Here is a 55,047-nt window from a genome sequence, read left to right as displayed (position 1 = left end):
AAAGGACTGACCCGCCATGACCGCCCACGCCACCGCCTTCCACGCCCTGCACCACGCCCAATTGCTGATCCTGCCCAACGTTGCCGATGCCGGCGGTGCGCGCCTGGTGGCGCAACTGGGCAGCCAGGCCGTCGCCACCAGCAGCGCCGCAGTCGCCTGGACCCATGGCTACAAGGACGGCAATCAACTGCCTCTGCCGTTGCTGGTGAGCACCGTGCAGTCCATCGCCCGCGTCATCGATGTGCCGCTGAGCGTGGACATCGAGGCCGGTTATTCCGACGACCCGGAGCACGTGGGCCGGGTGATCAAGGCGGTGATCGACGCCGGTGCCGTCGGGATTAACATCGAGGACGGTGCCGGCACGCCTGAACTGCTGGCCCGCAAGATCGAAGTCGCCCGTCGTGTGGCTGACAACTGTGGCGTGAAGCTGTTTATCAATGCCCGCAGCGACGTGTATTTGAAAGGATTGGCCCCGGAGCCACAGCGCCTTGAAGAACTCCTCAAGCGCGCCGCGTTGTACCAGGGCGCAGGCGCCGACGGGCTGTTTGCCGCCGGCATCCACCTGGAGCACGAAATCCAGCAGCTCTGCCAGGCGACCAACTTGCCAGTCAACGTGCTGGCCTGGGCCGGCCTGCCCGCGCCCGAGACGCTGCAAGCCTTGGGCGTACGCCGCCTCACGGCCGGCTCGAGCATCGCCGAATTCCTGTATGGCATCATGCACAGCCTGGCCGAAGGTTTCCTGCGAACCGGGAAACTCGATATCCATGAGCTGAAGGCGTTCACCTACGGCGACTTGAATGGCCGCATGCCGGGTTAAGACGTCCCACGTACCAACGGCATATTGGCAACAATAAATTCGATAAACACCCGCAGCTTGGGCGGCACCTGCCGCCCCGACGGCCACAGCAGGTTGAACTGGCCACCCTCCCAGGTGTAATCCCCAAGCACCTCCACCAGATGCCCGGCCGCGAGTGCCTCGCGCACCACGAAGTCGGCCGCATAAGTCAGGCCCTGGCCCTGCACCGCCAGCTCCATGCGTCCTTCCACCGAATTGCAGATCATCGAGCGCGGCAGCTCAAGCTCCAGCGCTCGCTCGTCGCGGCGCATCTGCCAGGCCTGGAGTTTGCCGGAGGCGGGAAAGCGGAAATGGATGCAGCGATGTGCGTACAGGTCTTCCGGGCAACGCGGCGTTCCGTTCCGAGCCAGATAGTCCGGGGAGCCAACGACCAACATTCGATAGGTGCCCAGCGGACGCGCCGACAGCCCGGAATCCTTCGGTACACCGCTGCGGATTACCGCGTCGAAACCTTCGGCAATCACGTCCGCCAGGCGGTCGTTGAAATCCAGGTCCAGCTGGATCTGCGGGTACAGCGCCTGGAACTCGCCGAACATCGCCAGGAACGGCCGGGCAATCATCGGCAGGCCAACCCGCAGCGGGCCCTGGGGCGCGACAAGGGTTTGCGACAGCTCTTCACCCGCCACTTCCAGCTCCGCCAGGACTCGCCGGCAGCGCTCGACAAATTGCGTACCCTGGGCCGTGAGGGTGATGCTGCGGGTGCTGCGATGAAACAGCCGCACACCAAACTTTGCTTCCAGCCGGGCGATGCTCTTGCTCACCGCCGACGCCGAGATGCCCAGCGTCCTGCCAGCACCGACAAAGCTGCGGGCTTCAGCTGCCGCGACAAACACGCCGATGGCATTCAGGCTTTCCATACGCTTACCCATTAAGGACTCTGGAGTCCATTCTAAACAGAACTCAGGCCTGTTTTTCCGCTAATTGTTCACGCCTATGGTGGTGGCTCGTTCCCCAGCCACAGGCTTTTTCCCATGAAGATTTTCCTTACCGGTGCCAATGGTTTCGTCGGCGGCAGCGTTGCCCATCACTTGATCGCCCAAGGGCACAGCGTGCGCGGCCTGCTGCGCGACCCGCAGAAAGCCGGGCGCTTGCAGGCCCAGGGCATCACCCCGGTGATCGGCAGCCTGGATGACCGCCAATTACTGATCGACGAAGCACGCCAGGCCGACGCCGTGATCGATGCTGCCAACAGCGACCACGCCGGTGCCGTCGACGCGTTCATCGAGGCGCTGCGTGGCTCGGGCAAACTGCTGATCCACACCAGCGGCTCCAGCATCATCGGCGATGACGCGTTGGGTAATACCTTGTCCGAACACATCTTTGACGAAGACACCCCCTTCATCATCGAGGCCCCCAAGCAAGCCCGCTACGACATTGACCTGCGCATGATGGCTGCCGCCGACCAAGATATTCGCAGCGTGGTGATCTGCCCGAGCAACATCTATGGCGTGGGCCATGGATTGACCGATCACAGCTTCCAACTGCCGTTCCTGATGGCCCGTGCCCGGGAAACCGGGGTGATGCGTATCGTCGGGGCCGGGGTCAATCGCTGGTCCAACGTGCACATTGATGACGTCGCGCAACTGTTCCTGCTGGCCGTGGAAAAAGCCCCGGCCGGCGCGTTTTACTTTCTGGAAAACGGTGAGGCGTCGTTTATCGATATGGCCGCCGCACTGGCCAAGCGCATGAACCTGGGCGCGGTGCAGTCATGGCCAGCCGAAGAAGCCGAGCAACATTGGGACCCGATGCATGTGCATTACACCTTCGGCACCAATAGCCGGGTCAAGGCCAAGCGCGCTCGCGCCGAGCTGGGTTGGGCGCCGCGTCACGCTTCGATCCTCGACTGGATCGGCAGCGAGATGCCGCTATGAGCCGAGTCTGGATGATTACCGGCAGCGCCGGCGGCCTGGGTGCCGGCATCGCCCGCGCGGCGCTGGTCAACGGCGACCAGGTGGTAGCCACCGACCTTGACCTGGCCCGTCTGGACCAGACCTACAGCAGCGACCAGGTGATGACCGCCGCGCTGGACATCCGCGATGAGCAACAGGCCCAAACGGTGGTGACCGCAGCAGTGGCGCGATTCGGACGCATCGATGTGCTGGTCAATAACGCAGGCTACGGACAGTTCGGGCCATTCGAGGAAGTCGAGCCCGAGGCCATCGAGCGTCAGTTCGCGACCAACGTGTTCGGCACCTTCAACGTCACCCGCGCAGTGCTGCCGGTGATGCGCCGCCAGCGCAGCGGGCACCTGGTGATGATGTCGTCCAATGGCGGCTTCAAGGGCGTGCGTGGGGCCTCGATGTATTCGGCGTCGAAGTTTGCGATTGAAGGGTTTTCCGAAGCCCTGGCCGAGGAAGTCGCCGAGTTCGGCATCCGCCTGACGCTGTTGGAGCCCGGGGCGTTTCGTACTGACTTTCTCGACAGCCGCATGCTCAAGCTCGGCACCCGGGCACTTGAGGATTACGCCGAATTTCGCGCCCGCACGCTGGCGGTCTTCGAGGCTCGTAATCACCGGCAAATCGGCGACCCGTACCGACTCGGCCTGGCGGTTGTGCAATTGGCGGCTCTGGCAGCACCGCCGTTGCGCTTCGTCGCTGGCAGCGATGCGCTGAGTGTCGTCGAAGCCAAGCTGGACCAGGTTCGCGCTGATCTTGAACGCTGGCGCTCGCTGTCCACCTCCACCGATTTCCCTCAATAAAGGCCTCTGTCATGACCGACCTCATCGCCCGCGTAGAACAGCTGGAAACCCGCTTCGCCCTGGAGCGCCTGATCAATGAGTACGCCCACGCCTTCGACGCCCGCGACGAAACGCTGCTGCGCAGCATCTGGCACGACGACGCACGGCTGGACCCCGGTGCCGCGTTCGGCTGCCATGACGGCGTCGCCGCGATCATAGCTTCCGCCCACCTCAACTGGGCAGCCATGCCGCATATGCATCACTGGATGGCCAACCCGCTGATCGACATCAGCGGCGATACCGCCAGCGCGAGGGTTGCGGTGGATTGCCTGTGCACCCATAACGAACTGGGGCAGGTGCAGATCAGCGGTCTTTATCACGATCGGTTCGAACGCCGGCAAGGGCAATGGGCGTTCAGCGAGCGGCGCTTTGAGCTGCATTTCCTGACACCACTGGCCGCCTGGAAGCCGGTGGCAGGGCTGGAGGCGTAGATCCATGCTCGACAAGGGTGGCGTGTTTGGCCGATTATTCGTGTCCGCCAAACGCCACCCGCCTTGAAGCAGGAGCCTTGTACCTTGAGTTCGCAGAAAACCGTGACCGTTACACCGCCCAACTTTCCATTGAACGGCAAGGTAGCGCCCCCCGGCTCCAAATCCATTACCAACCGTGCCCTGCTGCTGGCGGCCCTGGCCAAGGGCACCAGTCGCTTGAGCGGCGCGCTGAAAAGCGATGACACCCGCCACATGTCGGTGGCCCTGCGGCAGATGGGCGTGGTGATCGATGAACCGGACGACACCACGTTCGTCGTCACCAGCCTGGGCAAGCTGCAATTGCCGGCGCAGCCTTTGTTTCTCGGCAACGCCGGCACCGCGATGCGCTTTCTCACCGCCGCCGTGGCCACCGTACAAGGCACCGTGGTGCTGGACGGCGACGCCTACATGCAAAAACGCCCGATCGGCCCGCTGCTGGCGACCCTCGGCCAGAATGGCATCCAGGTCGACAGCCCTACCGGTTGCCCACCCGTGACCGTCCATGGCACTGGCCGCGTGCAAGCCAAGCGTTTCGAGATCGACGGCGGCCTGTCGAGCCAGTACGTGTCGGCGCTGTTGATGCTGGCGGCGTGCGGCGAAGCCCCGATTGAAGTGGCACTGACCGGCAAGGACATTGGCGCCCGTGGCTATGTCGACCTGACCCTGGACTGCATGCGCGCCTTCGGTGCCCAGGTGGACATCGTCGATGAAAGCACCTGGCGCGTGGCCCCGACCGGCTACACCGCCCACGATTACCTGATCGAACCTGACGCTTCCGCCGCCACCTATTTGTGGGCCGCTGAAGTGCTGACCGGTGGCCGCATCGACCTTGGTGTCGCCCCGCAGGATTTCACCCAGCCCGATGCCAAGGCCCAGGAAGTGATCGCGCAGTTCCCGCACATGCAACCGGTGGTTGTCGGTTCGCAGATGCAGGACGCAATCCCCACCCTCGCCGTGCTCGCCGCGTTCAACAACACACCGGTACGTTTCACGGAACTGGCCAACCTGCGGGTCAAGGAATGTGATCGGGTGCAGGCACTGCATGACGGTCTGAATGAAATCCGTCCGGGCCTGGCGACCATTGAAGGTGATGACTTGCTGGTAGCCAGCGATCCGGCCTTGGCGGGTACCACCTGCAACGCGCTGATTGACACCCACGCTGACCACCGCATCGCCATGTGCTTTGCCCTGGCGGGCCTGAAGGTCTCGGGGATCAGGATCCAGGACCCGGACTGCGTCGGCAAGACCTATCCTGAGTACTGGAAAGAGCTGGAAAGCCTTGGGGTCCATCTGACCTGGTAAGCCGCCGGCGCCGGTAACGGGAGGGAGATTGCATGACGATTCGCCAACCCTGCCCACCCGGCGTCTGCGACTGCAATCGTGAGCAACTGCTCGACCTTCCCGGCGCCGATGCGCGCATCCTGCACCTGACGCGCCAGGAAGAAAAACGCCTGCTCGAACGCCTCGAAAACCTGCAAAGCCTGCCCGACCTTGAGCGCATGCAACAGCTGATGTACCAGCAACTGGGCATTCGCGTGCATGTCGCACCGGGTCATACGGAAGTGAAGACGATGCGCGGGATTCAGATCGTTATCGATGACTTGCCGGGGTTGTGTCGCAAGACCCGGCAGTCGATTCCGGCGGCGATTCGCAAGGGCATGGAGAAGCGGCCGGAGATTGCGTATCGGTTGCTGGATGCTCATGACTTGTTTCGCGAGGGTTGAGGGCAGCCTTCCATTTGCGGCGATTTTCTCGCTTGAGCCTGCGGGCCGTTTTGTATTCGAGGCGAGCCTGGGCCATCTCCTGAGTACGCGGGGGCCGAAAACCGGCTTTGTAACGCTTGCGTTCGTGGCGAAGTAGAACGAGTTCTGCGCGCATTTGGCGGTGGCGTTTAGTGTTCAGGAGGTAGAGGCCTAGAAGCGAGAACAAAAGCCCTGTCGAGAAAGTAAAAAGATCTGGTGTGTAGCTGATAGTGAACATCACCGCAGAAAAGCTCAGCACACAACAGCCAACCATTATCCAGACTCCCCACGCTCGCCCTCGCACAACAAGAGCATTTCCCACCGACAAGATCACTGACATTACGCCCATATCAAGACCCGAGTAATTGCGGTAACCAGAAATCCGATGTAGATAGGTGCTGCCCAAAAGCGCGCTCGCCATAACAAGCGCAAGAAGCGCGCAAAAAAAAGCACCAATAAAAACCGGGCCATACCGAGCCAGAAAGGCCTGACGTGAATGCCTCAATTCCATCATTCAAACTCTTCGTATAGGCCGATAGCGACGGTTCTAATATTCCCGGACAAACCGCTGCCGGTAATACTCATAGACGCGCCAATCGCATCCTTTATTTGCGTGACCGTCGCTTGATTGATTTGTGTAGCCGTGTAGCTTTTTGGCAGAGTCCCCATGCGTTGCTGAAGTTTCCGTAGTGCGTTGCCCATATTAGGGGCTCGAAGCGTCAACAGCTCCCTGGTCAACGCTTTTCTCTGTTGCCTACTCAGGTCCTTGGACAACTCCAACCAATTCCTGCCAGTTGATACCTTCCTGGCCCGCATGAGTTTCAGCGTCGTCAAACCGGACGTGCCAGCTCCTAGAAGCGATACGCCATCCAGTACCGGCATTACGTAGCGATACCACTCAGCTTCATTTAGATCATCGTTGATCGCAGGGTCTTTCATCTCATTACGAGTCCTGTACAGACCCGCGCCGCATTGAAAAGAGCTTGCCACGGCTGCTGTGAAAGCCATACCTGCCACAGCAGTACTTACGCCAGCCGTAAACGGTGTAGCAACTGAGCCACCCGAGAAAACCAGCCAACCCAATACGGCAGCACCACAGGATAACCCTGCGCCGAGCGCCTCAAAAACCACCTGCGACTCCCTCGGCTCCTTCTGCAGCTCCCGTACAAAATCCAGCCGCGCCATGTACCTCGGCGCTTCACGCAAAACCACCCGTTTGGGCAACACACTGCAAATCGGCTGAAACTCACGCAACGTCACCGGCCACAGTTGATCATCGAGGTACACCACTCCTGCCCCCGCAATCGCCGGATCGGCATCGATCGCGGCAAACAATCGGCCGAGGTCGATACTGCCTTCGATCCGTTCGCGGGTGGTGCGATGGGCCGCGGGAAAACCGTCTTTCAAGACGCTGGAAGTCATTCCTTTACTCCTGGATTGCACAAGAACGCAGAGAGTAAGAGTGATCCGCTTAAAAAATTGTCGGAAAACTCCTCTTTTCCAGACAGGCACTTCCCGATCACATCTCAGCGTCTTGTGGGCAATCATTCCAATTGGAAAAGTACGCCCCGCGCCACTACCGGCGACAGTGAGGACAAGGAGCAACAATGGCGACTGATATGTTTTTGAAGCTGGGCGATATCAAGGGTGAGTCCAACGACCAGGCACACCGTGATGAAATCGAGATCAGTAGTTGGGGCTGGGGAATGAAACAATCAGGATCGATGCATTCTGGTACGGGTGGCGGTGCTGGCAAGGTCAATATAAGAAACCTGTCGATTACCAAGACTCTGGACAAGTCCACGCCCAACCTGATGATGGCGTGTTCCACCGGCAAACATTATCCCGAAGCCCGGCTGGTGGTTCGTAAAGCGGGCGGTGCCAGCGCCGTGGAGTACCTGGTCATTACGCTCAAGGAAGTCATGGTGACGTCCTACGAAACCGGGGCAGTGACAACCAGCGATGTGCTGACCGAAGAAGTCGGCCTGAACTTCGCCAAAGTCGAGGTCAGTTACCAGCCGCAAAAAGCCGATGGTGGCAAGGATGGTGGAGCGCTCAAGTACGGCTGGAATATCCGCGAGAACGTTAAAATATAACGAATAAACCGGGCGCAGACTCGGTTGGCTTGACGGCGCGCCCACACCTCTTATTCCCCCTTCCCCCCGCAAACAACCACTCATGTCGCTTGGTCTCAGTATCCCGAGGTTTGCCGCCGGTGATCGCGATCACTCCATAGTCATGACTGCGCGGGCCGCCCAGGCAGTTGGGGTCGATGATCATCTCGCCAACGTCGTGTTGGTGAATCACGTGGAAGCGATCAGCAACAGGGATTTTGAAGCTTTCAACCAGGGCATCATGCAGTCCCTGGGAAAGGGCTTTCAGGTACTCGGGGGATTTTCCGCGATACAGGGAGATTCGGGCGTAAGGCATGGGGTTACTCCGCAGGATTTCACCTAGCCCGACGCCAAGGCCCAGGCAGTGATTGCGCAATTCCCGCAGATGCAGCCGTGGTCATTGGCTCGCAGATGCAGGATGCCATTCCAACCCTCGCCGTACTGGCCGCGTTCAACAACACGCCGGTACGCTTCACCGAACTGGCCAACCTGCGGGTCAAGGAAGGTGACCGGGTGCAAGCCCTGCATGATGGCCTGAATTAAATCCGTCCTGGCCTGGCGACCATTGCGTGCATATCGCGCCCGGTCATACCGAAGTCAAAAGCATGCGCGGGATTCAGATCGTTATCGATGACTTGCCGGGGTTGTGTCGCAAGACCCGGCAGTCGATCCCGGCAGCGATTCGCAAGAGCATGGAGAAGCGGCCGGAGATTGCGTATCGGTTGCTGGATGCCCATGACTTGTTTCGCCAACAGTGAAGCAACCTGGCGATCCAGCCCGACCCCGCCGCAGGTGTCGGCTACCAGATAAGCCTGCCACCGCCTTGCTGCTTCATTTCCGTTCCGTGCCCAGCCAACAGGTCACGCAAACTCATTTCGGGGTACTTAGCGTGCCGCTGTTGTTGTTCTTCATTCAGACCCGCGAATTCGTCCTGCTTTGGGTCATCCTTTGGGACATACGGGGAGTTCATTGCCATATTGGGAATATTTGAAACTGTCATAATCATTTCTCACTTTAGGTTATTTGAGCTTACCAATGTAGGCAGCTCACTCTGCGTGGCATAAATCAAGCAACAGTTCCTTGCAGCGCCAAATTTAATTGGCTTCACATTCGCAAGGCTCCAGGGTGACGAAGAGTTGTCGCCCCAGCTTTGCCGCCGTCTCCAGATGCTGTTCCGCAGCGCCGCTTTCCGAGTCCAGCAGCAGCTCGGATGTCAGCACTTTCGCACCGCAGTAATCAAAGATCCCATGGTCGATTTGCGTGCGCATGGCGTCGGCATAGCCGTGGCGTTCAAACACCCCTTCGTCCGCCCCGCCAACGCCCAGTAAGTGCACCTGCAAGTGGCCGAGTTTTTTCACCACCTTCGTCTCAAGGCTGTAGTCGATCGCCCAACCGTTGACGAATACCCGGTCGATCCAGCCCTTGACCAAGGCCGGCATCGACCACCAGAAGATCGGGAACACCAGCACCAAGGCGTCGGCGCGGTCGAGTCGGGCCTGTTCGGCCAGTACGTCGGCCGGCGGCGTGGCGCGGGTGCGATGCACTTTATGGTCGGCGGCGTTGTAGCGTGGGTCGAAACCTTCGGCGGCGAGGTCGGCGATCTCGAAGGTGTGCCCTGCGGCAATGATGCCGGCAGCAGCCTGTTTGGCGAGGCTGTGGGTGAGAGATTGTGGGTCGTGATGGGCAACGACGATCAGCGCGTGCATGGCAATGACTCCTTCGGGGGGGTGGCGATGAGCAGGCAAATTGAGTAGGCTTGAGCTAAGTTACCGTTGGTAAGTTACTTTTGGTATATAAGCATGTCAAGCGATCAATCCCCTGCCCCTCGCCGTCGCCTGTCCCGGGATGACCGGCTGCGCCAGTTGCTCGACGTGGCCTGGCAACTGGTGCGCGAGGAAGGCACCGACGCGCTGACCCTCGGGCATCTGGCCGAGTTGGCCGGCGTTACAAAGCCGGTTGTGTATGACCATTTCGGCGATCGTGCGGGGCTGCTGGCCGCGCTGTATGAAGATTTCGACGCCCGTCAGAACCAGGTATTTGCCGCCGCAATCGAGGCCAGCGAACCCACCCTGGATGATCGCGCCCGGGTGATTGCCTCGTGCTATGTCGACTGTGTGTTGTTGCAGGGGCGGGAAATTCCGGGAGTGATTGCGGCCCTGGCCGGCAGCCCGGAACTGGAAACCATCAAGCGCGAGTACGACGTGATTTTCCTCGGCAAGTGTCGCGATGCCCTCGCCCCCTTTGCCGTGGACGGTGTGATTGGCCAGCCCGGTTTACGCGCAATGCTGGGCGCAGCGGACGCCTTGTCCCATGCTGCGGCCAGCGGGGAGATCAGCCCGCTGGAGGCGCAAGAGGAGCTGTTTGCGAGCATCAAGTCGATGGTGAGTCGAGGCGCGCGTTAGCCCAGCCTTGCATGTACAAACATCCGAGCCTTGTGGGTCATCTGGTCGAAGTGACGATCACGCTGTTTTTCGGCATCGACCATCGCCCGCTTGCCGTGCTTTTGCAGGAGGTAGGTGTGGATCTGCCGCACCTCCAGCGAGCTGTAGATCGACGCCACATCCAGCAACCCCATCAAGCCGTCAGTGCTGTAGTCGCGGGTGTTCATCAACACCTGGGTACCGCGCACACCGCGCAGTTGAAAGCCCATGGACTCGAACGCCGGGACCTTCTCCACTGCGCAGGTCAGTTCGGCATGGGGGTAGCGGGCCAGCATGTCCTGCATCATCGCCCGCGCCACGCCTTTGCGCCGATGGCTGGCGTGCACCGCCATGTAAGCCACGCCGCACGCCTCGGGATCGTCCTTCACCGGCAGGTACAGCAGGAAGCCGATCACCTGCTCCTGCGCGTCCAGCGCGACGATCAATTCCACCGCAATGCCCTTGGACCCGCCCAGCGCTTCCAGGTACAGGTGCACCTCGTAGCCGATGGCGTACTGGTAGACGTTGTACAGCAGGTTGCTTGGCGGGATGGCGACCATGCTGATGTCCGTCAGGTAGTCGACCACCATCTGCAGGATCTGCGCGTTGATCGGCTCGGGGCATGGGGTTTCATAATGGGTAAGGCTGAACATTTGAATTCCTGGTGTTTCATTTCAAGGCCCGGCGGATTGTACCTGCTGAAGGGCCGCCGTGGACCCGCAAGCACCCATTGTGGCGAGGGAGCTTGCTCCCGCTGGGCTGCGTAGCAGCCCCATTAAGCGCGCCGCGTTGTTTTCGCGGGAAACAGGATGCAGGTTTTGGGGCTGCTTCGCAGCCCAGCGGGAGCAAGCTCCCTCGCCACAGGGGGGCTGGATGTCCGGGCTCGGCTCATTGCGCACATACCTCCCGCAGGCAACCGCGCAGCCAGCGATGGGCCAGGTCGGCGTCCAGGCGCGGGTGCCAGAGCATCGATACGGTGAAGTCCGGGAACACGAACGGCAGCGCAAAGCGGTAGAGGTCGCTGTGCAGGTTGGCGGTATGCCGCTCCGGCACGCTGGCGATCAGGTCGGTGCTGCGGGCCAGGGCCAGGGCGGTCGAGAAGCCGGCGACGATGGTCACCACGTCCCGGGTCAGCCCGAGCGCTTCAAGGGCTTGATGGACCTGGCCTTGATCACGGCCACGCCGGGACACGTAGATGTGCTGGCCTTCGGCGAAGCGCTGCGGCGTGACTTCGCCCTGGCTGAGCGGATGGCCCTTGCGCACCACGCCGATAAACCGGTCGCGGAACAGCGCCTGGGTCAGCACCTCGGGGCTGGCGCTGCTGTCGACCACGCCGGTTTCCAGGTCGACACTGCCATCGCGCAGCGGTGTGCTGCCTTTGTCCGGCTTGTGCACGAAGCGCAACCGCACGCCAGGCGCTTCCCGGGCAATCCGCGTCAACAGCGCCGGGCCGAAGTTTTCCACAAATCCGTCGCTGGTGCGCAAGGTGAAGGTGCGTACCAGCTGGCTCAAATCCAGGGTCGCAGCGGGTCGCAACACCGCTTCGGCGTCCTGCACCAACTGGCTGACCTGTTCGCGCAACGCCAAAGCGCGCGGCGTAGGTACCAGGCCGCGGCCGGCACGGACCAATAACGGATCGCCGGTGGTTTCCCGCAGTCGCGCCAGCGCCCGGCTCATCGCCGACGGGCTCAGGCGCAAGCGTTGAGCAGCACGGGCGACGCTGCCTTCGGCGAGCAACACATCGAGGGTGACCAGCAGATTGAAATCAGGTGTCGACACGGCAAACCTCATAGGGCGTTTGGCGCACGTATAAAGTGCAAATGCTGCGCCTTCCGCCATGTTAGGTGACGGCGTAGATTTCTGACAGCGGTCAAACCCTGGAGCCTCTTGATGAAATCACCTGCACCCCGTGGCGCTCTCGTCGCCCTGTCACTGTCCATGTTGCTGGCGTCCTTGGGCACCAGCATCGCCAACGTCGGCCTGCCGAGCCTGGTGCAGGCGTTTGATGCATCGTTCCAGGTGGCGCAGTGGGTGGTGCTCGCCTACTTGCTGGCGATCACCGCCGTGATCGTCAGCGTTGGGCGACTGGGCGACCTGATGGGCCGCAGCCGTTTGCTACTGGCGGGGTTACTGCTCTTCACCGTGGCCTCGGCCTTGTGCGGCATGGCCCCGTCCCTCGGGTTGTTGATTGCGGCCCGCACCCTGCAAGGCCTGGGCGCGGCGATCATGATGGCGATGACCATGGCGCTGGTGGGCGGCACCGTAACCAAGGAACGCACCGGCCGCGCCATGGGGTTGCTGGGCACGATGTCGGCCATGGGTACCGCGCTGGGGCCAAGCCTTGGCGGGGTGTTGATCGCGGGGTTTGGCTGGCGCGCGCTGTTTTTCATCACCGTGCCGCTGGGTTTGCTGACATTTGCCCTCGCCCGGCGTTATCTGCGCGTCGACCGCCATGGGCAACAGCCCGCGCAATCCGGGTTCAGTTTCTTGTCGACTTTACGGGATTCAACGCTAAGCGCTGGCCTGGCCATGAGCGCGCTGGTATCGGCGGTGATGATGGCGACCTTGGTGGTCGGGCCCTTCTACCTGACCCACGGTGCAGGCCTCGACCCCGCCTGGATGGGCCTGACAATGGCAGTCGGGCCCTGCGTTTCGGCATTCACGGGCATCCCTGCGGGACGTTTGACCGACCGTTTCGGCAGCGGCCCGATGACCATCGCCGGGCTGCTGGCGATGCTGGCGGGGTGCCTGCTGCTCTCCCTGGCGCCGCTGAACCTTGGGGTTGCCGGGTATATCGCCCCGCTGATCATCCTCACCCTCGGCTACGCCCAGTTTCAAGCCGCCAACAACACCGCCGTGATGAGCGACGTACTGGCAGACCGCCGTGGCGTGATCGCCGGCTTGCTTAATCTGTCGCGCAATCTGGGCCTGATCGCCGGGGCTTCGGCCTTGGGCGCAGTGTTTTCGCAGGTTTCAGGTGACCTCGCCACAGCCACTCCCGCCGACGTGGGAAGTGGGATGCAAGCCACGTTCGGCGTGGCATTGGCACTGATTGGTGTGGGCCTTTTCCTGGCCCTACGCACCCGGTTCCGCGTAACACCTGTCTTGACAAGGTAAAATCGTAACGACTATTGTCTGACAACCTGATTACCAAGGTTTTCCCATGCTTGAGCTCCAGCGCCCTGATTCGCTCGTTATGCGCGTTGTCAGCGCCATTCGTGCAGAAATCGATTCCGGCCAACTGGCGCCCGAAGCGCGCCTGCCCACCGAACAGCAACTGGCTGAACAACTCAATGTCAGCCGTTCGGTGGTGCGCGAAGCGATTGCCCAGCTCAAGGCCGACGGCGTACTGACTGCGCGGCGTGGCCTGGGCTCATTTATCTCGCAAACCCCGGCCGGCACCGTGTTCCGCTTCCCGGAAAAAAACGGTCGCCGCCCGGACCTGGCGCAAATGTTCGAAGTGCGCCTGTGGATCGAAACCCAGGCCGCCTCGATTGCCGCCCAACGCCGCGACGCCGCCGACCTGCAGCGCATGAAGACCGCCCTGCAGGAAATGCACGACAAACGCGCCGACTTTGACGCCGCCGCCCTGGCCGATGTGGAATTCCATCGCGCCATCGCCGAGGCCAGCAAGAACGACTATTTCGTGGCCTTCCATGACTTCCTCAGAAGCCAACTGGCCAGCGCCCGCAAGACCGCCTGGGAAAACTCCGCCACCCGCTTTGTCAGCGGCTCGGCCGATGCCACCCAGGAACACACTGCGCTCTACCAGGCCATCGTCGACGGTGATGCCCAAGGCGCTGCCGCCTGTGCCGAGGCTCACTTGCGCGCCGCAGCAAGGCGCCTGCATCTGGAACTGCCCGCTATCAATTGACCGATCCGAACCCGTTTAAAGCGTGCCGATGGCGCGCTGTTTTTTAACAAAACCATTAGTCTGACAACCTGATAAGCAGACTGAAATGCGTAGGTATCCAAAACAATGATTTATGACTTTTGCATCATCGGCGGCGGCATCGTCGGTTTGGCCACCGCGATGGAGTTGCTCAAGCGCCAGCCCAACGCCTCGCTGGTGATCCTGGAGAAGGAAAGCCTGTTGGCCAAACACCAGACCGGCCATAACAGCGGCGTGATCCATGCCGGCATCTACTACGCGCCGGGCAGCCTCAAGGCCGACTTGTGCAAACGTGGCGCCGAAGCGACCAAGCAGTTCTGCACCGAGCACGGGATCAAGTTCGAGGTGTGCGGCAAGTTGCTGGTGGCTTCGACTGATCTGGAAGTACAACGGATGGAAGCGCTGTACGCCCGCTCGCAGCTCAACGGCATGAAAGTCGAACGCCTGGACGCCGACCAGTTGCGCCAGCGCGAACCGAACATCGTCGGGCTGGGCGGGCTGTTTCTCGACGCCACCGGCATTGTCGATTACCGCGAAGTCTGCGAAACCATGGCCCGGGTGATTCGTCGCGCCGGCGGGGAAATCTGCCTGGAACGCACCGTCACTGCGATCGTCGAGGACACCGACAAAGTCACCGTCAGCACCCGGGGCGAAAGCTGGCAGGCCAGGCATCTGGTGGTGTGTGCAGGTTTGCAATCGGACCGCCTGGCCGTGATGGCCGGCGTCAAGATCGACCACCAGATCATCCCGTTCCGTGGCGAATACTTCCGCTTGCCGGAATCGAAGAACACCATCGTCAACCACCTGATCTACCCGATTCCCGACCCGGAGCTGCCCTTCCTCGGCGTGCACCTGACCCGCATGATCGACGGCAGCGTCACCGTTGGCCCGAATGCCGTACTCGGCCTGGGTCGCGAGAACTACCGCAAATTCTCGGTGAACTGGCGCGACGTGGCGCAGTACGCGAGCTTCCCGGGCTTCTGGAAAACCATCTGGCAGAACCTCGGTTCGGGCAGCGTCGAGATGAAGAACTCGCTGTTCAAGTCCGGCTACCTGGAGCAGTGCCGCAAGTACTGCCCATCGCTCAACATCGAAGACCTGCTGCCTTATGAAGCCGGCATCCGCGCCCAGGCCGTGATGCGCGACGGCGCCCTGGTGCACGACTTCCTGTTCGCCCAGACCCCGCGAATGCTCCACGTGTGCAATGCGCCCTCACCCGCTGCCACCTCCGCGATTCCTATCGGCGCAATGATCGCCGACCGCATGTTCAAGCCCCACTGACGCACCGCACCACGCCTCACTTTGACAATAAATATAATGACTCATAAGGAAGTACAGAATGACGGCTACAGCCCGCACCCCGGACGTTGAAACCCCCGAGCAAACCAGGAAACGCCTGCGCAAAGTCGCGGCCGCGACGATCTTCGGTTCGATGCTGGAGTGGTATGACTTTTACCTGTACGCCACCATGGCGGCGATTGTGTTCTCGAAGATTTTCTTCGATAACAGCGACCCGAAAGCCGCTACGCTGATGGCGTTTTCCACCTTTGCCATCGGCTTCATCGCGCGCCCGTTCGGCGGCATTCTGTTTGGCTACCTGGGCGACAAGTTCGGGCGTAAACAAGTGCTGGTGCTGACCTTCTGCATGATGGGCGTGTGCACCACACTGATCGGGCTGATCCCCAGCTACGCCTCCATCGGCATCTGGGCGCCGATCGTGCTGGTGTTTATCCGCATCATCCAGGGCCTGGGGGCCGGTGCCGAACTGTCCGGCGCGGCGGTTACCTCCTACGAGCACGCCTCAGAAGGCAAGCGCGGCAGCCAGGGTGCATGGCCGGCGCTCGGGCTGAACCTGGGCTTGCTGCTGTCTTCGCTGACCGTGTACCTGCTGACCATCAACGGCAATGAATTCCTGCTGGCCGGCGGCTGGCGGATTCCGTTCATTTGCAGCATCGCGCTGGTGGGTGTGGGCCTGTGGGTGCGCAACAGCATCCCGGAAACCCCGGAATTCAAGGAACTGAGCAAGGAAACCGCAAAGGCCAAGGCGTCGCCGCTCAAGGCGCTGTTCAAGAACGACCTCAAGGGCCTGGCCGTGGTGTTCTTCGTGGCGATTGGCTACAACGCGTTGAGCTACATCTTCAAGACCTTTTCCCTGGCTTACCTCACCCAGTTCAAGGGTGTCGATGTGCACGTCACGTCGCTGTCGGTGACCATTGCCAGCCTGATCGCCATCGTCGCCGTGCCATGCTTCGGCTGGTTGTGCGACAAGTGGAGCAGCAAGACCGTGCTGATGCTCGGCGGCCTGCTGTCGCTGCTGTTTGCCTACCCGTTCCTTGCGCTGCTCAATACCGGTGAAAGCCTGATGATCTATGTCGCCATTGGCGTGGGCACCGGCATCCTCGCGCCGATGATGTTTGCGCCGCAGGGTTCGTTCCTGAGCCGCCAGTTCCCGACCCAGACCCGCTCCTCGGGCTTTGGCACCGGGCGGGAAATCGGCACCGCGATCGCAGGTGGCCTGGCGCCATTAGGGGCGTTGTCGATGGTGGCGGCGTCGGCCACTCACTCCACTGATGGCGTTGTGATAATCCTCGCGATCTCGTCCCTGCTGGTGGTGGTGTTCGCCTTGTGCGATCAGGGCCGTAAACACTCGGCATTCAAGAACTGAGGCAAAAAGTTCGGACCAACGGGTGCATGGATGCCCCTTCATCGCGCATCATGGGCACTTTCAAGCTCAAGGGAAACGTCCATGCGCGTTCTGTCATTGATGATGGGTCTTACGACGCTGGCCGCCAGTCTGGTGTTTACCGCCCAGGCGCAGGCGGGTGAAGAAAGCCTGTTGGTCGACTCGATCAATCAATACCGCAGCCAGGTCCAGCGCTGCGGCAACCAGGGTTTCCAGGAATTGCCACCGCTGGCCAGCGACACGCGGCTGGTGTTGCCGGTCAACAGTGTCGGCGACTTGCAGCAGGCGCTGGCGCGGGCGGCGTACCCGATGGTCAACGTCCAGGCCATCAGCCTGTCCGGGCCCAGGAACGCCGAAGCCGCGATGAAAGCCGTGCGCGAAAGTTTTTGCCGGGTGGTGCTCGACCCGCAGTTCATTGATATCGGCGTGAGCAACAGCGGCCAGGACTGGCGCATCGTGCTGGCCCGCCCGCTGCTGACCAGCGGCCTGGGCGAGACCCAGACCGAAGGCAAGAAGGTGCTCGACCTGATCAACACCGCCCGCCAGCAATCACGCCAATGTGGCGCCCAGGCCTTTGCCGCCACCACACCCCTGAGCTGGAACGAAGCACTCGCCAACGCCGCCGCCGGCCACGCGCGCAACATGGCCAACGGCAACTTCTTCGATCACCTGGACCACGATGGCCGCACCCCGGGTGACCGGGCTGAACTGGCAGGCTACATCGGCCAGCAGATCGGCGAGAACATCGCCGCCGGCATGGACACCCCACGCAAGGTGGTCGACGGCTGGCTGGCCAGCCCCGGGCACTGTGCCAACCTGATGAACCCGCAGTTCCGCGAAATGGGCGCCGCCTACGCCATGGACCCGAAAAGTGATGCCGGCATCTACTGGACCGGGTTGTTTGGCGTGCAGCAGCAATAACGGTTTGTATCCCAACGTATCTTCCCGGCGAGGCGACACACTGCGAGGTGCAGGGCCCCGGCGATGACACATTGCGGATACGCCGGCGCGGTTTCCTGTGCACACCGGCCCACCCCGGGCCACTTGCGAGGAAACCGTCATGTCCCAGAACAGCACCGTGCTCTACACCGGCAGAACCCACACCACCGGCGGGCGTGAAGGCGCGTCCCACAGCGATGACCTGCACCTGGACATCAAGCTGTCGCCGCCCGGCTCCAAGGCGCCCGGCACCAACCCCGAGCAACTGTTTGGTGCCGGCTGGTCCGCCTGCTTTATCGGCGCAATGGGCAAAGCCGCACAAACCCTTCACATCCGCCTGCCCGCCGACACGGCAGTGAGTGCCGAAGTGGACCTGGTGAACAGCCCGGAAGATGGCTATTACCTGCAGGCGCGCCTGCGGGTCAGCCTGCCGGGTATCGAACACTCGGCGGCGCAGGCACTGGTGGACCGTGCCCACCAGACGTGCCCGTATTCCAAGGCCACCCGCGGCAATATCGCGGTAACGATTACGGTGGCCTGAAGGGAGCTCAGCGAAGCATTATCCGGCCGAGACACTAAAGTGCCATCTAGTGGATAATCCCGCTGAACTGGCTGAGTCCCGGGATGTCTGTAGCTTGGCATCCCTACCTCAGCGAACCGTGGCAAGAAGGCGTTCACCGAATGACAAACTGGCTGCAAGGCGGCGGCGAAATGGCCGAACGGGTCCGGCATCACAACTGGGCCAATACGCCATTGGGGCCTTTGGAACACTGGCCGGACGTACTGAAGACCACCGTCGCCCTGTGCCTTGCCTCCAGTTTCCCCCAGGCGATCGTCTGGGGGCCTGCGCTGATCACGCTTTACAACGACGGGTTTATCCCGATTCTCGGCGACAAGCCTGATGCCCTCGGGCGGCCATTCAACGAGATCTGGCAGGAAGCCTGGCCCCAGATCAGTCCGATCGCGGATGCCGCCTTCGCAGGTGAAGCCACCTTTATCGAAAACTTCCCGCTGACGATCGAACGCGGCGGCGCGCCGGAGCAGGCGTACTTCACCTTCTGCTACAGCCCGATCCGCGACGTACAGGGCAAGGTGGTCGGCATGCTCGACACCGTGACCGAAACCACCGCCACCGTGGTTTTGTCCCAGCGCCTGGCCGAGCTGAATGCAAGCCTGGAGCAGCGCGTCGACGAAAGGACCACCCTGCTGACCCAGACCGAAGCCGCCTTGCGTCAATCGCAAAAGCTTGAAGCCATCGGCCAGTTGACCGGTGGCGTGGCCCACGACTTCAACAACCTGCTGACCATCATTCGCTCATCCGTCGACTTCCTGCGGATGCCGAGCCTGTCCGAAGAGCGTCGCCAGCGCTACATGAGCGCGGTCACCGACACCGTGGACCGGGCCGGCAAATTGACCAGCCAGTTGCTCGCATTTGCCCGGCGCCAGCCGCTGAACCCGGAAGTGTTCGATGCAGGCCTGCGGGTGAAAAACATCGGCGAGATGCTTGAGACGGTGACTGGCGCGCGGATTCATGTGCACGTCGAACTGCCCGGGCAGCCGTGCTACATCCGCGCCGACTCCAGCCAGTTTGAAACCGCCCTGATCAACATCGCCCTCAACGCCCGGGACGCGATGAACGGCCAGGGTAGCCTGACCCTGCGACTGGACGCCGATCAAGCACTGCCGAGCATCCGTGGTGACGCCGGTTCACGCCAGGCGTTCATCGCCATTTCACTCACCGACACCGGCAGCGGGATTCCCGGGGAGACGTTCGAGCGCATCTTCGAACCCTTCTTCACCACCAAGGAAGTCGGCAAGGGCACCGGCCTGGGACTGTCCCAGGTGTTCGGCTTCGCCAAGCAATCGGGCGGCAACGTCGATGTGGCCAGCCAGGTTGGCCAGGGCACGGTGTTTACCCTGTACTTGCCGCAAGTGGTACCTGAAGAGAGCTTCCAACGTGACACCCCGGACACCTGCGGGCTGATCACCGAATGCGCCCAGCGCCATATCCTGGTGGTGGAAGACAACCTGGAAGTGGGCCGCTTTGCCAATCAGATCCTCCAGGACCTCGGCTACCAGACCACCTGGGCAACCAATGCCGAACAGGCGCTGGAACTGGCCGGCGCAGACGCGTTGGGGTTCGATGCGGTGTTTTCCGACGTGGTGATGCCCGGCATCACCGGGGTGGCCCTGGCCAGGGAACTGCGACGCCGCCGGCCCGGCCTGCCGGTGGTACTGACCTCGGGCTACAGCGAGGAACTGGCGGAAAGCGGCTATGAAGGCCTGGTGTTCCTGCCCAAACCCTACTCGGCCGACCAGGTCTCACAGGTGCTGGCCAAGGCGCTGCTCAAGGGCTGAGGCCTATTCCGCGACGGCCACCTGGTTACGCCCGAGGGCCTTGGCGCGGTACAGCGCCTTGTCTGCGGTGTTCATCAGGCCGTGCAGGTCCTGGTCCACCGCGCGGGCCCAGGCCACGCCGAGGCTGGCGGTCAACCCCTTGACCGGCTCGCTGGTCAGCCCGGCGATGGCCTTGATCAACTGCTCGGCGATGTCCCGCCCGGTCTCCAGCGACGTATCCGGCAGCAGCACCGCAAACTCCTCGCCCCCCAGCCGCCCATACACATCGGCCTGGCGAAACGACGCGCTGATCACCCCGCCGATCTGGCGCAGCACCTGGTCCCCGGCCTGGTGGCCGTAGGTGTCATTGATGTCCTTGAAGTGGTCCATGTCCATCATCAGCGCGCACAACGGCTGCTGGTTATGCCGGCACTGTTCGTAGAGCAACTGCGCATGCTCGAAAAACGCCCGGCGGTTCATCAGGCCGGTGAGTTCGTCGGTTTGCGCGGCGCGGGCGGAGATGTTGTGGGCTCGTTCCATTTGCCGGGTCAGGCGAAAGGCTTTTTCCAGGGCATCCGACAGCTTGCGCGTGGCGCCACCGACAAACGAAGAGAACACCAGCACCGCCAGGGCCATGCCGACTTGCATCGACGACGGTTGAAACAGCAGCCACAGGGTGCACGGCAGCAGCACCAGGCCCATGGAGACCAGGGTCATGTAGCGATAGGCTGAATAACACGAGACTGCGCTGACCGACATGCCCACGGTGAACAACATCACCAGGGCCTGGGACAGGCGGTCGTCGGTGGGCATCAGGGCGAATGCGCCGATGCCCCAGACCCCGGCCGACAACATCAGCGTTACCCAGTAGCGCCGCTCCCAGCGCGCGGGGGTGCGTTCACTGTTGGGGCAGCGAAACCAGTCCATGAACATCCACACCCGCAGCAACGACGTCCCCGCCAATACCACCAGCCAGACCAGCATTACCCGGTGATCAAAACGTTCCCAGCACAGCCAGCACAGCATGGCGGCCGCCATATAACTGCCGAACACTGCAGAGAATGACTGGCGAAACAGCTGGTGCAATCGATCTGTTCGTACCTGCTCCTCGATGAAGCAATCCTGGTCCTGCCCACGCCCAAGGCCATTCATTTGGTCCGCCTGATCTTACTGCCGCGACAAAGTGCCATTGTGGCATCCTGCCAGTAGCCCTAACAACTGAATCAAGCGTGCTAGAGCGCCGAAAGCAGGATAAATATAGGTGAACACCTTCTCGCTCGCTCCAAGGATCAGAGTCCACCCATGAATACCCACCCGATTACCACCGAACGCCTGATTCTCAGGCCCGCAGCGGCCGATGATGTGGCCAGTGTATTTGCCATTTATGGCGATCCCGAGACCAACCGCTACAACCCGGCGGGCCCCTTGACGGACCTGGGCCAAGCCGAGGCCGCCCTGGCTCGCTGGCTGCTGCACTGGACAGAACATGGTTTCGGCCAATGGGCGATTGCCACACAAGAGGCGCCGGACCGCGTGATCGGCTTTGGTGGCATCACCTTGTACCCCTACAACGACGTTGAGCGGATCAACCTGGGCTACCGCTTTGCGGTCAGCGCCTGGGGCCAGGGCTTTGCAACCGAGATTGCCAGGGCGGCGTTGCAGTTTGCCTTTGTCGAACTGGACCAGCCGCAGGTGTACGGCGTGGTGCGTCCGGCGCATACAGCGTCGATCAAGGTGCTGGAGAAAATCGGCATGCAGTACATCGATGAGCTGGACGATGTACCCGGTCAGGCGCCGAGCCTGGTGTATGTGGCACGGCGGGCCCTCTGACCTTTGTATCGCAGTGTGTCCAAACACCGCTGCGATACAAAACCTTTAACCCACGGGTTTTCTCGAAACAGACGGGATACACAACTACGTTCAACTGTGAGCCAGGCACACCACCCGCCGCCGGAGACTCACCATGCACACACAGTTGAACCCCCCACCCCGCCGCCTGATGGGCGCGTCGCTGCTGGCCTTTGCGCTGTTGCAGTTCGGTGCCCTCGGTGTCGCCAGTGCACAGGACGCGCAAGCACCTGCGGCGGCCAGCGCAACTGCCCACAGCGCGCTCGGCCCGTTGAAGCATGTGAAAGCCGGCTTGCTGGATGTGGCCTACGCCGAAGTCGGCCCGGCCGATGGCCCGGTGGTGATACTGCTGCATGGCTGGCCCTACGACATTGACAGCTACTCCGAGGTAGCGCCGCTGCTGGCTGCCCAGGGCTACCGGGTGCTGGTGCCTTACGCCCGCGGCTATGGCGATACCCATTTCCTGTCGGCAAAGACCCTGCGCAACGGCCAGCCGGCCGCCCTCGCCGTCGACCTGATCGACTTCATGGACGCGCTGAAGATCAAGCAGGCCGTGCTCGGCGGCTATGACTGGGGGGCGCGCACCGCCGACATCGTCTCGGCGTTGTGGCCTGAGCGGGTCAAGGCGCTGGTATCGGTCAGCGGCTACCTGATCGGCAACCAGGCCGCGGGCAAGAACCCATTGCCGCCCAAGGCCGAGTTGCAATGGTGGTACCAGTTCTACTTCGCCACCGATCGCGGCGCCGCCGGCTATGCGAAAAACACCCACGACTTTGCCAAGTTGATCTGGCAGATCGCCTCGCCAAAATGGGCATTCGACGACGCCACCTTCGACCGCAGCGCCAAAGGCCTGGACAACCCCGACCACGTCGCCGTATCGATCTTCAACTACCGCTGGCGCCTGGGGCTGGTGCAGGGCGAGAAAAAATACGCTGCGCTGGAACAGAAACTGGCCACTGCACCCTCCATCAACGTACCCACCATCACCATGGAAGGCGACGCCAACGGCGCGCCGCACCCGGCCGCAGAGGACTATGCCAAACGCTTTACCGGCAAGTACGAATACCGCCTGATCAGCGGCGGCATCGGCCACAACCTGCCGCAGGAAGCACCGCAAGCCTTTGCCAAGGCTGTGATCGATGCGGACCACCTGTGATGAAGCGCCTGCATCTTGCTGCACTCGTCGCTGCAACAGCTGCCGTGGTGGCCACCGCTACCGGGTTCGCCTTTGGCGGCCCGGCCATCAGCGAGCCTTCGCCGATCTACGGCGTGACCATTCCCGACGGCTACCGTCAATGGGAGCTGATCGCGCCGGCCCTGGAAGCCGACCCGCTGAATGAACTGCGGGTGGTGCTGGGCAATAAAGTGGCGCTCAAGGCGTACCGCGACGGCACGCTGCCCTTCCCCGACGGCACTGTGCTGGCGAAACTGGCCTGGAAACATGTGCAATCGCCGGAGTTCAAGACCGCGTCGATTCCCGGCGCGGCGACTACCGTGCAGTTCATGGTCAAGGACTCGAAGAAATACGCAGCGACCGGAGGCTGGGGCTTTGGACGGTTCATCAATGGCAAGCCGGTAGACCAGGCGCAGCATGAGACGTGCTTTGCCTGCCATCAGGCGCTGGTGAAGAACCACGATTATGTGTTCACCCGGCTGGCGCCTTAGCGCAATAGCCCTTTTCAACAACAAACGCCGTGGCGCTCACGCCCGGCTTCAGGCCCAACTCGGCCACCGCGTCGCGGGTCACGATGGAAAACACCTTCGAACCGCCCGCCAACTGCTCGCCGCCGGGCAGGGTCAACACCACTTCGGCATTGACCGCGCCGTGCTGGACCTGGCTGACCTGGCCTTTGGATACGTTGCGTGCACTGACTTTCATGGAAACGGTTCTTGTCTTGACTTGTAGGTTGGGAATTGCCGCGCATGGTTAAACGTTGCCTTGTGTAAAAACAACTGTAGCGCCCTGCTCTGGCTGGAACCCCACGCCAATAAAGAAGGCCGCCCAATGGGCGGCCTTCATCTGGAGCAGTTACCGACGACTGATTAAAACAGTGCGTAGGTGTAGTTGAAGATCAGGCGGGTCTGATCCTGGTCGGCGGTGCCGGTGTTATGGCCGTGGTAGCTGCCGGTACGGAACGTAGTACCGAAGCCTTTCAGCGGACCTTCCTGCACGACGTAATCAAGACGGAAATCGGTTTCGCGTTCCGACTGATCGCTGCCACCGGCAACCTTGGCCTTGATGTCGCTGCCGTTCAGGTAGGCAATCGAGGCTTTCAGGCCCGGCACCAGGGTTCTGAAGTCATACAGGTACTGACCGAAATTGACCTGCTCGCCCGCACGGGAGAACTGGCCAACCACCGCGTCGGTGAACAGGTAGAAGTCGGAACCGGCCGCGCCTTGGGCGGTTGGATCGGCGATGCTGCCCTGGTTGACCCAGACGAAGCCACCGTCATCACTCACGCCGATATGGCCGAGCATCAACTGGCTGCCGCCCAACTGATAGGTGAAGGCAGCACTGTAGGTTTTGTTGTCGACTTCACCGGCGTGCTTGGCATAGCCGCCGTTGTTGTTGAACGCATAGCCGGCCGAACCGTTTTTGCCGTCGCTGGTGCTGTCGAAATAACGCAGGTCAGTCTTGAACGACTGGTCATTGCCCAATGGCAATACGTGGACCAGGCCGAAATAGTTCTGTTTGTAGAAGTCTTCCAGGTTGGCGTAGTAGTACTGCAACGTCAGGTTTTTAGCGATGACGTTGTCAGAAGAACCAAACGGCTGGTAGTCGACACCACCGAAACGGAAGCTGTCGCTGTCGCGAGTGGCACCGGCCACGCTCAAGCCCGTGGAGTTGCTCGATGCACGACCTTCAGCCTTGTTCAGCTCGCCGCCGGTGAAGGTGACGTTGGGAATGTCCTTGGAGGTCAGGATGCCGCCGTCAAAGGTTTGCGGAGCGGCACGGCTGTCGTTGGACACCAGGATCGGCAGGATCGGGGCCAGGCCACCGCCCACGTGCAATTCAGTCTGGGAAATACGGAATTTAACGTTGCCGGCTGCGCGACCGAAGCTGTCAGCAGGCTCGGTGCCGTTGTTCTTCACCGGGAAGAAGCTGTTGCCGTTACCCGACAGGCCATTGCCCGCTGCGTGGCCATCGCCACCGTCCAGGCGCAACGCGCCGAAAGCCATCACGTCGAAACCTACGCCGACGGTGCCCTGGGTGTAACCGGATTTATAGTCGAAACGCAGTACTTGAGCCGCTTCCCGCAGGTCGTTCGCCGTGCCGGAGTGAACGTCGGCGTTGTAGTACATGGTGCGCGAACTGATCGAAGAATGACTGTCTTCGAGGAAGCCGCTATGGCCGTCACCCGTGCCGAGTGAGCCAAGACCAAAGCCGTCTGCGCTGGCGTGTTGTGCAAGGACAGCCGCCGTGATGGCCAACGCTAATGTAGAGAGTTTCATTTACTGCGCCCCTGTGAACATTATTTTTTTACTGTCCTTCGAGCGAATACCGTTGCGGCCCTGCAAACGCTGCGGATTGTGGCATGGGGCCGATGGCGCAGATTGTGAAATTTTTGTCATGTACCGATGAAAAAACCGTCATGAAAAGGCCGTACAAGCCGGCCTTTTTCGAGGGTTGAACGGCCTGCGGTTGTACGACAACCGCTACTGCGCCGTGCGCTGATCAGGCTGGAGTCGGTGGCGAAAATGCGAGAAATGGTAGGCAACCGCCAGCCACATAAACCATGCAGGCATCACGCAAAGGGCCAGGCGGGTATCTGGGCGAAGTGCCAGTAGGCAAAGTACGAACGCCAGGAAGCCAAGTGAAACCCACGCCAACGGCACGCCTCCGGGCATTTTGTAGAGGGATTTTTCATGTAGCTCCGGGCACTTTTTCCGATAGGCGATGTAGGACGCCAGGATGGTCGACCAGGTAAAGATCACCAGGATCGCCGAGACAGTGGAGACGATGGTAAAGGCCGTCATCACTTCCGGGACTATAAACAGCAGCAACAAGCCCAGCAGCATCAGGAAGGTGGTAAACGCCAGGCTGATAAACGGCACGCTGTTTTTCGACAGTCGTCGGAATATCCCGGGTGCGTCTCCCAGGTCCGCCAGGCCGAACAACATGCGACTCGCCGAAAACACCCCGCTGTTGGCCGAAGAAGCCGCTGAGGTCAGCACCACGAAATTCACAATCCCGGCGGCGGCGGGAAAGCCGGCTACCAGGAACAGCTCGACAAAGGGGCTCTTGCTGGGGGACACCTGCTCCCAGGATGTCACCGCAATGATGCAGGCCAAGGCCAGCACGTAGAACAGGATGATCCGCAGCGGAATCGAGTTGATTGCCTTGGGCAGTGTCTTCTCCGGCGAACGGGTTTCGGCCGCCGCCGTGCCGATCAACTCGGTACCGGCAAACGAGAAGATCGCCATCTGGAACCCGGCAAAGAAGCCGAACACGCCATTGGGAAACGCCGCCTGTTTATCCAGCAAATGATTCAGGGAAGCCGTGACGCCGGTGGGCGACACAAACGAGCTGGCAATCAACACCACGCTCACACTGATCAGGGTCACCACGGCGATGATCTTGATGATCGCAAACCAGAACTCCACCTCGCCGAACAGCCGCACCGTCAGCACATTCAAGGCAAACAGGGTCAGCAGCATTGCAATCGCCGGTATCCAGGCCGGCACGTGCGGGAACCAGTACTGGAAAAAGCCCCCGACCACCACCGCATCCCCCACCACCGCCACGCTCCAGCTCAGCCAGTACGACCAGCCAAGAAAAAACGCCGCACGCGGCCCCAGGTAGGCACCGGCAAAGTCGGCGAAGCTCTTGAAGTTCAGGTTGGACAGCAGCAGCTCACCCATGGCGCGCATCACGAAATACACAAACAGCCCGATGATCATGTAGATCAGGATGATCGAGGTGCCGGACAGCGCGATGATCTTGCCCGAGCCCATGAACAGGCCGGTGCCGATCGCACCGCCCATGGCCATCAGCTGGATATGGCGGTTGTTGAGGGTGCGTTGCAAAGCGGGCTTTTCAATCAGCCCGGGCACGGTTGTTTTCATCACAAAACCTCTTGTTATGTTTTTGAGTTTTGGCAGAAAAAAGTCAGGCGTTGTTTATTGTTGGAATGGCATCGGGATCAGGCGTGTTTGTTCTCGAAACCGTGCAGCACGTTGACCGCGTTGATGCCGATTTCATCGACCATGTAGCCGCCTTCCATCACAAACAGCGTGGGTACGCCGACGCTGGCGATGATCTCGCCGATGCCGAGGAAGTCGCGGCTTTCCAGCAGGAAATGACTGATGGGATCGTCCTTGAAGGTGTCGACGCCGAGGGAAATCACCAGCACTTGCGGCGAGAACGTTCTGAGTTGATTGCAGGCGTCGAGCAACGCTTCTTTGTAGGTGGCCCAACCGGTGTTTTTCGCCAGCGGGTAATTCAGGTTGAACCCCTCGCCCGCCCCGGCACCGCGCTCGGCACTGAAGCCCGAATAGTAGGGATACGACACGGACGGATCGCCATGCAGCGAGACGAACATCACGTCATTGCGGTTGTAGAAGATGTTCTGCGTGCCGTTGCCGTGGTGGAAATCCACGTCCAGCACCGCGACCCGCTTGGCGCCTTGGGTAATCGCCTGTTGCGCGGCAATGGCTGCGTTATTCAGGTAGCAATAACCGCCCATGTATTCCCGCGCCGCATGGTGGCCCGGTGGCCGGCACAGGGCGAAGGCGCTGTTGTGGCCTTCATCAATCAATGCCAGGCCGGTGAGTGCGATATCGGCGCTGGTCTTCACCGCTTCCCAGGTGGTGCTGGTGATCGGTGAACCGGCATCCATCGCGAAAAACCCGAGCTTGCCGTCGATGAATTCCGGCACCTGCTCATTGGCCAGGTCCCGCACCGGCCACACCAGCGGCAAGGCGTCATGGGCACGGCCAATCGCCGTCCATTCGGCCCAGGCGGTTTCCAGGAAGGACACGTAGCGTTCGCTGTGGGCATTGACGTAACAGGCCCGGTCGAACGTGCGCGGCACGATGATATCGCCCAGGCCCACGTGCTTGACCCGGTCACGCACCGTGTCGGCGCGGCTGGGTTGTTCGAAGGACGGCTTGAGCACGCCATCCTTGAGTTCGGTGCCATGGTGCAAACGATGAGAGTCGCTGAAAACAGTCAACATGAAAGACATCCACCCGTGAAAGACAGGTGATTATTTTGTTCTGGCTGCGGTGGGCTTTCTTTGCTTTTACATGCGCCGATGCTAACGTAATCGGGAATTTTTACCCCGAATAGCCGCCATGAAGAAAAATAAAACCAAACAGGTCGCACTCGACGACACCGATCTCGCCATCCTCGCCTTGCTGCAGGAAGACGCGAGTATTTCCAACGCAGAACTCAGCGAGCGGCTGTCACTGAGCCTCACTCCATGCTGGCGACGGCGCAAGCGGCTGGAGGAAGAAGGCGTGATCAAGGACTACCAGGCCAACCTCGATCGCAAGATGCTGGGCCTGGAGATCATGGCGTTTGTGCATGTGCGGTTTGCCGTGCATTCCGACCATACGCCAGAGGACTTTGAGGCCGTGATCAAGGAACTGCCGCAGGTGCAGTCCTGCCACAAGATCACCGGGGATGCGGATTATCTGCTGCAGGTGCTGGCGGAGGATCTGGATGCGTACAGCGATTTTGTGGAGAGCGTGTTGCGGCGGCAGTTGGGGATTGCGTCGATTCAGTCGAGTTTGGCGTTAAGGGAGGTGAAGGCGACAAGTCGGGTGGCCATTCCGGGGCGGGTTGGGAAGTGATCCGATGCAAATACTATTGTGGCGAGGGAGCTTGCTCCCGTTGGACTGCGTAGCGGTCCTGTCGTTGGAGGCGCTTCGCACCCCCAGCGGGAGCAAGCTCCCTCGCCACGGGTTAGTGGTTTTCTGACAGCGCAGTGGCGTTTGGCGGATTGCCGGGGCTGCTGCGCAGCCCAGCGGGAGCAAGCTCCCTCGCCACAGGCTGTGTGTTGTCCGAAGACATCTGACGGCTAGTGCAGGGACTGCTGCAGAAACTCACTGATCAAGCTGAGTACCTGCTGCTGGATCTGCGGCTTGGGACGAGCACCCTTGGCATCCAGGCAAATGAAGCCTTCGCCGGGGTCGCTCTGTTCAATGCGCTCCACCGCGCCCGGCTTGCAGATAGGCAGGAAGCTGAAGTGCGTGGCGTCGCTGATTTCCACGTAGCGCGAAGTCTTCTGCGGCAGGCGCTTGGCCAAGTCGGCCGACTCCAGCGCTGCGGGCAATTCCGGGGACGGCGTGCCCGCCGCAATCACCAGCGTGGGGCGGTTAAGCGCCGCCAGGCTTTCGTCGCTGAAGCCGCGGGCGAAGCCCAGGTCCAGCGAAACGATGGCCGCCACGCGCGGGTCGCTCAAGTCACCGGCCAGTCGCTGCCTCGCCTGCTCGGTGCGACCAACCTCAAGTTGTTCGTAGGCCTTGCAAGGGGCAATTTCCGGATGCAACTTGCAGTCCTCGGTAAAGCGCTGCGGATCAAAGCGGGCACCGCCGACTTCGAGTGCGGTCCAGCCACCGAGGGAGTGCCCGACGACGGCGATCTTGCGTTGGGCCACCGCGCCGAAGCGTTTCGGCTGGGCAATCACGGCATCAATCACCCGATGGATATCCAGGGGCCGTTTCCACAGCTCGGAAGCGGCCGGCTGTGTGCGGTCCTTGCTGGTGGTGCCGGGGTGGTTGGGCGAGGCGACGATGTAACCCTGCCCGGCCAACGCGCTGGCGAGCCAGGACTGGTTGATCCAGTTGCCGAAGATGCCGTGGGAGATCACCACCAACGGATGCTCGCCGGCGGCCGGTGCGGCGTCCTTCAAGGCCGGCGCGCCGTAGAAAACCGGATTGTCGGCGATCAGTTGTGGCGTGCCGGTGGCATCGGTCGGGTACCACACCGCCACCTGCAACGGTCTGCCGTGTTCAGCGTCGGGAATCACCATTTCCTGGAACCCGGTCCTCACCTCACTGGCCTGAGCCAGCCCGGTGACAACCATCAACAACAGCGCAGCACACAGCGTTTTCATCCTTGAGTTCCCTAAGTGGCTAAGCGCCATATTCTGGCATGGCCGTCATGGGAAAGCAGGTGGGAAATCAATGCGCGTATAAATCATCAGGCTATGGCAACTATCCGAATGGTACGACTACCATGTAGTCACACTCCTTTCAGATAGCCCCCAATGATCAAAGCCAGCCTGCGTAGTCACCTGACCCTCTGGTTTGCCGGTTTGTCGCTGCTCACCCTGGTGAGCGTAGGGTTCTACGTTGGGCACATCGCTACCGAGCAACTGAAACTGGCCAGTGGCAATGCCTTGTTGAGCACTGCCCGCTCCACCGCCGCGCTATTGGCGGTGCAGCTGCGTGAACGCCAGCTCGAAGTGTCGCTGCTCAGCCGCGCACCGCTGTTCAGACGGGGCAACCTGGACGATCCGGACATACTGACCTCCATGGAACAACGCACCCAGTCCCGCGCCGAGTACGCGTGGATGGGCGTCGCCGACACAGACGGGCGTGTGCGCCAGGCGGTGAATGGGCTGCTGGTCAACCAATCCGTAACGGCACGGCCCTGGTTCCAGGCCGGTTTGCAGGGCAACTACACCGGCGATCCCCACGAGGCGGTATTGCTTGCCAAGCTGCTGCCGGGCTCCAACGGTGAGCCCTGGCGCTTCATCGACTTTGCCGCACCGATTCGCAATGCCGGGGGCCAGGTGATCGGCGTACTGGGGGCTCACGCCCACTGGACGTGGGTGACACAAATTGTCGAAGCGGCCAAAGGCAATACGCCGGACATCGAGGCGCTGATCATCGACAACGACGGCAAGGTGCTCTACCCGGAACAACTGGCCGGCCAGCAACTGCCCCAGGACCGCCTGGCCAATGACACCGGCTGGTCGGTCGACAACGGCTACGTGACCAGCGCCGTGGCGGTGCCCAGCCCGTCGAATTCCAGCCTGACCTGGTACATCGTGATGCGCCAGCCGCTGGAAATCGCCCTGCACCCTGCCCGCGTATTGCTCTACAAACTGCTGCTGTTGGGCGTCATTGCCGCGGTGATTTTCGGCTTCGTGGCGTATTACCTGGCGTCGTACCTCAGCCGGCCCATCGAAGAACTCGCGCGTTCAGCCAAGCAGGTCCAAAACCAACAGCCTGGCGCGTATTTCCCTCAAGACCATTTCGTACTGGAAATCGCCCAGCTCGGGCGCTCCATCAAGGGCATGACCCAATCGCTGCTTGGCAAGGAGCGCGAACTGCAGGACACCAATGCGTCCCTGGAAGCCACCGTCGCCCAGCGTACTGCCGCCCTCACCCAGGCCAATGCCGAGCTGTTGAACCTGGCCAGCCATGACGCCCTGACCGGCGTCTACAACCGTCGGCGCTTCGATGAAAAACTGGCGGAGTACAGCCTGCTGTTCCAGCGCAGCGGGCGCGCATTTGCCTTGCTGCTGATCGACGTTGATCATTTCAAGCGGATCAACGATACCCATGGGCATGCCGTCGGGGACGATGTACTGCGCCAGCTCGCGCAGTTGATTCAGGACGCCACCCGCGCCACTGACTTCGTCGCCCGTTACGGCGGTGAAGAGTTTGCGGTGCTGTTGCCGGAAATCGAAGCGCCGGACAGCCCGGATGTGGTGGCCGAGAAGATTCGCGCGGCAATTGCCGGAGCGTATTTCGAGACCGCTGGGCAGGTCACGGTGAGTATTGGCGTCGGGCTCGTTGAAGCGTCGGACAGCGACACCACAGTGCTGATCAAGCGTGCGGATCAGCAGTTGTATCGGGCCAAGTCGTCGGGGCGCAATCGCGTGGCGTGACGGTGTAATGCGTCATGAGCCTTTCCAGAAAGCCACAACGCTCTTGATTAAATATCGACAGCCGCGCGCCCATGACCGTAATCTGCCCCACGAACGATGAACCATCGAACTGGCGCGTGTCGCCGGTATCAACGCCTGTCTTGAGCGTTTCTGATCTCAGGTAAATATCCATGTCCATCACCGACAACCTGCTCGCCTTCACCTTCGCCGCCACGTTGCTGACGCTGACCCCAGGACTGGACACGGCCCTGGTGCTGCGCACCGCAACGGTCGAAGGCAAGCAACAAGCCTTGCGCGCCACATTGGGCATCAATGCCGGCTGCCTGCTGTGGGGTGCAGCGGTGGCCTTTGGGCTGGGCGCGTTGATTGCCGTGTCCGAGGTGGCCTTCAACGTCTTGAAGTACTGCGGCGCGGCTTACCTGGCGTGGCTGGGCTTGAACATGCTGCTGCGTCCGCGCAGCTCGCTGGCGCCCGTCGAGGCCGATGGAAAGCCCGGCGCCAACTGGTTCCTGAAAGGCATGATGGGCAACGTGCTCAACCCCAAGATCGGGATTTTCTACGTGTCTTTCCTGCCGCAGTTCATTCCCCAGGGGCATCCGCTGGTGGCGTGGACGTTCGGGCTGGTGAGCATCCACGTGGTGATCAGCCTGGCCTGGGCACTGATACTGATCGGTGCCACGCAGCCATTGGCCGGTGTGCTGCGGCGTGAAAAGGTGATCAAGTGGATGGACCGCACCACCGGCATGATATTCGTGCTGTTCGCGGCCCGGCTGGCCTTCAGCAAGCGCTGAAGTCAGCGCCGGTCCCGATGCCGTACCAGGCCTTCCAGGGTAAACCGCGCCTGCATCAGCACCACATCCCGCACCAGTTCCATTTCCTTCTGGCTCACTTCGGTCCAGTTCAAGGCGGAGAGCAGCTTGGGTTTCTGCACCCGAAACGCCAGGCCCTGGGTGAACAGCGCCATCGAGTGGATCACCGTGCGTTCGTCGTCAACGGCAAGGCCGGCAACGCGCGCGATCAGCAGGCGGATCACGTTGGCGATGCGCGCCTTGAAGCGTTCCTCGAACGCCATGGTCGCGCTTTCAGGGCAGAGCCCGGCTTGATGGCGATCAAGAAACGCCCGCCACGCGGTGGTCTGGGGACTGTCCTGGATCGTTGAAACCACCGCGCCGAGAATGCCCAGTGAGGCGTCGATCAACCTCTGATCGTCGACTCCGGGATCGGCCAGCGCACCTTCTGCGGCTTCAACGGTAGGCGCCATCTTCTGCCACAACAGCGCGATCAAGTGCTCGACGCATTCCAGGTACACGCCTTCCTTGCCATCGAAGTAGTACTGGATCGCGGGCGCATTGACGCCGGCAGCATTCGCGATGTCTCGCGTGGACGCGCCGTCGTAGCCACGCTCGCCAAATACCTCGACAGCCGCCTCGATAATGCGTGCGCGGGTTTCTTCACCCCGCTGATAACCCCCTTCGGCGGCCGGTTTGTGTCGTGCCATGTGCCACTCCATTTTTTTAACGTAACCAAAATATACCAGTTGACAAAAATTCGCGAAAAAACGAATTTATTCCAACTGATATAAAACTGGAGTGACTTGATGTCCGCTGCACCTCCCTCTCCTCAGGTCATTCCTGAAACCACCGTCAACGGCCAACGTGGCAAAGCCCGACGGATTCTACTGTCACTCGCCGGCGTGGCGCTGTTGGCCGGGCTGGCGTGGGGCGCCTGGTGGTGGCTCACCGGGCGCTTTATCGAGACCACCGATGACGCCTATCTGCAAGCCGACAGCATCAGCGTGGCGCCGAAAATCAACGGCTACGTCGCCGAGGTGCTGGTGGCCGACAACCAGAACGTGAAGCGTGGCGACGTGCTGGTGCGCCTGGATGCGCGCAAATACCAGGCAGTGAGTGACGAAGCCTCGGCGACGATTGCGGCCCGCGAGGCCGACTTTGCCAAGGCCCAGGCCGACCTGGTGCAACAGGACTCGACCATCGCCGAAGCACGGGCCCAACTGGAAGGCGCCCAGGCCGACGCCCAGCACGCGCAAACCGAAGTCGCACGTTATGCGCCGCTGGCGCGTTCCGGGGCCGAGCCGGAAGAACGCCTGGCGCAGCTCAACAACCAACTCGCCCAGGCCCGCAGCACCGTGGCCGCCAAGCAGGCCGCGTTGCGCTCCAGCCAGACCCGCTACGGCACCCTCGAAGCCCAGCTCAAGCAAGCCCAGGCGCAACTCGGCGTGGCCAAGGCCAGCGAAGCCCAGAGCCAGCTGGACGTGGACGACGCGGTGATCCGCAGCCCGCTCGATGGCCGCGTCGCTGATCGCGGTGTACGCGTCGGCCAATACGTGCAGCCAGGCACACGCTTGTTGACCGTGGTGCCGGTGAGCGCGATCTACCTGACCGCCAACTACAAGGAAACCCAGATCGGCGAGATGCGCGCCGGGCAGACCGTCACCGTGCATGTGGACGCACTGCCAGGCCATGATATTCAGGGCCATATCGACAGCCTGTCCCCCGGCACCGGCGCACAGTTCGCGTTGCTGCCGCCGTCCAACGCCACCGGCAACTTCACCAAGATCGTGCAGCGGGTGCCGGTGCGGATTTCCCTGGATGTACCGGATGACGACGTGCGCCAGGCACTGGTGCCCGGCTTGTCCGCCACCGTGGAAGTCGACACCCGCACCCACAAGGCAGACGCCAACCATGGCTGAAGCCATCTTGACCGAAGTGCCCGCGGACAAACCGCGCAACGCTTCGCTGACCGACTGGATCGCAGTCGCCGCCGGCTCGCTGGGCGCCTTGCTGGCGACCCTGGACATCTCGATCACCAACTCGGCGCTGCCGCAGATCCAGGGCCAGATCGGCGCGACCGGTACCGAGGGCACGTGGATCGCCACCGGTTACCTGATGTCGGAAATCGTCATGATTCCCCTCGCCGCCTGGCTGACCCGGGTATTCGGCCTGCGCCGGTTCCTGATCGGCACCGCGTTGATGTTCACGTTTTTCTCGATGTTCTGCGGGTTGTCTTCAAGCCTCGGCGCGATGATCGCCGGGCGTATCGGCCAGGGTTTTGCCGGCGGTGCGATGATCCCGACCGCGCAGACCATCGTGCGCACCCGCCTGCCTGCCCATCAGTTGGCAATCGGCACCACGATGTTCGGCATGACGGTGATCCTCGGTCCGCTGTTGGGCCCGGTGATCGGCGGATGGCTCACGGAAAACATCAACTGGCGCTGGTGCTTCTTCATCAACCTGCCCGTCAGCATCACCTTGATCACCTTGCTGATCACCGGCCTGCCCAGCGACCGCATGAACCTCCAGCAATTCATCAAGGCCGACTGGCTGGGCATCATTGGCCTGGCCATGGGCCTGAGTTCACTCACCGTGGTGCTGGAAGAAGGCCAGCGCGAACACTGGTTCGACTCGCAGTTGATCATCTGGTTGAGCATCACGATGGTCATCGGCTTTTTCCTGATTGCCGTCGGGCAAGTCCGCTCGAGTACGCCGATCCTGCGCCTGCAACTGGTGCTCAACCGCAGCTTTGGCAGCGTGCTGCTGATCGCCACGGCGGTCGGCGCCGGGCTGTATGGCACGGCGTACCTGGTGCCGCAGTTCCTCGGCATCCTGTCGGGCTATAACGCGCAACAGTCGGGTTCGATCATGTTGCTGTCGGGGATTCCGGCGTTCCTGCTGATGCCGATACTGCCGCGAATGCTTGGCCGCCTGGACCTGCGGATGATGGTCGGCGTGGGTTTGTTGATGTACTGGGCCAGCTGTTTTCTCGACACCCAGCTCACCGCCCAGAGTGTCGGCCATGATTTCTACTGGTCGCAGATCCTGCGGGGCTTTGGGCAGATCCTGGTGATGATGCCCCTCAGCCAACTGTCGATGCGCTCGGTGGAAACCCGCGATGCGGGTGACGCGGCCGGGCTCTACAACATGTCACGCAACCTCGGCGGTACCTTGGGGCTGGCGCTGCTCGGCGTACTGATGGACCGGCGCAGCCACTTCCACGACGACATGTTGCGCGAAGGCATCCAGGCCAACACCCAGTTGACCCAGGATCAAATGGCGAGCGATACCGCCAGCTACCTGGCGCAAACCGGCGACCCGTCCACCGCCTCGCTGCAGGCCCTCAGTCATCTGGCCAACGACATCGCCCAACAAGCGGCGGTGATGGCCTACAACGACGCGTTCTACGTGCTGGGACTCGCCATGCTGGCGTGCCTTCCCCTGATCTTCATCCTGAAAAAGCGCGCGGCGCAGGCAGGCCAACGAACATGATTTATCGCTCACTTCCCTTGCTCTTCACCGTCGGCCTGCTGACGGCGTGTACCGTGGGGCCGGACTACCAGGGCGCGCCGGATGCCGCGCCAAAGACCCTCGAGGCCGGGCGCTTGCCCCACGCCGACATAGGCCTGCCGCGCACACCGGCGGTCGCCCAGTGGTGGCAAGCCCTGGGCGATCCGCAGCTCAACCAATTGGTGGCCCAGGCCCTGCAAAACAGCCCGGACATGGCGACCGCCCAGGCGCGTCTCAAGCAGTCGCGAGCCAGCTTGAGTGGCGCCAACGCCAACGCCCTGCCCAAGATCACCGGCGATGCAGCGATGCTGAAGCTGCGTTCCCCCGACACCTCGGCGCTGGGTGGCAGCAGTGGCGGTGGTCGCGGGCCATTGAGCCTTTACCTCGCCGGCTTTGATGCCAGCTGGGAAGCCGACCTGTTCGGCGGCACCCGGCGTGCAATCGAGGCGGCCCAGGCGGAAAACGACGCCTCGCAGGCGCAACTGGCCGATGCCCAGGTGCAACTGGCAGCCGAGGTGGTGCAGACCTATGCCGACGTACGTGACCAGCAGGCGCGACTGGCACTGGTGGACGCCAGTGTCGAGATTGAGGAACAGGCGCTGGACCTGACCCAGCAGCGACGCAGCCGTGGCGTGGCCTCGCAGTTACAGCTGGAGCAGGTCCTGACACAGGCCGAAAACACCCGGGCCCAACGCCTGCCGCTGCAAGCGTCAATCGTCGAGGCGATTGACCAGTTGAACCTGCTCTGCGGCCTGGAACCGGGCGAGTTGGACGCGAGCCTCAACACTCCCCGCGCCCTGCCCGCTATCCCTAGCCAGGTGCCATTTGCCGACCCGGCGGCGATCCTGAAAGCACGCCCGGATATCCGGGTGGCCGAGCGCCAACTGGCTTCCAGCAACGCGCAGATCGGCGAGAAAACCGCCGACTGGTTTCCCAAGCTCAGCCTGATGGGCGACTTGTCGTTCTCGGCGGCCGATCCCGGGCACCTGGCGCGCAAGGACAGCGGCACCTGGCTGCTGTTGCCGCGGCTGACCTGGAACGCATTGGACTTCGGCCGGGTGGCGGCCAGTGTCAAAGGTGCGCAAGCCGGGCGCGACGAGGCCCTGGCCCATTACAAAAGCGTGGTGTTGAGTGCGTTGCGTGATGCGGATGTGGCCCTGGCGCGGTATGGCAACCAGCGGCAGAACGTGGTGCTGCTGCGTAACGTGGAATCTTCGGCGGTGCGGGCTGCGGACCTGACGCGCCAGCGTTATAAGGCAGGTACGGCGAGCACGCTGGATTGGCTGGACGCGGAACGTACGCGGTACCAGGCGCAGGAAAGCCGGATTTCCGGGGATGCGCTGCTGCTCAAGGACTTTGCGTCATTGCACAAGGCGCTGGGGTTGGGATGGACGTTGTAAGAGCCAGAGCAAGCAACCAATAACCTGTGGCGAGGGAGCTTGCTCCCGTTGGACTGCGTAGCAGTCCCATTTTTTTGGGGCCGCTTCGCGACCCAGCGGGAGCAAGCTCCCTCGCCACAGGTCAATATCTTCCCTGACAGGTATGGATCAGCGCGCGGTATTGGCCCGCGCCGCGTGCAGCTTCTTGTAGCTGTCGATCAACCGCAGGTGCCGGTCCAGCCCTTCCAGCTTCATGCTCGTCGGCGTCAAACCATAGAACCGCACACTGCCATTCACCGACCCAATCGCCGCGTCCATCCGCTCGTTGCCAAACATCCGGCGGAAATTCACTTCGTAGTCCGCCAGTTCCAGGTCTTCGTCCAGCTCCATCTCCAGCACCGCATTCACGGCCTGATAGAACAAGCCGCGCTCGACGGTGTTGTCGTTGTACTGCTGGAACATCTCCACCAGTTCCTTGGCTTCTTCGAACTGCTGCAGGGCCAGATAAATCAGCAGCTTCAATTCCAGGATGGTCAGTTGACCCCACGCCGTATTGTCATCGAACTCGATGCCGATCAAGGTGGTGATGTCGGTGTAGTCGTCCAGCTCGCTTTCCACCAGACGCTCAACCAACCCCTTCAATTCCGCTTCGTCGAGGCGATGCAGGTTCAGGATGTCCTCGCGGAAAAACAGCGCCTTGTTGGTGTTGTCCCAGATCAGGTCGTCGATCGGGTAGATCTCCGAATAGTCGGGCACCAGGATGCGGCAGGCGGTCGCGCCGATGTGCTCGTACACCGCCATGTAGACTTCCTTGCCCATGCCTTCGAGGATGCCGAACAAGGTTGCAGCCTCTTCGGCGTTGGAGTTTTCACCCTGGCCGGAGAAGTCCCATTCGACGAACTCGTAATCCGACTTCGAGCTGAAGAAGCGCCACGACACCACGCCGCTGGAGTCGATGAAGTGCTCGACAAAGTTGTTCGGTTCGGTCACCGCATGGCCTTCAAACGTCGGCTGCGGCAAGTCATTCAGGCCTTCGAAGCTGCGGCCTTGCAGCAGTTCGGTGAGGCTGCGTTCCAACGCCACTTCCAGGCTTGGGTGCGCGCCGAACGAGGCGAATACGCCGCCGGTGCGCGGGTTCATCAACGTCACGCACATCACCGGGAATTCACCGCCCAGGGACGCATCCTTCACCAGTACCGGAAAACCCTGGGCTTCCAGGCCCTGGATACCGGCCAGGATGCCGGGGAATTTCGCCAGCACTTCCTGCGGTACATCCGGCAGCGCGAATTCACCTTCGATGATTTCGCGTTTTACCGCGCGTTCGAAGATTTCCGACAGGCACTGCACTTGCGCTTCAGCCAGGGTGTTACCGGCACTCATGCCGTTGCTGAGGTACAGGTTCTCGATCAGGTTGGACGGGAAATACACCACCTCGCCATCGGACTGGCGCACGAACGGCAGCGAAACAATGCCGCGCTCTTCGTTGCCGGAGTTGGTGTCGTAGAGGTGTGAGCCGCGCAGCTCGCCGTCACGGTTGTAGATGTGCAGGCAATGCGCGTCGAGAATCTGCGGCGGCAGTTCGTCCTTGCGGCCCGGCTTGAACCAGCGCTCGTCCGGGTAATGCACAAACGCCGCGTTGGCGATGTCTTCACCCCAGAACTGGTCGTTGTAGAAGAAGTTGCAGTTCAGCCGCTCGATAAACTCGCCCAATGCCGACGCCAATGCGCCTTCCTTGGTCGCGCCCTTGCCGTTGGTAAAGCACATCGGCGAGTGCGCATCGCGGATATGCAGCGACCACACGTTGGGCACGATATTGCGCCACGAAGCGATCTCGATCTTCATGCCCAGGCCCGCCAGAATAGCCGACATGTTGGCGATGGTTGTTTCCAGCGGCAGGTCCTTGCCCGCGATGTAGGTGCCCGCGTCGGACGCCGCGCTCGGCATCAGCAATGCCTGGGCATCGGCATCCAGGTTTTCCACTTCCTCGATCACAAACTCCGGCCCGGCCTGCACGACTTTTTTCACGGTGCAGCGGTCGATGGAACGCAGGATGCCCTGGCGGTCTTTATCGGAGATGTCCGCCGGCAACTCGACCTGGATCTTGAAGATCTGGTTGTAGCGATTTTCCGGGTCGACAATGTTGTTCTGGGACAGGCGAATATTGTCGGTAGGGATGTTGCGGGTTTCGCAGTACAACTTCACAAAGTAAGCCGCACACAACGCCGACGACGCCAGGAAGTAATCGAACGGACCGGGGGCCGAGCCATCGCCCTTGTAGCGAATAGGCTGGTCGGCCACCACGGTGAAGTCGTCGAACTTGGCTTCAAGTCGAAGGTTGTCGAGAAAATTGACCTTGATTTCCATGCGGGATTACCAGAATAGCGAGCAAAATATGGCCGCCATTATCCGGGTTTCGAGGCGTAAGTCTTGTGCTTTCGGGCCTGGCCGATCGTTGGCGATGGGTATCAGCCGTGTTGAAAGTCCGCAATCTGCTGCCACATCGCGATCGGGTTGGAGTACATCGGGAAGTGCCCGCACCGGGCAATCGGCGCCAACCGCACGCCTTGCGCCTGGATATGCGCCAGGTACGACAAATGGGCATTCTGCTCGCCGTACATGAACATGCGCGGGCATTCCAGGCCGAGGAACTTGCCCATCAAGTCGGCGTTATCCGACAGCTCGACCATCGACTGGAAGATCCCCCGCACCGCCCCGGCACGCACCTTGTGCCGCAGGCTCGCCGAATACAGCGCGCTGGCGTAGGCCGGTGCCTGCCGGGTGCGTTCGATAAAGGCGCTGAAAAACGCCTCGGGATCGTCCGCCGGGTAGTCGACGATCTGCCGGCTGAGAAAGCAGTCTTCCGGGGCGATATTGCCTTCGATATCGACAAAGCTCAGCACCCGGCCCGGCAACCGGTGCGCCAGCATCAGCGCGGTGAGGCCGCCCATGGAATGGCCGACCAGATGAAAGCGCTCGATGTTGAAATGCTCGAGCACCTGCAAGGCGGTCTGCAGCAGGAACGGGATGGCGATCTTCGACAGGTCATCGCAAAGGCTCTCACCGCAACCGGGGGCGTCATAGGCCACAAATGGATGACCGTCGAAGGCAGGTTGCTGGACGATGTCGGCGTAGTCTTCCTTGGTCGAGCCAAAGCCATGCAGGAACACGATTGGCGCCAGGGTACCCGCGCGGTGGATCGCGGCGATGTTCAACGGCACATCGTCGACGACGATAGGGAGTTGTGTGTGGGTGAATGGCATGGTGAAGACTCCCTGAAAAACCGATTGGCGGCTCAAAAGCCGTTAATTTCAACGGTATTCAGGTTTCTGTAAATTCCTGATTCGGGAAGGTATTCATAGGCTGATCGTATGAGTCGTTCCATAACGCCCTACCCCGCACTCAATCCCCACAACACGTCCAACACATGTTGCGTAGGCCGCTCAACCTCCCCGGCGCGATGGGCGATCCCCAGTTGCCGCCACAGCAACGGTTGCAACGGCCGCATCGCAATCCGGGTGTCGTGCAAGGGCGTGGACGCTTCATGGGGCAACAACGTGGCCCCGTAACCGGCGGCCACCAGGCTTTTGATTGCGTCGTTGTAATTCAGCTGAATACGCGCCGTCGGCTGGTAGCCGTCATTGGCAAACCACTCCGAGGTCAGGCGCGAAAGCCGGGTGGTGCCGTCATTCAGTATCAATGGTTGTGCGGCCAGCCAGGCGGGGGTCACCACTTCCGGGCATTCCCGGCGCGCCGGCAAAAACGCCATGACCGGGTCGCGCCGCCAGGGCTCGATCCGCAAGCCCTTCACCGGTGCCTGGGGCAGCGCCACCAGGCCGATCTCCAGGGCGCCCTCGGCCAGCTTCTTCAATGTGTCCTGCGACGTGAGCACCGCCACCTGCACATCAATGGCGGGATGATGTTGGCTCAAGGTTTCCAGGGCTTGCGGCAGCAACTGTGCGATGGCTCCGGTTGAGGCTCCCAGGCGCACCCGCCCCGCCAGCCCCTGCACCTGTCGCTCCACGTCTTCAAGCGCCTGCTCGGCATCCGCCAACAAGCGGCGCGCGCGCTCCACCAGGGTTTCGCCAATCGCTGAAGGCTGCACCCGCCCACGGGTACGCGATAGCAGCTTGCCGCCCACTCGCGCCTCCAGGTCGGCGATATGCAGGCTGACGGTAGGTGGCGCCAGGTTGAGCATGCGGGCTGCCTCGGCGAAGGAACCGAGGTCGGCAATCGCCACCAACGTACGCAGGCGGTCCAGGCTGATTTCGCGCATGGGTCAATCCTCGTTCATAAAATCTGAACTTCATCGTTTGGAAATTCAACTTTTCCTATCCTAGCGGCTCGCCGAAGATTGGAACACCTGATTTCCTATCCGAGTGCATCCCATGGCAAATCCTCTTGTATTCATCGATGGCGACCAAGGCACCACCGGGCTGCAGATCCATCAACGCCTGCGCGACCGCACCGACCTGCAACTGATCACCCTCAGCCCCGAACACCGCAAGGACCCGCAACAGCGCGCCGAGATGATCAACGCCTGCGACATCGCGATTCTCTGCCTGCCCGACGACGCCGCACGGGACGCCGTCGCCAGCATCCACAATCCGGCCGTGCGGGTGATCGACGCGAGTTCGGCACACCGCACTCATCCCGACTGGACCTACGGTTTCGCCGAGATGAATCCACAACAGGCGCAACGCATTGCCACGGCGCAGCGGGTGAGCAATCCCGGTTGCTATCCCACCGGTGCGATTGGGTTGCTGCGCCCGTTGCTTGAGGCCGGGCTGCTGCCCGGGGACTACCCGACGACCATTCATGCGGTCTCGGGCTATTCCGGCAAGGGCCGCGCCGGGGTGCAGGAACATGAGGGCACCGACGGCTCGCAGGCGCCCGCGTTCCTGGTGTATGGGCTGAGGCTGGCACACAAGCATGTGCCGGAGATTCAGCAGCAAAGCGGGCTGACGCAGCCGCCGCTGTTTGTGCCGGCCTACGGGGCGTTCCGCCAGGGCATCGTGCTGACCATCCCGCTGCAACTGCGGCTGTTGGCCCCGGGCGTGGACGCCGCGCGGTTGCATGCCTGCCTGTCGCAGCACTACCGCGATACCCGTCACGTACAGGTGCTGTCGATGCAGGCTGCGAGGGGGTTGACCTACCTCGACCCTCAAGCGCTGAACGGCACGGACGATGTGCGTTTGATCGTGCGTGAAAACCACGAGACGGGCCAGGTCCTGCTGGCGGCGGTGTTCGACAACCTCGGCAAGGGCGCCGCAGGTGCCGCCGTGCAAAACCTGGATTTGATGATCAAGCCGAGACCGTAGCGATAAAGGCGCGCAGGTCCGCCAGCATCAACGCCGGCTGCTCCCAGGCCGCGAAGTGACCGCCGGCGGGCATCTCGCTCCAGTGCACGATGTTGAAGGTCTTTTCGGCAAATGAGCGCGGCGGCGGCACGAACACCGGGTCACGAAAGGCGGCAAATCCGGTCGGCACCTGGATGCGGGTGCCGGCCGGGAATTTTGACGATCCCTCAAGGCGCTTGCCGTGATACATCCACGTCGCGGTGACCATGGAAGATGGCGCGAGATACAACATGATGTTGGTCAGCAGTTGCTCCTCGGTAAAGGTGCCCCAGAGATCCGGACTGCCATCGGCGGTAGTGGGCAGATCGGCCCATGTGCCGATTTTTTCGAGGATCCATCCCGCGGCCCCCACCGGGCTGTCGGCCAGCGCGACACCCAGGGTCTGCGGGCGGGTTTCCTGCTGGTGGTTATAGCCGGTTTCCCAGTCGATCAGCACGTCACGCCGGGCGACGAAAGCCTCCTCCTCCGGCGTGGCCGCAACGGTGCCCTGGGCCAGCAGGTCGGCCATGTTCAGGTGAATCCCCAGTAACGCTTCGGGCCGATCATGGGCCATCCACCCGGCGATGCCCGAACCCCAGTCACCGCCCTGAACGATGAAGCGGGTTGGCCCGAACAGCCGGGCCATCAGCCCATGCATGAGTTCGGCCGCCCGACGTGGACCAATCACTCCGGTGATCGGCCTGGAGAATGCAAACCCCGGAAGCGACGGCACGATCACATCGTGTCCGTCAGCCGCCAACGGTTCCAGCAGCGCCTCGAACTCCAGGTACGAACCTGGCCAGCCATGGAGCAGCAGGATCGGCGGCCTGGAACCGTCGCCCCGCACATGGACGAAGTGCAGGTGCTCGCCCTCAATCTCGGTGATGAAGTTGGGCAGTTGGTTGAGGTGTTTTTCGACCCGGCGCCAATCATAGGATTCCAGCCAGTAAGAGACCAGGCGCTGAAGGTCGCGCACGCCAACGCCCGACTTCCACCCTCCCAAATCGGGAAGCTGGGTCCAATCGTAGGCGGCGACTTTGTCGCGGATGGCCACAAGATGTTCGTCGGGGATATTGATGGTGTAGGGCAAGATCATGGGATTCTCCCGGTGAGTTTCCGTATTACATTGCTTTACGCAATACTGAACCCGACAAAAACCGATTTGAACCCCATTACGCCGCTCAAGGCCTTTGCGAAAAACGCACAAGTGAGTTTCCCGTGGACATAACGGACGAACTGGAAATCTTTACCCTCGTGGCCGAGACCGCGAGTTTCTCGGCGGCCGCGCGTCGCTTGAACCTTGCGCCCTCCTCCATCGCGCGGGTGCTGGACCGCATGGAGGCCCGGCTGGGCGTACGCCTGTTGCTGCGAACCACGCGCTCACTGACCGTGACCCCGGAGGGCGCCGCCTATCTGTCGTGCGCCCGGCGGATCCTCACGGACCTGCGGGAAACCGAACAGCAGATTACCGACCAGAGTTCACCCCGCGGGCGCCTGCGGGTCAGCAGTTCGCTGCTGTATGGCAGGACCTTCGTGATCCCGCTGTTGGGCGAGTTCATTCAGCGCTACCCGGACATCCTGGTGGACATCAACCTGACCGACACCGTGGTCGACATCGCCGCCGGGCAAGCCGACGTCGCAGTGCGATTGGGCCCGCTGCCCGACAGCAGCCTGACGTCCCGCCGGCTGGGCGCCACCCACAAGGTCATCATTGCTGCGCCGAGCTATCTGGCACGAAGCGGCACGCCGCTGGTGCCGGAAGACCTGCTGGATCACGACTGCATCGGTTTCAACTTCAAGCGTGCGGCGCCCACCTGGCCGTTTCGCAAGGATGGCCACGACTATTCACTGACGATCAAGGGCCATGTCGAAACCAATAACGGTGACACCCAGGGCCAATTGGCGGCCGAGGGCATCGGCATCGCGCGGGTCTGCGCCGAGACCGTGGCGGACGCCATTCAGGCGGGTCGGCTGGTGCCGCTGCTGGAGGCATTCAATCCCGGCGATGGCGAAGAGATCCATGCCGTGTTCCTCGGCGGTACCCACACGCCGGCGCGGGTCCGGTGCTTTGTCGACTACCTGGTTGAGCGGTTCCAGTAGGCGCGAAACCCCATGACTACTCGGCAACGAGTTCGACGTAGCTCGACTCCCCACCGCCCTCTGCGCCCGACAGCCAACCCCAGACGAAGGCCAGGGTGGTACGCCCGGCGTCATCCACGCCTACCGTGCCCCGGGACCAGCCGGCAAGAATCTCGCCCTCGGTGGTCAGGCATTGATACAGCAACTCGATGGTATCGGGGCCTGTGGCGCGCCCGACTTGATTGCCCATGCGAATCCGGCCGCCCTGGTAGGTGCCCCAGATGGCGTTTTCATCGACGTGGTAATGAAACACGGTGCCTGTACCGGACACACCATGGGTGTTGCCCGCGACGATAAACCGGCGGTTGTCCAGGCGTTCGCTGATTTGGCAAAAGGCGTTTAGCATTGACAGGCGCTTCCTTGGTCGAGAGGGTCCATTCCGGGGCGCCCAACCTACCTCATATGGCTTTTGTCGGTCATGTAAAACCTGCACAATTGTGGGCTTTTCCGCGAAAGGACGCCCCTTCATGCAACGCATCGTGATACTCGGTAATGCCGGCAGCGGAAAATCCACCCTCTCCCGCGCCCTCGGCCAACGCCTGGGCCTGCCCGTGGTGCACCTGGACACCCTGTTCTGGTCACCCGGCTGGGTCGAACCCGACGCCGAGCAGTTCCGTACCCGCGTGCGCGACGCCGTTGCCGCCGATGGCTGGGTGTGTGAAGGTAACTATGCGCGGCGCACGTTCGACCTGCGCCTGCCCCGTGCCGATTTGATCATCTGGCTCGACACGCCACGGCTCACCTGCTTTACCCGGGTGATCCTGCGCAGTGCGCTGAACCGCCCGCGCCCGGATATTCCCGCCGGCTGTACCGAGACACTCGACCGGGAGTTCCTGACATTCCTGAAGTACGTGTGGACGTTTGATCGCGGCCACCGGCCAGGTATCGAGGCGGTGCGGTTGGCGGCAGGCCCGTCGGTGCCCGTGGTGCACTTGCGCGGTGGCCGGCAGATCGCCGAGTTTCTCGAGCGCTTGCCCGCAGCATCTGAAGGCTGCCTTGAATAAATGGAGCAGGAGCGTTGGCCGCGATAGTAGGTCGTCTTGCCAGCGAAGAAATCATTGATGGCAAGACTTCCACCGCTTTCGGGCCATGCCGTCCTGACAGGTTTTTTCAACTGTAGGATCTTGTTGGCAGCCGCTCCCTCGTGCGACCTGAAGAAGCCCCTATCTGGATCTCAAGTACCGATAGAGCGTCTGCCGACTGATTTCAAAATCACGCGCCAATTTGGATCTACTTTCTCCTGCAGTGGCCCGGTCAATCAAGTTTACAACCTGATTGTCAGACAGCTTTTTCTTGCGACCTCTATAAGTCCCACGATTCTTTGCACTGGCAATTCCCGCCGCCTGTCTTTCCCTCATCGCAGCGCGCTCGAACTCTGCAATCAGCTCCATTACCGCAATGATCGACTCCACGACTTCAAGACAGTCATGCCGGAAAACCAGGTTTTCGTTCAAACACTCCAACGTGACCTGCTTTTCAATCAACCGGCGAATGATGGCGCACAGCTGCTCCGTGCTTGAAGTCAGCGCTGCCATGCTGTCCACCACCACAGTATCCCCGCACTGCAGGTAGCGGAGTAGCCTTTCCAGGCCTGCAGGATTCGCGGCATTGTCTGCCGGCTCATCGCAAAACACGGCATCAAATACATCGTCGCTTGTTATTTTCTCTACGCCACCCTCGGGCTCTTTTAGAGCGCGCCGGACATATTTGATGCGATGCAATCTCATGGTGCCTCCTTGGCAATACTTGTACAGCGTCATTTTATACTTGTACAAACTGTAACTAAATCATCAATTCCTTACACCGCACTTGTAACACTGAACCCACCCAAAATACACAGTTGCAAAGAGTTGAACTTCCCTTATCATTTTGAAGCATGGAATTTTAACAAGCTTTTCGCAAAAAAGTCGATTTCGTATTCCTTGAATGCCCCGTGCAATTCAAGCAACCCATATGAGTATCTACTGTTTTACAGCTCCAATAATTGACATGACCGGCTTGACGCGGCTGGTAATTTCTCGATGCAATCAGAGGATGAATGGATGAATGTCTTGGAAGGCGCCATCGAAATTGATCGCCCAACTACCGATCAGGAAAAGATTGATAAGGTAACCCGCAGTATTACCGATCATGGGAACTACCTGCGAAAGCGTTATCCGATCCTGCAGCACCAGGATGCTCTGGGCGCGAGTGTCATGGCGTTTTCCCTGATAGGGATGCTCATTACGGGAGGGCTCTATCTAAAGGGTTTTATCCCCGCATGGATGTGTATTCTGGTCAATGCGCTGCTGACTTCGTTCATTCATGAAATCGAACACGACCTGATTCATCGCCTTTATTTTAGAAAACAGCCGCTGGCCCATAATGCCATGATGCTCTTCTGCTGGCTGGCACGCCCGGGTATGCCCAGCCCGTGGCTAAGACGCAGTCTGCACTTTCATCACCATAAGGAGTCCGGAACTGATTCTGATGTTGAAGCCTGGATCACCACCAGCGGCAGTCCTTGGGGAATACTGCGATTACTGAAACTGGTGGACGGCTTTGTATTTGGTTTTCTAAATGCGGTGTTTGCCCCGGGATGGCGGCAAAAGGTAAAATTGTTAGGCAAGATCATTCGGCTCAATACACCATTCGGGCTTCTGTATTGGGGGTGCTGGTATGTGTTCCTCGGCTACCACTTGTATGTCTGGCTTGGGTCAATTACCGGGATGGAGGTTCACAGTTCAGCTACGACGCTGGAATTAATGGATATCGTCAATAGCGCAGTGGTTATTCTTATAGCGCCCAATATGATACGGCAGTTCTGCCTGTTCTTTATAAGTTCAAATATGCACTATTACGGAGATATTGCCCCGCGTAACGCATTACAACAAACCCAGGTGATGAACCCTTGGTGGCTGTGGCCGTTCCAGTTGTTCTGTTTTAACTTTGGCAGCACTCACAGCATCCATCACTTCGTGGTGAGAGACCCGTTTTATCTCCGTCAGATGACGGCACCTTATGCTCATAGAGTCATGGCCCAGGCCGGTGTCAGGTTCAATGACTTCGGCACCTACAAACGAGCCAATCGCTTTTCCATGGAGCACTCCCAAACTCGGTCTCGTGGGTGAATTCCTCCACAACCATTATCCGTGTTCGGCCAGTATCAAGGGCCGCACTTCAAATACGAGGACGTTGAGGTATGAAAGCGCAAGGGATATGTGCGAAGCAGTTTGAAGCGGTCAAGCAGGCCTTCGAGGACATGTTCGATGATCCGCAGGAACGTGGGGCCGGCCTGTGCGTGCAGGTAGGCGCAGAGATCGTTGTCGACCTGTGGGCCGGCATGGCAGACCAGGCGGGGACGAAACCCTGGACCCGCGATACGCTGGCCAATACCTTCTGCGTAATAAAACCCTATGTCGCGGTGGCCGTCCTGATGTTGGTTGAGGCGGGCAAGCTGGAGCTGGATGCACCCGTGGCCCGTTACTGGCCCGAGTTCGCCCGGAGCGGGAAAGCAAAGGTCACCCTGCGCCAGGTGATGAACCATACCGCAGGCCTGCCGGCGCTGCGGGGGCCCGACCATAACCCCATGATGTATGACTGGGAGCATATGCTGCGACTGCTGGAGGCCGAGCCGCTGTGGTGGGAACCGGGAACAGACCTGGGCTACGGCACCACCACGTTTGGCTGGATCCTCGGCGAGTTGATTCGCCGGGTGGACGGACGAGATCCCTGTGTGTTTATCCACGAAGAGATTCTCGATCCCCATGAGTTGGACGTGCACCTTGGCGTGAACGAAGAACACTTTCACCGTATCGCGCGTTTCGACAGTGCCACGGGACGAGTCGGTGACCCTTACTCGCAGGCGTTGCGAACCGTGGTGAAAAACGAGCCGTCGCATATCGCGACGCTCGCCTTCACCAACCCCGGAATGGTGCCCAGACGAACCAGTGACCCTCGCTGGTGGGCCTACCGGCAACCCGCCGTGTGTGGACACGGTTCGGCTCATGGCCTGGCCGGTTTCTACAGTGCATTGATGGCAGGAAACTTTATCGGTCCCGAGCTGCTTACTGAATTCCGCCGTGAGCACAGTCATGGCATGGATCGAGTATGGATGCGCCCCATGCGTTATGGATTGGGTTGCATGCTGGAGCAGCAACGCGACCCGACGGCTTCCCATGCAATGGGCCCGAATACCTTTGGCCATATCGGGCTTGGTGGCCCGATCAGTTTCGCTGATCCCGAAAAACAAGTGAGCTTCGGTTTTGTCACCACGACTTCGGGCAGCCATTCGATGATTGATCCACGCCCCCGCCGACTTTCATCCCTTGTCTATGCGGCGCTTTGAAGGCAAGGGGGCGGATCTGTTCATCTGACGCTTTCAAGGGGACGCACTACTGCCGAATGCAACGCAGCAAGTTTGTGGCAAGACACAAGTGGCTGATGGCAAACCGAAACCTTCCCCTCCGGCCAACAATGAGTCATTGGCTTATGAACGAAGGCTGGTACAACGACGACATGATTTATTTATAAATAAATTCATACGCCTCGATATAAGAACCTATCTTGTTTGAATGAGCAGTCACCCACACTGCATTCATGCCTGTCTTTCTTTGATCGTTGAATTCCGACTGAGTGGTACAAAGCGTAACCCAGCGCTCAGTCTTTAAATCCTTAATCCGCAGACCCGCCTCACAACGACTGAACTTTCCAACGTAGGGCCCCGGAGTCACCAGCTCGTAAGGTGACGCATACTGAACAATGTCGCCGGGCAACAGGTACGTAACGACGTCATAACTGTGCAAGGACAAAATCAGACCCAGGCAAAAGCCACCGAAAAAAGATTCTCCAACACGGTTCGGGTTTCTTACAGCCGGACGATAGTAGGTGGCCCTTGCAGCAAAAAAGAGTCCAACCAGACAACCACTGACTATATAGGTCGTCCACTCGGGAATCGATGGCATTAAAACCGTTCGCATTACAATGCGACCGGCCCAGAGCGTATAAGCAATCCATGCTCCAAATACCAGACACACCACCAACAACCAGGTTCTTATCTTTGATTTGTTTTCAAATGAAGGATATTCCATTCCCTGCCTACTCTATTTTTAATTCCCGGGAAAAGCGCTTCGTGCTTCACGCCAACTTCCTTTACCCGATTGGCATGCCGGCATATTAACGAATGAGCGTCATGGTGACCGATCTATTTACCCGCGATTCACAGACATGGCCAGAGCGCCATCGGTTCTACCCACTAGCGCAAATTGTTCAACCGCCTCACATCCCTTATCCTCGTGGCCTTACCTGCCAGCGCCCGCCGGAGCCCCCCATGGACCTCGCCACCCTCACCCTCTTCCTCCCGGCCTGCTTCGCCCTGAACATGGCGCCAGGCCCGAACAACCTGCTGTCCGTGAGCAACTCCACCCGCTACGGCTACCGCACTTCGTGCCTGGCAGGCGTCGGGCGACTGCTGGCCTTTGCCGGGATGATCGCCCTCGCGTCCGCCGGGCTGGCGGTGGTGCTGCAAACCTCGGAGTTGTTGTTCTACGGGATCAAGATCCTAGGGGCGGCGTATCTATTCTATCTGGCGTATCAACTGTGGCGGTCCAATCCGCACGCGGAGGCTGAGTCGACGGCGCCCAAGGCGGGCTTGTGGGCCTTGGCGCGACAGGAGTTCCTGGTGGCCGCCGGCAATCCCAAGGCAATCCTGATTTTTACCGCCTTCCTGCCGCAATTCGTCGACCCGGCACGTCCTATCACGCCGCAATTCGCCCTGCTGGGAGCGATGTTTCTGGCGCTGGAATGGTTCGCCATCAGCGCCTACGCCTATATGGGTTTGCATATGCGCCGCTGGTTCGCGCAGCCTCGGGGCAAGCGGATTTTCAACCGCTGCTGTGCGGGGTTGTTGTCGGCCGCCGCGACGGTATTGCTGATGGCGCGCAGGGCCTGAGCACTGCGAAAAACCGGCGAAAACGCTTACAATCGCCGTCTCACCGCAACTCAGGCAGGCCAGTTCGCCCATGGCGCTCGACCCCATCACCATACTGGTCCTCACCATCGCACTGGCAGGCGCCGCCGCGCTGTACCTGGCCGTCGAGTGGCGCAATGTCCGCGAGCCATCGCTGCTGTACTGGACTGCCGGTTTCGCCATCATCAGCGTGGGCAGCACCCTGGCGCTGTTGCGGGCCAGCGGCCTGGTGTTGATCGGCATCTGGTTCGCCAACGGGTTGCTGATCACCGCCCACTGGCTGTTCCTGCTGGGCGTTGCGCGTTTCACCCAGGTGCGCCTGTCTCGCGCCTGGTACCTGATGTTCGTGGCCTGGTTTGCCATGCTGCTGTTGCCGGAAGGACAGTCGTGGTCCAGGGCCATGCTGCTGGCCAACTCGCTGCTGGTTGCCCTGCCGACCCTGCGGGCCAGTTTCCTGTTGCGCCCCCATGGCCGATCACTCAGCGTGGGCGCGGTGCAACTGCGCTATGTGCTGCTGGCCCACGGGCTGTTCTATCTGGCCAAGTCGCTGGTGGCGATCGTGCCGGGGACACTGATCGACCTGACGGCGTTTCGTGGCGAGATCATTCAGGTGTCGCTGGTGGAAGGCGCCATGGCGATCATGCTGATTGCATTGTCGATGACCGGCACCGAGCGCTACCGCCGTGAGGAACAGATTGCACGGTTGGCCGCCCGCGACCCGTTGACCGCGCTGTATAACCGCCGCGCCCTTGAAATGCGCGCGCCGAACCTGCTGAGCGAGGTCTCGCAGGCCCGGCCGGGTGCCCTGCTGTTGATCGACATCGACAATTTCAAGCTGATCAACGACCTGTACGGCCATACCGCGGGCGACCGGCTGCTGGTGGCCCTGAGCGAGATGATTCGCGCGCAGTTGCCCGATGATTCGCTGGCGGCGCGGTTGGGTGGCGACGAGTTCGTGATCCTGCTTAACGACACCTCGAACGCGCGCATTGTCGCGCTGGGCAGCGCCCTGCGCGAACAGTTTCATCAGGCTGCCTCGCAGGCGTTCGCCACGCCCGAGGCGGTGACATTGAGCATCGGCGCCAGCCTGTTCGACACGCCGCCCGCCAGCCTCGCAGCCTTGATCGAGCAAGGCGACGCGGCGCTGTATGAATCCAAGCGTGGCGGACGCAACCGTATTCGTCTGGTGGACCGGACTGCGGTGGGCGCCGATTGACTCAATCGGTGCATCAACCTTTGAGCGCCGCCTCAATCCCCGCTATATCAATCCTGGTCATCCCCATCATCGCGTCAAACGCCCGCTTGGCCGCTGCCGGGTCGGGATGGGTGATCGCCGCGCTCAGTACACGCGGGGTAATCTGCCATCTCACCCCCCATTTATCCTGGCACCAGCCGCAGACGTTTTCCTGGCCGCCATGGCTGACAATCGCGTGCCACAAGCGGTCGGTTTCCGCCTGGTCGTCGGTGGCCACCTGGAACGAAAACGCCTCGTTGTGCTGCACGCCGGAGCCGCCGTTCAGCCCCAGGCAAGGAATACCCATGACGGTGAATTCCACGGTCAACACATCGCCCTGTTTGCCCGCCGGATAATCCCCGGGGGCGTGATGGACCGCGGTCACTGCGCTGTCCGGGAAGGTCCTGGCGTAGAAGTTGGCAGCGTCCAGTGCACTGCCGTCGTACCAAAGGCACACCGTGTTTTTGCTGAGCATGAGTGTTCTCCAGCGTGGAGGTTCGGACTTGCAGTGTAGTACCGCTACCGACAAGAATGCGTTCGCGTCCTGACATGAACCCAAACGGTGCAGAGAATGAGTAATGGTGTAAGGATCGACCCGCGAATCATCCAGGTTCCGCGGTCCATCAGCCCCGAGGCCCAGGCGATGCTGCAACGCATGGTGAACGCCGATGGCGTGCCGCTGAACAGCCTGTACACCCTGCCCGCACCCGATGACCACGCTGGCTGGCGCCGCATGCAGGCCGCAGTTGCCCAACAGTACGCGGCGTCCCAGGCAGGACAGACGGCAGACCACGTTGAGACATTCACCGTGGAAGACGCCAACGTGTACCGGGCGACGCCGGCATACGGGGCCGAGTTCGCCTATATCGACCTGCACGGCGGCGCCCTGGTGTTCGGCGGCGGCGAAAACGCCCGCCTCGCCGCCGGCAAGCACGCCGACCTGCACAACCTGACCTGCTACGGCGTGGACTACCGCATGCCGCCTGACCATCCGTACCCGGCGGCACTCGATGACTGTATGGCCACCTACCGGCATGTGCTGAAGCACCACACCCCGGACAAGATCGTGATCGGCGGACGCTCGGCCGGAGGCAACCTCGCCGCTGCCATGGTGCTGCGCGCCCGCGACGAAGGCTTGCCGCTGCCGGCCGCGCTGGTATTGCTGTCACCCGAAGTGGACCTGACCGAATCGGGCGACAGCTTCCAGGTCAACCGCACCGTCGATGTGGTGTTGCCCAACCCGCTGATGAGCACCAACCTGCTGTACGCCGCCGGCGCGGATTTGTCTCACCCGTACCTGTCGCCGCTGTTCGGGGATTTCGCACCAGGCTTCCCGCCGACGTTCGTGCAAAGCGGCACCCGCGACCTGTTCCTGTCCAACGCCGTACGCCTGCACCGGGCGCTGCGTCAAGCCGAGGTACCGGTGGAACTGCACATCTTTGAAGCAATGCCCCACGGCGGTTTCATGGGCGCGCCGGAAGACGCAGAACTGTCGGCAGAGCAGGTGCGTTTCGTGCGCCACTGGTTGAACCGCGACTGATCGCCGTGAGTTGACACACCCTGTAATAATCCATAAAGATAAGCGCCTTCTTCAGGGTGTGTCCTCAATGTCTGCAACGACCTTCAACTTTTCCGTCATTGGCTTGATTGCCAAGGCGCAAGGTTGCGTTGCGCACGCCCTCAAATCGAAGAAACAGTCGCTCATGTGACCGGGGCGCGCTGTCCCGTCAGATGAGCTGACAGGACATTGAGCGCGAAGGCCCCCTCCTCTTGCTTACTTCCCTCTGCCCTTCTGACGGTGACGAAATCGGTCAACCATCAGGAGAAAGCGCATGTCATCGTTTCAAGGTATCTGGGTTCCCGTCGTTACACCGTTTCATAACGGCGCCATCGACTTCATCGGCTTGCGCCGCCTGGTCTGCCATCTGCTGGAACAAGGCGTGGCCGGGATCATGGTCTGTACCACCACCGGCGAAGCCGCAGCACTGAGCCGCCGTGAGCAGTTGGCGATGCTGGATGCCGTACTGGAACTGGTACCGCCGCAGCAGGTGGTGATGGGCCTGGCGGGGTATAACCAGATTGAGCTGCTGCAGTTCCAGAGTGAAATCCTGCAACGCGCGGTGGCCGGTTTGCTGGTACCGCCGCCGAGCTACATTCGCCCGTCCCAGGCGGGCCTTGAGGCGTTCTTCCGCACCGTGGCCGATGCGTCCAGTGTGCCGATCATTCTGTATGACATTCCCTACCGCACCGGTATCGCCTTCGAACAGGCGACGTTGCTGAACATCGTCGCCCATGAACGGATCGTCGCGATCAAGGATTGTGGCGGAAACCTGGCCAATACCCTGGCGCTGCTGGCCAGCGGGAATGTGGATGTGTTGTGTGGCGAGGATGTGCAGATATTCAACGCGCTGTGCCTGGGAGCGACCGGCGCGATTGCCGCGTCGGCGCATGTGCGTACCGCAGATTTTGTGGCGCTGCATCGACAGGTTCGCGACAACCGGTTGCTGGCGGCTCGCGAGACGTTTTTCGGGCTGCTGCCGTTGATTCACACACTGTTCGTGGAGCCCAATCCGGCGCCGGTGAAGGCCGCGCTGGCGATGGAGGGTTTGATCGGCAGTGAGTTGCGGGCGCCGATGTTGGGGGCGAGTGAGACGGTGACAAATCGGTTGCAGCAAGTATTAGGCGTGCGGCAATAACCCGTGGCGAGGGAGCTTGCTCCCGCTGGGCTGCGCAGCAGCCCCAATTCAGGCACCGCGTTTTCGCCAGGTAAAATGGGGTGACCGGTTTTGGGGGCGCTTCGCACCCCAGCGGGAGCAAGCTCTTAT

The 55,047-nt window shown here is 61.2% G+C and carries 54 protein-coding genes and 2 pseudogenes; 35 read left to right on the top strand and 21 right to left on the bottom strand.

Going from position 1 to position 55,047, the window contains the following annotated elements:
* Positions 1-16: 16 nt before the first annotated feature.
* Positions 17-817, top strand: a complete 801-nt coding sequence (locus HX811_RS21055; protein WP_177047200.1) for an isocitrate lyase/phosphoenolpyruvate mutase family protein — start codon at positions 17-19, stop codon at positions 815-817.
* Here HX811_RS21055 and HX811_RS21050 read toward each other — a convergent pair.
* Complete coding sequence (locus HX811_RS21050) at positions 814-1,713, bottom strand: LysR family transcriptional regulator (protein ID WP_177047284.1); 900 nt, start codon at positions 1,711-1,713, stop codon at positions 814-816. The two genes, HX811_RS21055 and HX811_RS21050, sit on opposite strands and share 4 nt — an antisense overlap.
* Positions 1,714-1,827: 114 nt before the next feature.
* Between HX811_RS21050 and HX811_RS21045 the strand changes: the two genes are divergently transcribed.
* The 5 genes from HX811_RS21045 (at position 1,828) to HX811_RS21025 (ending at position 5,787) form a co-directional block, all read left to right on the top strand.
* Positions 1,828-2,727 (top strand): NAD-dependent epimerase/dehydratase family protein, encoded by a 900-nt coding sequence (locus tag HX811_RS21045; protein ID WP_177047199.1) that lies wholly within the window; start codon positions 1,828-1,830, stop codon positions 2,725-2,727.
* Entirely contained in the window at positions 2,724-3,554 is an 831-nt protein-coding gene (locus tag HX811_RS21040) for an SDR family NAD(P)-dependent oxidoreductase (RefSeq protein WP_177047198.1), read from the top strand. Before HX811_RS21045 ends, HX811_RS21040 begins: the two co-directional genes overlap by 4 nt.
* A gap of 11 nt (positions 3,555-3,565) precedes the next feature.
* Positions 3,566-4,024, top strand: coding sequence for a nuclear transport factor 2 family protein (locus HX811_RS21035; protein WP_177047197.1), 459 nt, complete (start codon positions 3,566-3,568; stop codon positions 4,022-4,024).
* A gap of 84 nt (positions 4,025-4,108) precedes the next feature.
* Positions 4,109-5,365: a 3-phosphoshikimate 1-carboxyvinyltransferase gene (aroA, locus tag HX811_RS21030; RefSeq protein WP_177029163.1), complete on the top strand. Its 1,257-nt coding sequence runs from the start codon at positions 4,109-4,111 to the stop codon at positions 5,363-5,365.
* Positions 5,366-5,397: 32 nt separating this feature from the next.
* A complete protein-coding gene (locus HX811_RS21025) occupies positions 5,398-5,787 on the top strand; it encodes a hypothetical protein (protein WP_087692705.1) in 390 nt (129 codons plus the stop codon).
* A 528-nt stretch (positions 5,788-6,315) separates the two neighbouring features.
* Here HX811_RS21025 and HX811_RS21020 read toward each other — a convergent pair.
* Complete coding sequence (locus tag HX811_RS21020; protein ID WP_177047196.1) at positions 6,316-7,227, bottom strand: NAD synthetase; 912 nt, start codon at positions 7,225-7,227, stop codon at positions 6,316-6,318.
* 185 nt (positions 7,228-7,412) lie between these two features.
* On the opposite strand from HX811_RS21020, the gene HX811_RS21015 reads away from it, so the two are divergent.
* A complete protein-coding gene (locus HX811_RS21015; protein ID WP_177047195.1) occupies positions 7,413-7,901 on the top strand; it encodes a type VI secretion system tube protein Hcp in 489 nt (162 codons plus the stop codon).
* On the opposite strand, the gene HX811_RS21010 is transcribed toward HX811_RS21015, so the two are convergent.
* On the bottom strand, positions 7,891-8,235 hold the full coding sequence (locus tag HX811_RS21010) for a tautomerase family protein (protein WP_218172355.1): 345 nt from the start codon (positions 8,233-8,235) through the stop codon (positions 7,891-7,893). The two genes, HX811_RS21015 and HX811_RS21010, sit on opposite strands and share 11 nt — an antisense overlap.
* Between HX811_RS21010 and HX811_RS21005 the strand changes: the two are divergent.
* Together HX811_RS21005 and HX811_RS21000 are read left to right on the top strand one after the other, a co-directional pair.
* Positions 8,236-8,459, top strand: a pseudogene (locus tag HX811_RS21005) (3-phosphoshikimate 1-carboxyvinyltransferase); the annotation flags it as partial.
* A 29-nt stretch (positions 8,460-8,488) separates the two neighbouring features.
* Positions 8,489-8,677 (top strand): annotated as a pseudogene (locus HX811_RS21000) (hypothetical protein); the annotation flags it as partial.
* A 336-nt stretch (positions 8,678-9,013) separates the two neighbouring features.
* Here HX811_RS21000 and HX811_RS20995 read toward each other — a convergent pair.
* On the bottom strand, positions 9,014-9,625 hold the full coding sequence (locus tag HX811_RS20995; protein ID WP_177047194.1) for an NAD(P)H-dependent oxidoreductase: 612 nt from the start codon (positions 9,623-9,625) through the stop codon (positions 9,014-9,016).
* 93 nt (positions 9,626-9,718) lie between these two features.
* Between HX811_RS20995 and HX811_RS20990 the strand changes: the two genes are divergently transcribed.
* On the top strand, positions 9,719-10,321 hold the full coding sequence (locus tag HX811_RS20990; protein WP_032899501.1) for a TetR/AcrR family transcriptional regulator: 603 nt from the start codon (positions 9,719-9,721) through the stop codon (positions 10,319-10,321).
* On the opposite strand, the gene HX811_RS20985 is transcribed toward HX811_RS20990, so the two are convergent.
* Positions 10,318-10,992 (bottom strand): GNAT family N-acetyltransferase, encoded by a 675-nt coding sequence (locus HX811_RS20985; RefSeq protein WP_003215223.1) that lies wholly within the window; start codon positions 10,990-10,992, stop codon positions 10,318-10,320. The genes HX811_RS20990 and HX811_RS20985 overlap by 4 nt on opposite strands.
* A 235-nt stretch (positions 10,993-11,227) precedes the next feature.
* Positions 11,228-12,118 (bottom strand): LysR family transcriptional regulator, encoded by an 891-nt coding sequence (locus HX811_RS20980; RefSeq protein WP_177047193.1) that lies wholly within the window; start codon positions 12,116-12,118, stop codon positions 11,228-11,230.
* A 111-nt stretch (positions 12,119-12,229) separates the two neighbouring features.
* Between HX811_RS20980 and HX811_RS20975 the strand changes: the two genes are divergently transcribed.
* From HX811_RS20975 to HX811_RS20945, 7 genes are all read left to right on the top strand, one after another.
* Positions 12,230-13,456: an MFS transporter gene (locus HX811_RS20975; protein WP_177047191.1), complete on the top strand. Its 1,227-nt coding sequence runs from the start codon at positions 12,230-12,232 to the stop codon at positions 13,454-13,456.
* A 46-nt stretch (positions 13,457-13,502) separates the two neighbouring features.
* Positions 13,503-14,213: a FadR/GntR family transcriptional regulator gene (locus HX811_RS20970; protein ID WP_008436372.1), complete on the top strand. Its 711-nt coding sequence runs from the start codon at positions 13,503-13,505 to the stop codon at positions 14,211-14,213.
* Positions 14,214-14,318: 105 nt separating this feature from the next.
* Positions 14,319-15,512 carry an L-2-hydroxyglutarate oxidase gene (lhgO, locus tag HX811_RS20965; RefSeq protein ID WP_177047189.1) on the top strand — a complete coding sequence of 398 codons (1,194 nt, stop codon included), beginning with the start codon at positions 14,319-14,321 and terminating at the stop codon, positions 15,510-15,512.
* Positions 15,513-15,570: 58 nt separating this feature from the next.
* Positions 15,571-16,896 carry an MFS transporter gene (locus tag HX811_RS20960; RefSeq protein WP_008436370.1) on the top strand — a complete coding sequence of 442 codons (1,326 nt, stop codon included), beginning with the start codon at positions 15,571-15,573 and terminating at the stop codon, positions 16,894-16,896.
* Between the two features lie 81 nt (positions 16,897-16,977).
* Complete coding sequence (locus tag HX811_RS20955; RefSeq protein ID WP_177047187.1) at positions 16,978-17,835, top strand: CAP domain-containing protein; 858 nt, start codon at positions 16,978-16,980, stop codon at positions 17,833-17,835.
* 139 nt (positions 17,836-17,974) lie between these two features.
* A complete protein-coding gene (locus HX811_RS20950; protein ID WP_087695064.1) occupies positions 17,975-18,394 on the top strand; it encodes an organic hydroperoxide resistance protein in 420 nt (139 codons plus the stop codon).
* 140 nt (positions 18,395-18,534) lie between these two features.
* Entirely contained in the window at positions 18,535-20,211 is a 1,677-nt protein-coding gene (locus HX811_RS20945; protein WP_177047185.1) for an ATP-binding protein, read from the top strand.
* A 3-nt stretch (positions 20,212-20,214) separates the two neighbouring features.
* Here the strand turns inward: HX811_RS20945 and HX811_RS20940 are convergent, their stop codons facing one another.
* Entirely contained in the window at positions 20,215-21,342 is a 1,128-nt protein-coding gene (locus HX811_RS20940; protein ID WP_177009439.1) for a sensor domain-containing diguanylate cyclase, read from the bottom strand.
* A gap of 150 nt (positions 21,343-21,492) precedes the next feature.
* Here HX811_RS20940 and HX811_RS20935 point away from each other — a divergent pair, with 150 nt between their 5' ends.
* The 3 genes from HX811_RS20935 to HX811_RS20925 all read left to right on the top strand — a co-directional run bounded on the left by HX811_RS20935 (position 21,493) and on the right by HX811_RS20925 (position 23,703).
* Positions 21,493-22,020 (top strand): GNAT family N-acetyltransferase, encoded by a 528-nt coding sequence (locus HX811_RS20935; RefSeq protein WP_008436356.1) that lies wholly within the window; start codon positions 21,493-21,495, stop codon positions 22,018-22,020.
* Positions 22,021-22,153: 133 nt separating this feature from the next.
* The gene (locus tag HX811_RS20930; protein WP_102605876.1) at positions 22,154-23,194 is read left to right on the top strand and encodes an alpha/beta fold hydrolase; all 1,041 of its coding nucleotides are present in this window, start codon (positions 22,154-22,156) and stop codon (positions 23,192-23,194) included.
* Positions 23,194-23,703 (top strand): cytochrome P460 family protein, encoded by a 510-nt coding sequence (locus HX811_RS20925; protein ID WP_177047183.1) that lies wholly within the window; start codon positions 23,194-23,196, stop codon positions 23,701-23,703. The genes HX811_RS20930 and HX811_RS20925 overlap by 1 nt, the downstream gene beginning before the upstream one ends.
* On the opposite strand, the gene HX811_RS20920 is transcribed toward HX811_RS20925, so the two are convergent.
* The 4 genes from HX811_RS20920 to HX811_RS20905 form a co-directional block, all read right to left on the bottom strand.
* On the bottom strand, positions 23,684-23,917 hold the full coding sequence (locus HX811_RS20920; protein ID WP_003215195.1) for a molybdopterin-binding protein: 234 nt from the start codon (positions 23,915-23,917) through the stop codon (positions 23,684-23,686). The two genes, HX811_RS20925 and HX811_RS20920, sit on opposite strands and share 20 nt — an antisense overlap.
* A gap of 164 nt (positions 23,918-24,081) precedes the next feature.
* A complete protein-coding gene (locus HX811_RS20915; protein ID WP_023658889.1) occupies positions 24,082-25,491 on the bottom strand; it encodes an OprD family outer membrane porin in 1,410 nt (469 codons plus the stop codon).
* A 204-nt stretch (positions 25,492-25,695) separates the two neighbouring features.
* Positions 25,696-27,105, bottom strand: a complete 1,410-nt coding sequence (locus HX811_RS20910; RefSeq protein WP_102369195.1) for an amino acid permease — start codon at positions 27,103-27,105, stop codon at positions 25,696-25,698.
* 77 nt (positions 27,106-27,182) lie between these two features.
* Positions 27,183-28,217 (bottom strand): histone deacetylase family protein, encoded by a 1,035-nt coding sequence (locus HX811_RS20905; protein ID WP_177047181.1) that lies wholly within the window; start codon positions 28,215-28,217, stop codon positions 27,183-27,185.
* A 118-nt stretch (positions 28,218-28,335) separates the two neighbouring features.
* On the opposite strand from HX811_RS20905, the gene HX811_RS20900 reads away from it, so the two are divergent.
* Positions 28,336-28,836, top strand: coding sequence for an Lrp/AsnC family transcriptional regulator (locus HX811_RS20900; RefSeq protein ID WP_010169686.1), 501 nt, complete (start codon positions 28,336-28,338; stop codon positions 28,834-28,836).
* Positions 28,837-29,063: 227 nt separating this feature from the next.
* Here HX811_RS20900 and HX811_RS20895 read toward each other — a convergent pair whose 3' ends face one another.
* Positions 29,064-30,101, bottom strand: a complete 1,038-nt coding sequence (locus tag HX811_RS20895) for an alpha/beta fold hydrolase (protein ID WP_177047179.1) — start codon at positions 30,099-30,101, stop codon at positions 29,064-29,066.
* A 153-nt stretch (positions 30,102-30,254) separates the two neighbouring features.
* Between HX811_RS20895 and HX811_RS20890 the strand changes: the two genes are divergently transcribed.
* Both HX811_RS20890 and HX811_RS20885 read left to right on the top strand, forming a co-directional pair.
* On the top strand, positions 30,255-31,886 hold the full coding sequence (locus HX811_RS20890) for a sensor domain-containing diguanylate cyclase (RefSeq protein ID WP_177047177.1): 1,632 nt from the start codon (positions 30,255-30,257) through the stop codon (positions 31,884-31,886).
* A 170-nt stretch (positions 31,887-32,056) separates the two neighbouring features.
* Positions 32,057-32,677, top strand: a complete 621-nt coding sequence (locus HX811_RS20885; protein ID WP_177047175.1) for a LysE family translocator — start codon at positions 32,057-32,059, stop codon at positions 32,675-32,677.
* A 2-nt stretch (positions 32,678-32,679) separates the two neighbouring features.
* On the opposite strand, the gene HX811_RS20880 is transcribed toward HX811_RS20885, so the two are convergent.
* Entirely contained in the window at positions 32,680-33,384 is a 705-nt protein-coding gene (locus tag HX811_RS20880) for a CerR family C-terminal domain-containing protein (RefSeq protein ID WP_003215166.1), read from the bottom strand.
* Positions 33,385-33,483: 99 nt separating this feature from the next.
* On the opposite strand from HX811_RS20880, the gene HX811_RS20875 reads away from it, so the two are divergent.
* The 3 genes from HX811_RS20875 to HX811_RS20865 are packed head-to-tail and all read left to right on the top strand — an operon-like array spanning position 33,484 to position 37,587.
* Positions 33,484-34,596, top strand: a complete 1,113-nt coding sequence (locus HX811_RS20875; RefSeq protein ID WP_177047173.1) for an HlyD family secretion protein — start codon at positions 33,484-33,486, stop codon at positions 34,594-34,596.
* Complete coding sequence (locus HX811_RS20870) at positions 34,589-36,169, top strand: DHA2 family efflux MFS transporter permease subunit (RefSeq protein WP_003215162.1); 1,581 nt, start codon at positions 34,589-34,591, stop codon at positions 36,167-36,169. The genes HX811_RS20875 and HX811_RS20870 overlap by 8 nt, the downstream gene beginning before the upstream one ends.
* Complete coding sequence (locus HX811_RS20865) at positions 36,166-37,587, top strand: efflux transporter outer membrane subunit (protein ID WP_177047171.1); 1,422 nt, start codon at positions 36,166-36,168, stop codon at positions 37,585-37,587. Before HX811_RS20870 ends, HX811_RS20865 begins: the two co-directional genes overlap by 4 nt.
* A 147-nt stretch (positions 37,588-37,734) precedes the next feature.
* Here the strand turns inward: HX811_RS20865 and HX811_RS20860 are convergent, their stop codons facing one another.
* The 3 genes from HX811_RS20860 to HX811_RS20850 form a co-directional block, all read right to left on the bottom strand.
* Positions 37,735-39,930: an OsmC domain/YcaO domain-containing protein gene (locus tag HX811_RS20860; protein ID WP_177047169.1), complete on the bottom strand. Its 2,196-nt coding sequence runs from the start codon at positions 39,928-39,930 to the stop codon at positions 37,735-37,737.
* A 101-nt stretch (positions 39,931-40,031) separates the two neighbouring features.
* Entirely contained in the window at positions 40,032-40,826 is a 795-nt protein-coding gene (locus HX811_RS20855) for an alpha/beta fold hydrolase (RefSeq protein ID WP_177047166.1), read from the bottom strand.
* A gap of 128 nt (positions 40,827-40,954) precedes the next feature.
* The gene (locus HX811_RS20850) at positions 40,955-41,839 is read right to left on the bottom strand and encodes a LysR family transcriptional regulator (protein WP_003215152.1); all 885 of its coding nucleotides are present in this window, start codon (positions 41,837-41,839) and stop codon (positions 40,955-40,957) included.
* Between the two features lie 112 nt (positions 41,840-41,951).
* Here HX811_RS20850 and argC point away from each other — a divergent pair, with 112 nt between their 5' ends.
* Positions 41,952-42,884 (top strand): N-acetyl-gamma-glutamyl-phosphate reductase, encoded by a 933-nt coding sequence (gene argC, locus HX811_RS20845; RefSeq protein ID WP_177047164.1) that lies wholly within the window; start codon positions 41,952-41,954, stop codon positions 42,882-42,884.
* Here the strand turns inward: argC and HX811_RS20840 are convergent.
* Positions 42,868-43,998, bottom strand: coding sequence for an epoxide hydrolase family protein (locus HX811_RS20840; protein ID WP_177047162.1), 1,131 nt, complete (start codon positions 43,996-43,998; stop codon positions 42,868-42,870). The two genes, argC and HX811_RS20840, sit on opposite strands and share 17 nt — an antisense overlap.
* A gap of 122 nt (positions 43,999-44,120) precedes the next feature.
* Here HX811_RS20840 and HX811_RS20835 point away from each other — a divergent pair, with 122 nt between their 5' ends.
* A complete protein-coding gene (locus HX811_RS20835; protein ID WP_177047160.1) occupies positions 44,121-45,002 on the top strand; it encodes a LysR family transcriptional regulator in 882 nt (293 codons plus the stop codon).
* 16 nt (positions 45,003-45,018) lie between these two features.
* Here the strand turns inward: HX811_RS20835 and HX811_RS20830 are convergent, their stop codons facing one another.
* Entirely contained in the window at positions 45,019-45,387 is a 369-nt protein-coding gene (locus tag HX811_RS20830; protein WP_177047158.1) for a hypothetical protein, read from the bottom strand.
* A gap of 121 nt (positions 45,388-45,508) precedes the next feature.
* Between HX811_RS20830 and HX811_RS20825 the strand changes: the two genes are divergently transcribed.
* Positions 45,509-46,045, top strand: coding sequence for an AAA family ATPase (locus HX811_RS20825; protein WP_177047156.1), 537 nt, complete (start codon positions 45,509-45,511; stop codon positions 46,043-46,045).
* 159 nt (positions 46,046-46,204) lie between these two features.
* Here the strand turns inward: HX811_RS20825 and HX811_RS20820 are convergent, their stop codons facing one another.
* Positions 46,205-46,768 carry a recombinase family protein gene (locus HX811_RS20820; protein WP_008436314.1) on the bottom strand — a complete coding sequence of 188 codons (564 nt, stop codon included), beginning with the start codon at positions 46,766-46,768 and terminating at the stop codon, positions 46,205-46,207.
* Positions 46,769-47,083: 315 nt separating this feature from the next.
* Here HX811_RS20820 and HX811_RS20815 point away from each other — a divergent pair, with 315 nt between their 5' ends.
* Together HX811_RS20815 and HX811_RS20810 are read left to right on the top strand one after the other, a co-directional pair.
* On the top strand, positions 47,084-48,151 hold the full coding sequence (locus tag HX811_RS20815) for a fatty acid desaturase (protein ID WP_177047154.1): 1,068 nt from the start codon (positions 47,084-47,086) through the stop codon (positions 48,149-48,151).
* Between the two features lie 71 nt (positions 48,152-48,222).
* A complete protein-coding gene (locus HX811_RS20810) occupies positions 48,223-49,368 on the top strand; it encodes a serine hydrolase domain-containing protein (protein WP_177047152.1) in 1,146 nt (381 codons plus the stop codon).
* 175 nt (positions 49,369-49,543) lie between these two features.
* Here HX811_RS20810 and HX811_RS20805 read toward each other — a convergent pair whose 3' ends face one another.
* Positions 49,544-50,110: a hypothetical protein gene (locus tag HX811_RS20805; RefSeq protein WP_177047150.1), complete on the bottom strand. Its 567-nt coding sequence runs from the start codon at positions 50,108-50,110 to the stop codon at positions 49,544-49,546.
* 239 nt (positions 50,111-50,349) lie between these two features.
* Between HX811_RS20805 and HX811_RS20800 the strand changes: the two genes are divergently transcribed.
* Together HX811_RS20800 and HX811_RS20795 are read left to right on the top strand one after the other, a co-directional pair.
* On the top strand, positions 50,350-50,970 hold the full coding sequence (locus tag HX811_RS20800) for a LysE family translocator (protein WP_177009454.1): 621 nt from the start codon (positions 50,350-50,352) through the stop codon (positions 50,968-50,970).
* 70 nt (positions 50,971-51,040) lie between these two features.
* Positions 51,041-52,204 (top strand): GGDEF domain-containing protein, encoded by a 1,164-nt coding sequence (locus HX811_RS20795; protein ID WP_177047148.1) that lies wholly within the window; start codon positions 51,041-51,043, stop codon positions 52,202-52,204.
* Positions 52,205-52,217: 13 nt separating this feature from the next.
* Here the strand turns inward: HX811_RS20795 and HX811_RS20790 are convergent, their stop codons facing one another.
* The gene (locus HX811_RS20790; protein WP_087695027.1) at positions 52,218-52,697 is read right to left on the bottom strand and encodes a VOC family protein; all 480 of its coding nucleotides are present in this window, start codon (positions 52,695-52,697) and stop codon (positions 52,218-52,220) included.
* 96 nt (positions 52,698-52,793) lie between these two features.
* On the opposite strand from HX811_RS20790, the gene HX811_RS20785 reads away from it, so the two are divergent.
* Both HX811_RS20785 and dapA read left to right on the top strand, forming a co-directional pair.
* Positions 52,794-53,762 (top strand): alpha/beta hydrolase, encoded by a 969-nt coding sequence (locus HX811_RS20785; protein WP_177047145.1) that lies wholly within the window; start codon positions 52,794-52,796, stop codon positions 53,760-53,762.
* A gap of 292 nt (positions 53,763-54,054) precedes the next feature.
* Positions 54,055-54,918, top strand: a complete 864-nt coding sequence (dapA, locus tag HX811_RS20780; protein WP_177047143.1) for a 4-hydroxy-tetrahydrodipicolinate synthase — start codon at positions 54,055-54,057, stop codon at positions 54,916-54,918.
* Positions 54,919-55,047 lie beyond the last annotated feature (129 nt).

The organism is Pseudomonas sp. F8002 (assembly GCF_013385495.1).
GTDB lineage: Bacteria > Pseudomonadota > Gammaproteobacteria > Pseudomonadales > Pseudomonadaceae > Aquipseudomonas.
This window is presented reverse-complemented; position numbering and strand designations above follow the sequence as displayed.

What these genes read in the sequence shown, in the direction of transcription:
- HX811_RS20955 (WP_177047187.1), top strand. Translation starts at nt 16,978, where the DNA reads ATGCGCGTTCTGTCATTGATGATGGGTCTTACGACGCTGGCCGCCAGT.
- HX811_RS20850 (WP_003215152.1), bottom strand. Translation starts at nt 41,839, where the DNA reads ATGCGCGAAATCAGCCTGGACCGCCTGCGTACGTTGGTGGCGATTGCC.
- HX811_RS20840 (WP_177047162.1), bottom strand. Translation starts at nt 43,998, where the DNA reads ATGATCTTGCCCTACACCATCAATATCCCCGACGAACATCTTGTGGCC.
- HX811_RS21020 (WP_177047196.1), bottom strand. Translation starts at nt 7,227, where the DNA reads ATGACTTCCAGCGTCTTGAAAGACGGTTTTCCCGCGGCCCATCGCACC.
- HX811_RS20820 (WP_008436314.1), bottom strand. Translation starts at nt 46,768, where the DNA reads ATGAGATTGCATCGCATCAAATATGTCCGGCGCGCTCTAAAAGAGCCC.
- HX811_RS21050 (WP_177047284.1), bottom strand. Translation starts at nt 1,713, where the DNA reads ATGGAAAGCCTGAATGCCATCGGCGTGTTTGTCGCGGCAGCTGAAGCC.
- HX811_RS20895 (WP_177047179.1), bottom strand. Translation starts at nt 30,101, where the DNA reads ATGAAAACGCTGTGTGCTGCGCTGTTGTTGATGGTTGTCACCGGGCTG.
- HX811_RS20795 (WP_177047148.1), top strand. Translation starts at nt 51,041, where the DNA reads ATGGCGCTCGACCCCATCACCATACTGGTCCTCACCATCGCACTGGCA.
- HX811_RS20885 (WP_177047175.1), top strand. Translation starts at nt 32,057, where the DNA reads ATGTCCATCACCGACAACCTGCTCGCCTTCACCTTCGCCGCCACGTTG.
- HX811_RS20860 (WP_177047169.1), bottom strand. Translation starts at nt 39,930, where the DNA reads ATGGAAATCAAGGTCAATTTTCTCGACAACCTTCGACTTGAAGCCAAG.
- HX811_RS20875 (WP_177047173.1), top strand. Translation starts at nt 33,484, where the DNA reads ATGTCCGCTGCACCTCCCTCTCCTCAGGTCATTCCTGAAACCACCGTC.
- HX811_RS20960 (WP_008436370.1), top strand. Translation starts at nt 15,571, where the DNA reads ATGACGGCTACAGCCCGCACCCCGGACGTTGAAACCCCCGAGCAAACC.
- lhgO (WP_177047189.1), top strand. Translation starts at nt 14,319, where the DNA reads ATGATTTATGACTTTTGCATCATCGGCGGCGGCATCGTCGGTTTGGCC.
- HX811_RS21040 (WP_177047198.1), top strand. Translation starts at nt 2,724, where the DNA reads ATGAGCCGAGTCTGGATGATTACCGGCAGCGCCGGCGGCCTGGGTGCC.
- HX811_RS20990 (WP_032899501.1), top strand. Translation starts at nt 9,719, where the DNA reads ATGTCAAGCGATCAATCCCCTGCCCCTCGCCGTCGCCTGTCCCGGGAT.
- HX811_RS20870 (WP_003215162.1), top strand. Translation starts at nt 34,589, where the DNA reads ATGGCTGAAGCCATCTTGACCGAAGTGCCCGCGGACAAACCGCGCAAC.
- HX811_RS20900 (WP_010169686.1), top strand. Translation starts at nt 28,336, where the DNA reads ATGAAGAAAAATAAAACCAAACAGGTCGCACTCGACGACACCGATCTC.
- HX811_RS20810 (WP_177047152.1), top strand. Translation starts at nt 48,223, where the DNA reads ATGAAAGCGCAAGGGATATGTGCGAAGCAGTTTGAAGCGGTCAAGCAG.
- HX811_RS21015 (WP_177047195.1), top strand. Translation starts at nt 7,413, where the DNA reads ATGGCGACTGATATGTTTTTGAAGCTGGGCGATATCAAGGGTGAGTCC.
- HX811_RS20805 (WP_177047150.1), bottom strand. Translation starts at nt 50,110, where the DNA reads ATGGAATATCCTTCATTTGAAAACAAATCAAAGATAAGAACCTGGTTG.
- HX811_RS20790 (WP_087695027.1), bottom strand. Translation starts at nt 52,697, where the DNA reads ATGCTCAGCAAAAACACGGTGTGCCTTTGGTACGACGGCAGTGCACTG.
- HX811_RS20830 (WP_177047158.1), bottom strand. Translation starts at nt 45,387, where the DNA reads ATGCTAAACGCCTTTTGCCAAATCAGCGAACGCCTGGACAACCGCCGG.
- HX811_RS20910 (WP_102369195.1), bottom strand. Translation starts at nt 27,105, where the DNA reads ATGAAAACAACCGTGCCCGGGCTGATTGAAAAGCCCGCTTTGCAACGC.
- HX811_RS21010 (WP_218172355.1), bottom strand. Translation starts at nt 8,235, where the DNA reads ATGCCTTACGCCCGAATCTCCCTGTATCGCGGAAAATCCCCCGAGTAC.
- HX811_RS20970 (WP_008436372.1), top strand. Translation starts at nt 13,503, where the DNA reads ATGCTTGAGCTCCAGCGCCCTGATTCGCTCGTTATGCGCGTTGTCAGC.
- HX811_RS20975 (WP_177047191.1), top strand. Translation starts at nt 12,230, where the DNA reads ATGAAATCACCTGCACCCCGTGGCGCTCTCGTCGCCCTGTCACTGTCC.
- HX811_RS20945 (WP_177047185.1), top strand. Translation starts at nt 18,535, where the DNA reads ATGACAAACTGGCTGCAAGGCGGCGGCGAAATGGCCGAACGGGTCCGG.
- HX811_RS21055 (WP_177047200.1), top strand. Translation starts at nt 17, where the DNA reads ATGACCGCCCACGCCACCGCCTTCCACGCCCTGCACCACGCCCAATTG.
- HX811_RS20890 (WP_177047177.1), top strand. Translation starts at nt 30,255, where the DNA reads ATGATCAAAGCCAGCCTGCGTAGTCACCTGACCCTCTGGTTTGCCGGT.
- HX811_RS21025 (WP_087692705.1), top strand. Translation starts at nt 5,398, where the DNA reads ATGACGATTCGCCAACCCTGCCCACCCGGCGTCTGCGACTGCAATCGT.
- HX811_RS20985 (WP_003215223.1), bottom strand. Translation starts at nt 10,992, where the DNA reads ATGTTCAGCCTTACCCATTATGAAACCCCATGCCCCGAGCCGATCAAC.
- HX811_RS20865 (WP_177047171.1), top strand. Translation starts at nt 36,166, where the DNA reads ATGATTTATCGCTCACTTCCCTTGCTCTTCACCGTCGGCCTGCTGACG.
- HX811_RS21045 (WP_177047199.1), top strand. Translation starts at nt 1,828, where the DNA reads ATGAAGATTTTCCTTACCGGTGCCAATGGTTTCGTCGGCGGCAGCGTT.
- dapA (WP_177047143.1), top strand. Translation starts at nt 54,055, where the DNA reads ATGTCATCGTTTCAAGGTATCTGGGTTCCCGTCGTTACACCGTTTCAT.
- HX811_RS20855 (WP_177047166.1), bottom strand. Translation starts at nt 40,826, where the DNA reads ATGCCATTCACCCACACACAACTCCCTATCGTCGTCGACGATGTGCCG.
- HX811_RS20930 (WP_102605876.1), top strand. Translation starts at nt 22,154, where the DNA reads ATGCACACACAGTTGAACCCCCCACCCCGCCGCCTGATGGGCGCGTCG.
- HX811_RS20915 (WP_023658889.1), bottom strand. Translation starts at nt 25,491, where the DNA reads ATGAAACTCTCTACATTAGCGTTGGCCATCACGGCGGCTGTCCTTGCA.
- HX811_RS20800 (WP_177009454.1), top strand. Translation starts at nt 50,350, where the DNA reads ATGGACCTCGCCACCCTCACCCTCTTCCTCCCGGCCTGCTTCGCCCTG.
- HX811_RS20905 (WP_177047181.1), bottom strand. Translation starts at nt 28,217, where the DNA reads ATGTTGACTGTTTTCAGCGACTCTCATCGTTTGCACCATGGCACCGAA.
- HX811_RS20935 (WP_008436356.1), top strand. Translation starts at nt 21,493, where the DNA reads ATGAATACCCACCCGATTACCACCGAACGCCTGATTCTCAGGCCCGCA.
- HX811_RS20950 (WP_087695064.1), top strand. Translation starts at nt 17,975, where the DNA reads ATGTCCCAGAACAGCACCGTGCTCTACACCGGCAGAACCCACACCACC.
- argC (WP_177047164.1), top strand. Translation starts at nt 41,952, where the DNA reads ATGGCAAATCCTCTTGTATTCATCGATGGCGACCAAGGCACCACCGGG.
- HX811_RS20920 (WP_003215195.1), bottom strand. Translation starts at nt 23,917, where the DNA reads ATGAAAGTCAGTGCACGCAACGTATCCAAAGGCCAGGTCAGCCAGGTC.
- HX811_RS20825 (WP_177047156.1), top strand. Translation starts at nt 45,509, where the DNA reads ATGCAACGCATCGTGATACTCGGTAATGCCGGCAGCGGAAAATCCACC.
- HX811_RS20995 (WP_177047194.1), bottom strand. Translation starts at nt 9,625, where the DNA reads ATGCACGCGCTGATCGTCGTTGCCCATCACGACCCACAATCTCTCACC.
- HX811_RS20925 (WP_177047183.1), top strand. Translation starts at nt 23,194, where the DNA reads ATGAAGCGCCTGCATCTTGCTGCACTCGTCGCTGCAACAGCTGCCGTG.
- HX811_RS20940 (WP_177009439.1), bottom strand. Translation starts at nt 21,342, where the DNA reads ATGAATGGCCTTGGGCGTGGGCAGGACCAGGATTGCTTCATCGAGGAG.
- HX811_RS20785 (WP_177047145.1), top strand. Translation starts at nt 52,794, where the DNA reads ATGAGTAATGGTGTAAGGATCGACCCGCGAATCATCCAGGTTCCGCGG.
- HX811_RS21035 (WP_177047197.1), top strand. Translation starts at nt 3,566, where the DNA reads ATGACCGACCTCATCGCCCGCGTAGAACAGCTGGAAACCCGCTTCGCC.
- HX811_RS20880 (WP_003215166.1), bottom strand. Translation starts at nt 33,384, where the DNA reads ATGGCACGACACAAACCGGCCGCCGAAGGGGGTTATCAGCGGGGTGAA.
- HX811_RS20815 (WP_177047154.1), top strand. Translation starts at nt 47,084, where the DNA reads ATGAATGTCTTGGAAGGCGCCATCGAAATTGATCGCCCAACTACCGAT.